Annotated in this window: 50 protein-coding genes; 34 read left to right on the top strand and 16 right to left on the bottom strand. The window is 43.3% G+C overall.

All coding sequences use genetic code 11. From position 1 onward, the window contains the following. Nucleotides 1-418 precede the first annotated feature (418 nt). Nucleotides 419-1768 (top strand): pentapeptide repeat-containing protein, encoded by a 1350-nt coding sequence (locus tag HXY43_RS21325; protein ID WP_290887367.1) that lies wholly within the window; start codon nucleotides 419-421, stop codon nucleotides 1766-1768. Between the two features lie 56 nt (nucleotides 1769-1824). Here HXY43_RS21325 and HXY43_RS21320 read toward each other — a convergent pair whose 3' ends face one another. Continuing rightward, nucleotides 1825-2655, bottom strand: coding sequence for a fatty acid desaturase (locus HXY43_RS21320; protein WP_290887364.1), 831 nt, complete (start codon nucleotides 2653-2655; stop codon nucleotides 1825-1827). Between the two features lie 219 nt (nucleotides 2656-2874). On the opposite strand from HXY43_RS21320, the gene HXY43_RS21315 reads away from it, so the two are divergent. Then, a complete protein-coding gene (locus tag HXY43_RS21315) occupies nucleotides 2875-4101 on the top strand; it encodes a TetR family transcriptional regulator (RefSeq protein ID WP_290887361.1) in 1227 nt (408 codons plus the stop codon). Between the two features lie 275 nt (nucleotides 4102-4376). Further along, nucleotides 4377-4550, top strand: a complete 174-nt coding sequence (locus tag HXY43_RS21310) for a GNAT family N-acetyltransferase (protein ID WP_290887358.1) — start codon at nucleotides 4377-4379, stop codon at nucleotides 4548-4550. 151 nt (nucleotides 4551-4701) lie between these two features. Here HXY43_RS21310 and map read toward each other — a convergent pair whose 3' ends face one another. The 3 genes from map to HXY43_RS21295 form a co-directional block, all read right to left on the bottom strand. Next, nucleotides 4702-5475, bottom strand: a complete 774-nt coding sequence (gene map, locus HXY43_RS21305) for a type I methionyl aminopeptidase (protein WP_290887355.1) — start codon at nucleotides 5473-5475, stop codon at nucleotides 4702-4704. A 128-nt stretch (nucleotides 5476-5603) separates the two neighbouring features. Beyond that, the gene (locus HXY43_RS21300) at nucleotides 5604-6062 is read right to left on the bottom strand and encodes a GNAT family N-acetyltransferase (RefSeq protein WP_290887352.1); all 459 of its coding nucleotides are present in this window, start codon (nucleotides 6060-6062) and stop codon (nucleotides 5604-5606) included. 52 nt (nucleotides 6063-6114) lie between these two features. Next, complete coding sequence (locus HXY43_RS21295; RefSeq protein ID WP_290887349.1) at nucleotides 6115-7095, bottom strand: Gfo/Idh/MocA family oxidoreductase; 981 nt, start codon at nucleotides 7093-7095, stop codon at nucleotides 6115-6117. Nucleotides 7096-7500: 405 nt separating this feature from the next. On the opposite strand from HXY43_RS21295, the gene HXY43_RS21290 reads away from it, so the two are divergent. The 15 genes from HXY43_RS21290 to HXY43_RS21220 all read left to right on the top strand — a co-directional run bounded on the left by HXY43_RS21290 (nucleotide 7501) and on the right by HXY43_RS21220 (nucleotide 29146). Further along, nucleotides 7501-7800 (top strand): ferredoxin, encoded by a 300-nt coding sequence (locus tag HXY43_RS21290; protein WP_026734522.1) that lies wholly within the window; start codon nucleotides 7501-7503, stop codon nucleotides 7798-7800. A 543-nt stretch (nucleotides 7801-8343) separates the two neighbouring features. After that, nucleotides 8344-9744 (top strand): nucleotide sugar dehydrogenase, encoded by a 1401-nt coding sequence (locus HXY43_RS21285; protein ID WP_290887346.1) that lies wholly within the window; start codon nucleotides 8344-8346, stop codon nucleotides 9742-9744. A gap of 35 nt (nucleotides 9745-9779) precedes the next feature. After that, nucleotides 9780-11027, top strand: coding sequence for a glycosyltransferase (locus HXY43_RS21280; protein ID WP_290887343.1), 1248 nt, complete (start codon nucleotides 9780-9782; stop codon nucleotides 11025-11027). An 82-nt stretch (nucleotides 11028-11109) separates the two neighbouring features. Then, nucleotides 11110-12294 carry a glycosyltransferase gene (locus HXY43_RS21275; protein ID WP_290887340.1) on the top strand — a complete coding sequence of 395 codons (1185 nt, stop codon included), beginning with the start codon at nucleotides 11110-11112 and terminating at the stop codon, nucleotides 12292-12294. Between the two features lie 170 nt (nucleotides 12295-12464). Then, complete coding sequence (locus tag HXY43_RS21270; protein ID WP_290887339.1) at nucleotides 12465-13745, top strand: glycosyltransferase; 1281 nt, start codon at nucleotides 12465-12467, stop codon at nucleotides 13743-13745. A 145-nt stretch (nucleotides 13746-13890) separates the two neighbouring features. Beyond that, the gene (locus HXY43_RS21265; protein ID WP_290887336.1) at nucleotides 13891-14952 is read left to right on the top strand and encodes a glycosyltransferase; all 1062 of its coding nucleotides are present in this window, start codon (nucleotides 13891-13893) and stop codon (nucleotides 14950-14952) included. A 264-nt stretch (nucleotides 14953-15216) separates the two neighbouring features. Beyond that, complete coding sequence (locus HXY43_RS21260; protein ID WP_290887333.1) at nucleotides 15217-17073, top strand: ABC transporter ATP-binding protein; 1857 nt, start codon at nucleotides 15217-15219, stop codon at nucleotides 17071-17073. An 87-nt stretch (nucleotides 17074-17160) separates the two neighbouring features. Further along, the gene (locus tag HXY43_RS21255) at nucleotides 17161-18366 is read left to right on the top strand and encodes a histidine phosphatase family protein (RefSeq protein WP_290887330.1); all 1206 of its coding nucleotides are present in this window, start codon (nucleotides 17161-17163) and stop codon (nucleotides 18364-18366) included. Nucleotides 18367-18458: 92 nt separating this feature from the next. Beyond that, complete coding sequence (locus HXY43_RS21250; RefSeq protein WP_290887327.1) at nucleotides 18459-19430, top strand: NAD-dependent epimerase; 972 nt, start codon at nucleotides 18459-18461, stop codon at nucleotides 19428-19430. Nucleotides 19431-19448: 18 nt separating this feature from the next. Then, nucleotides 19449-21044, top strand: coding sequence for an iron uptake porin (locus tag HXY43_RS21245; RefSeq protein WP_290887324.1), 1596 nt, complete (start codon nucleotides 19449-19451; stop codon nucleotides 21042-21044). A gap of 746 nt (nucleotides 21045-21790) precedes the next feature. Beyond that, the gene (locus tag HXY43_RS21240) at nucleotides 21791-22693 is read left to right on the top strand and encodes a choice-of-anchor L domain-containing protein (protein ID WP_290887321.1); all 903 of its coding nucleotides are present in this window, start codon (nucleotides 21791-21793) and stop codon (nucleotides 22691-22693) included. Nucleotides 22694-23005: 312 nt separating this feature from the next. Further along, entirely contained in the window at nucleotides 23006-24454 is a 1449-nt protein-coding gene (gene atpD / locus HXY43_RS21235) for a F0F1 ATP synthase subunit beta (RefSeq protein ID WP_290887317.1), read from the top strand. A 90-nt stretch (nucleotides 24455-24544) separates the two neighbouring features. After that, entirely contained in the window at nucleotides 24545-24958 is a 414-nt protein-coding gene (gene atpC, locus HXY43_RS21230) for an ATP synthase F1 subunit epsilon (protein ID WP_290887314.1), read from the top strand. Nucleotides 24959-25097: 139 nt separating this feature from the next. Beyond that, entirely contained in the window at nucleotides 25098-27284 is a 2187-nt protein-coding gene (locus HXY43_RS21225) for an SPFH domain-containing protein (RefSeq protein WP_290887312.1), read from the top strand. Nucleotides 27285-27370: 86 nt separating this feature from the next. Then, complete coding sequence (locus HXY43_RS21220; RefSeq protein ID WP_290887309.1) at nucleotides 27371-29146, top strand: serine/threonine-protein kinase; 1776 nt, start codon at nucleotides 27371-27373, stop codon at nucleotides 29144-29146. 84 nt (nucleotides 29147-29230) lie between these two features. On the opposite strand, the gene HXY43_RS21215 is transcribed toward HXY43_RS21220, so the two are convergent. Next, nucleotides 29231-29536 carry a 30S ribosomal protein PSRP-3 gene (locus HXY43_RS21215; RefSeq protein ID WP_269321033.1) on the bottom strand — a complete coding sequence of 102 codons (306 nt, stop codon included), beginning with the start codon at nucleotides 29534-29536 and terminating at the stop codon, nucleotides 29231-29233. A gap of 204 nt (nucleotides 29537-29740) precedes the next feature. On the opposite strand from HXY43_RS21215, the gene HXY43_RS21210 reads away from it, so the two are divergent. The 6 genes from HXY43_RS21210 to HXY43_RS21185 all read left to right on the top strand — a co-directional run bounded on the left by HXY43_RS21210 (nucleotide 29741) and on the right by HXY43_RS21185 (nucleotide 37793). After that, nucleotides 29741-30517, top strand: a complete 777-nt coding sequence (locus HXY43_RS21210) for a TIGR01548 family HAD-type hydrolase (protein ID WP_290887487.1) — start codon at nucleotides 29741-29743, stop codon at nucleotides 30515-30517. A gap of 288 nt (nucleotides 30518-30805) precedes the next feature. Next, complete coding sequence (locus HXY43_RS21205) at nucleotides 30806-32389, top strand: CPBP family intramembrane glutamic endopeptidase (RefSeq protein WP_290887305.1); 1584 nt, start codon at nucleotides 30806-30808, stop codon at nucleotides 32387-32389. A 368-nt stretch (nucleotides 32390-32757) separates the two neighbouring features. Beyond that, a complete protein-coding gene (locus tag HXY43_RS21200; RefSeq protein WP_290887302.1) occupies nucleotides 32758-32961 on the top strand; it encodes a hypothetical protein in 204 nt (67 codons plus the stop codon). Between the two features lie 600 nt (nucleotides 32962-33561). Then, nucleotides 33562-33837, top strand: a complete 276-nt coding sequence (locus HXY43_RS21195) for a hypothetical protein (RefSeq protein ID WP_290887299.1) — start codon at nucleotides 33562-33564, stop codon at nucleotides 33835-33837. Nucleotides 33838-34509: 672 nt separating this feature from the next. Beyond that, complete coding sequence (locus HXY43_RS21190) at nucleotides 34510-37062, top strand: cation-translocating P-type ATPase (protein ID WP_290887296.1); 2553 nt, start codon at nucleotides 34510-34512, stop codon at nucleotides 37060-37062. A 224-nt stretch (nucleotides 37063-37286) separates the two neighbouring features. Continuing rightward, nucleotides 37287-37793, top strand: a complete 507-nt coding sequence (locus HXY43_RS21185) for an FHA domain-containing protein (RefSeq protein ID WP_290887293.1) — start codon at nucleotides 37287-37289, stop codon at nucleotides 37791-37793. 124 nt (nucleotides 37794-37917) lie between these two features. Here the strand turns inward: HXY43_RS21185 and HXY43_RS21180 are convergent, their stop codons facing one another. Further along, complete coding sequence (locus HXY43_RS21180; protein ID WP_026732982.1) at nucleotides 37918-38265, bottom strand: hypothetical protein; 348 nt, start codon at nucleotides 38263-38265, stop codon at nucleotides 37918-37920. Nucleotides 38266-38509: 244 nt separating this feature from the next. Here HXY43_RS21180 and HXY43_RS21175 point away from each other — a divergent pair, with 244 nt between their 5' ends. Then, nucleotides 38510-39430 (top strand): TIGR01777 family oxidoreductase, encoded by a 921-nt coding sequence (locus HXY43_RS21175; RefSeq protein WP_290887288.1) that lies wholly within the window; start codon nucleotides 38510-38512, stop codon nucleotides 39428-39430. A gap of 32 nt (nucleotides 39431-39462) precedes the next feature. Here HXY43_RS21175 and HXY43_RS21170 read toward each other — a convergent pair whose 3' ends face one another. The 3 genes from HXY43_RS21170 to HXY43_RS21160 all read right to left on the bottom strand — a co-directional run bounded on the left by HXY43_RS21170 (nucleotide 39463) and on the right by HXY43_RS21160 (nucleotide 40679). Then, nucleotides 39463-39732 carry a hypothetical protein gene (locus HXY43_RS21170; RefSeq protein WP_290887286.1) on the bottom strand — a complete coding sequence of 90 codons (270 nt, stop codon included), beginning with the start codon at nucleotides 39730-39732 and terminating at the stop codon, nucleotides 39463-39465. 92 nt (nucleotides 39733-39824) lie between these two features. Next, a complete protein-coding gene (locus HXY43_RS21165; RefSeq protein ID WP_290887283.1) occupies nucleotides 39825-40247 on the bottom strand; it encodes a tetratricopeptide repeat protein in 423 nt (140 codons plus the stop codon). Nucleotides 40248-40319: 72 nt separating this feature from the next. After that, nucleotides 40320-40679, bottom strand: a complete 360-nt coding sequence (locus tag HXY43_RS21160) for an iron-sulfur cluster assembly accessory protein (protein ID WP_290887280.1) — start codon at nucleotides 40677-40679, stop codon at nucleotides 40320-40322. A gap of 387 nt (nucleotides 40680-41066) precedes the next feature. Here HXY43_RS21160 and HXY43_RS21155 point away from each other — a divergent pair, with 387 nt between their 5' ends. The 5 genes from HXY43_RS21155 to HXY43_RS21135 all read left to right on the top strand — a co-directional run bounded on the left by HXY43_RS21155 (nucleotide 41067) and on the right by HXY43_RS21135 (nucleotide 47689). Beyond that, nucleotides 41067-42716, top strand: coding sequence for a hypothetical protein (locus HXY43_RS21155; protein ID WP_290887277.1), 1650 nt, complete (start codon nucleotides 41067-41069; stop codon nucleotides 42714-42716). A gap of 1097 nt (nucleotides 42717-43813) precedes the next feature. After that, nucleotides 43814-44947, top strand: a complete 1134-nt coding sequence (locus HXY43_RS21150; RefSeq protein WP_290887274.1) for a hypothetical protein — start codon at nucleotides 43814-43816, stop codon at nucleotides 44945-44947. Between the two features lie 334 nt (nucleotides 44948-45281). Continuing rightward, entirely contained in the window at nucleotides 45282-45452 is a 171-nt protein-coding gene (locus HXY43_RS21145; RefSeq protein ID WP_026732975.1) for a ribbon-helix-helix protein, CopG family, read from the top strand. 210 nt (nucleotides 45453-45662) lie between these two features. Continuing rightward, nucleotides 45663-47126, top strand: coding sequence for a 9,9'-di-cis-zeta-carotene desaturase (gene zds / locus HXY43_RS21140; RefSeq protein WP_290887269.1), 1464 nt, complete (start codon nucleotides 45663-45665; stop codon nucleotides 47124-47126). A gap of 113 nt (nucleotides 47127-47239) precedes the next feature. After that, entirely contained in the window at nucleotides 47240-47689 is a 450-nt protein-coding gene (locus HXY43_RS21135) for an SRPBCC family protein (protein WP_290887485.1), read from the top strand. A gap of 96 nt (nucleotides 47690-47785) precedes the next feature. Here HXY43_RS21135 and HXY43_RS21130 read toward each other — a convergent pair whose 3' ends face one another. The 3 genes from HXY43_RS21130 to HXY43_RS21120 all read right to left on the bottom strand — a co-directional run bounded on the left by HXY43_RS21130 (nucleotide 47786) and on the right by HXY43_RS21120 (nucleotide 50295). After that, complete coding sequence (locus HXY43_RS21130) at nucleotides 47786-48025, bottom strand: 2Fe-2S iron-sulfur cluster binding domain-containing protein (RefSeq protein ID WP_290887267.1); 240 nt, start codon at nucleotides 48023-48025, stop codon at nucleotides 47786-47788. 13 nt (nucleotides 48026-48038) lie between these two features. Beyond that, nucleotides 48039-49517, bottom strand: a complete 1479-nt coding sequence (gene cobQ / locus HXY43_RS21125) for a cobyric acid synthase CobQ (protein ID WP_026732971.1) — start codon at nucleotides 49515-49517, stop codon at nucleotides 48039-48041. A gap of 373 nt (nucleotides 49518-49890) precedes the next feature. Beyond that, complete coding sequence (locus HXY43_RS21120; RefSeq protein ID WP_290887262.1) at nucleotides 49891-50295, bottom strand: Npun_F0494 family protein; 405 nt, start codon at nucleotides 50293-50295, stop codon at nucleotides 49891-49893. Nucleotides 50296-50480: 185 nt separating this feature from the next. On the opposite strand from HXY43_RS21120, the gene HXY43_RS21115 reads away from it, so the two are divergent. After that, a complete protein-coding gene (locus HXY43_RS21115; protein ID WP_290887259.1) occupies nucleotides 50481-50918 on the top strand; it encodes a peroxiredoxin in 438 nt (145 codons plus the stop codon). 213 nt (nucleotides 50919-51131) lie between these two features. On the opposite strand, the gene HXY43_RS21110 is transcribed toward HXY43_RS21115, so the two are convergent. The 3 genes from HXY43_RS21110 to hisF all read right to left on the bottom strand — a co-directional run bounded on the left by HXY43_RS21110 (nucleotide 51132) and on the right by hisF (nucleotide 53126). Then, nucleotides 51132-51536, bottom strand: coding sequence for a hypothetical protein (locus tag HXY43_RS21110; protein WP_290887256.1), 405 nt, complete (start codon nucleotides 51534-51536; stop codon nucleotides 51132-51134). A gap of 525 nt (nucleotides 51537-52061) precedes the next feature. Next, nucleotides 52062-52253 (bottom strand): hypothetical protein, encoded by a 192-nt coding sequence (locus HXY43_RS21105; protein ID WP_290887253.1) that lies wholly within the window; start codon nucleotides 52251-52253, stop codon nucleotides 52062-52064. 99 nt (nucleotides 52254-52352) lie between these two features. After that, nucleotides 52353-53126, bottom strand: a complete 774-nt coding sequence (gene hisF / locus HXY43_RS21100) for an imidazole glycerol phosphate synthase subunit HisF (protein ID WP_290887250.1) — start codon at nucleotides 53124-53126, stop codon at nucleotides 52353-52355. Nucleotides 53127-53282: 156 nt separating this feature from the next. Here hisF and ruvB point away from each other — a divergent pair, with 156 nt between their 5' ends. Together ruvB and HXY43_RS21090 are read left to right on the top strand one after the other, a co-directional pair. Further along, entirely contained in the window at nucleotides 53283-54386 is a 1104-nt protein-coding gene (ruvB, locus tag HXY43_RS21095; RefSeq protein WP_026732966.1) for a Holliday junction branch migration DNA helicase RuvB, read from the top strand. Between the two features lie 158 nt (nucleotides 54387-54544). Further along, on the top strand, nucleotides 54545-55351 hold the full coding sequence (locus HXY43_RS21090; protein ID WP_290887245.1) for a tetratricopeptide repeat protein: 807 nt from the start codon (nucleotides 54545-54547) through the stop codon (nucleotides 55349-55351). A 2-nt stretch (nucleotides 55352-55353) separates the two neighbouring features. Here HXY43_RS21090 and HXY43_RS21085 read toward each other — a convergent pair whose 3' ends face one another. Beyond that, a complete protein-coding gene (locus HXY43_RS21085) occupies nucleotides 55354-56382 on the bottom strand; it encodes a ChaN family lipoprotein (RefSeq protein WP_290887243.1) in 1029 nt (342 codons plus the stop codon). A gap of 37 nt (nucleotides 56383-56419) precedes the next feature. Here HXY43_RS21085 and HXY43_RS21080 point away from each other — a divergent pair, with 37 nt between their 5' ends. Beyond that, on the top strand, nucleotides 56420-57379 hold the full coding sequence (locus HXY43_RS21080; protein WP_290887240.1) for an alcohol dehydrogenase catalytic domain-containing protein: 960 nt from the start codon (nucleotides 56420-56422) through the stop codon (nucleotides 57377-57379). Nucleotides 57380-57671: the final 292 nt, after the last annotated feature.

Genomic DNA, 57671 nt, shown 5'->3' with positions numbered 1-57671 from the left:
CTATTTTTGCAGTTTTTACTGAAAATACGGTTGATTTGATCTGAGCTATGCCAGGAATTTACATATTTTTTCTTGGTAGCTATTTAAAGAAGCCACTTTCGCCTTGGCAGGTTTCCCGATTTGTAGACGCGCAGGAGCGTACTTTAGGGGAACTGTCTAGACAAATCAACGCATTCTTGATAATGGGACTTTTACTAGATTCTATATCTAGAAAGACTTTAAAAGGCTTGATTATGCTATTACGATAACTTATGATTCAGCAAATATACGTACTTGACAATGAATTTTCTATAAAAAAATCCAAATATGATTGTGAAAAATTATCCTCAAAAGAACAGCAGATATTGCTTGTTTATAACTTGCAACAGCTACTATAAAACAGCTGTTGAACTGAGAATGCGGGTGCCAAAATATAATCATGTCGATTGATTCCAATTCATCCCCAGTCCCTAACCCAGAACCAATTCCGGATCAAAACTTGCAACCAGATGACTTTGATGATACCTCCGAGAATGGTTTAACTCCAGAAGAACTGGTCAAGCAACAAGCCTTGGCCGCTATTGCCTCACTGCAATCTCCGCAAAATACAGCAGCCTTACAAACAGGACATTTTCGGGTCAAGCAATGGTCTGGTAAAGCTGTCAGTGTCAAACCAAGGGCTTTGTTGCTGACCCTAGGGGCGATCGCCACTACTATCATTGGGCTTGCCATCAATAACTGGATTGTTGGCGTTGTGGGAACCTTGATGACTTTGCTATTATCTTTAGCCATTCTTTGGCCTTGGGTGCGAGAACTCTCAAAGGAATGGTTTTCAAGTCAAGAACAAGCTTTGCTAGTTGCCTTGTTGGGAATAATAGTGGCAACAGTTGGTGTGGTTAATTATAGCGGTGAGGGTAAAATCCTGATTGCAGTGGGACGCAAAATTAACTGGGAAGCTTCTGGGACACTGGCAGAATGGTTTGGTGCTTTGGGGCAAATTCTCATTGCCATCATCGCTGTTTACATCGCTTGGCGACAGTACATTATTTCTAAAGACCTGACTATTCAACAAAATCTACTCACAGTCCAGCAAAATATCATTACCCAGCAGCAGACAATCGATTCTTACTTTCAAGGAATTTCCGACTTGGTATTAGACGAAGAGGGATTATTAGAAGATTGGCCTCAAGAACGACTGCTTGCAGAAGGTCGGACTGCTGCCATTCTCAGTAGTATAGATGGCAGTGGCAAAGCGAAAGTTCTCCGCTTTCTCTCTCGTTCTAAATTACTCACACCCCTAAAACGCGATCATCGTCTTGGTAGACCGATTCTCGATGGTATTGGTGGTTATTGTGAAGATCGGCTTCACGGTGTGCGTGTGATTGATTTGGGGGTAATGCTGGCAGGTGCAGACCTTTCTGGCACGGATCTACGGTGGACTGATCTGACTGAAGCGAATCTTGTCCGTACCAATCTCAGCAAATGTGACTTGGTTAAAGCCAACCTCTCCCGCTGCATTTTGTATGAAGCTGACCTCAATGGTGCTGATTTGAATGCAACTCGCTTGTTCTATGGTTCAGCAGAAAACGCATCACCTCGCAGCCGCACCCATCCACCAAACTACAACACTGGCGAATACACTGGCGCTGTGGTAGAAAATGCAGATTTTAGTGACGTTCAGCGGATGTCTGAGGCTAACCGTCATTACTGCTGCGCCTGGGGTGGCGAAAAAACCAGGGGTACAATTCCTGGCGGTTGTGAAGGTATTCCGAATAAGTTGGGAAGGTAGTTAGTAGTTAGTAGTTAGTAGTTGGTTGTTAACCACTATCCACTATCCACTATCCACTACCCACCAACATTTACTTTCTTAGCTAACCCCAGAGTCTGCAAAACTTTAATTGCCCACCAAGTCATATCCACTTCCCACCAAGACAATCCAGCTTTTGCTACATTTGGGTGAGCGTGGTGATTGTTGTGCCAACCTTCTCCATAAGTCAGAAGTGCTGCCCACCAAAGATTACGAGAGTTGTCATGCAACTGGAAATGACGATAACCGCGCAAGTGAGCCGCAGAGTTAATTAGCCAAGTGGTATGCCAAAGCAATACTGCCCTCAGAAAGACACCGTAGACAACAAAAGACCATCCTCCCAAAGCATATAAAAGGACAGCAACAGGAATTTGCAGTAGCAAGAAGTTGCGATCCAGCCAACGATAGAATGGGTCACGGTCTAAATCAGGAGCAAATTTTTTGTAAGTTTCTTTGTCAAAAAATTCTGGACGTGGGTAAAAAATCCACAGCATGTGACTCCACCAAAAACCACGCCGGGAAGAATAAGGGTCTTTGTCTTCATCCTCGGTATGAGCATGATGCAATCGATGTGTTGCTACCCAAAAGATTGGCCCTCCTTGAATGGCAAGAGCACCTAAAGTGGCGATCGCATATTCTAACCATTTCGGTACATGCAAACTTCGGTGAGTCAAAAGTCGGTGATACCCCAAACAAATACCAATGCTGCCAAACAACCAATGCAGGAATATGGTTATTCCCAAGGCAGACCAAGAAAAACACCAAGGAGCGAGCATTGCTAAGGCATGAACTGTACCAAAAAATGCCACGTTGATCCAGCTAAGAGCAAGCGGTTGCTTACCCTCAGCTATAGCTGAGCGTGTAGTCATCAATCTTCCTTTGACGTGAATGCTGTAAATAAACTTGAAGGGTTCTTAGTAAGCAAAAAGCGTGCTTAATTGAACTCCCGCAAAGATAACGCTCACTACAACCTCTATAAAACCTAGCGAAGACCGCTAAAGTAGGAACAGAGGATGCAAGTGCTACTTACATCCCTTAGCTTAGCAATGATAATATTTAAATGCAAGTGTCACTTACATATTTAATTTATGTCCGATCAAATAATTTCAACTCGACAGCGGCTGATTAATGCAGCTAGGTCTTTATTTGCGGCACAGGGAGTCACCGAGACTACAACAAAGCAAGTCGCAGAATTAGCAAAAGTTAATGAAGTGACACTATTCCGGCATTTTGGCAATAAGCACGGATTGCTCTTAGCGGTGATTTCCGAATCACCCGTGTTTCAAGAACTGGATGAATCTTTGAAAATTCAAGCCTGTCAAATGGCTAGTGTTAACCAAGCTCTCAAAAACTATTGTAAAGACCGCTTGCAAGCCTTAGAACAAGTTCCGGAATTAGTACGTTCTGTTGTAGGTGAGGCGGGAAACTATCCTGTAGAAAATCGTCAGGCACTAGGACGAAGCTTAACCCAAGCCAATCATTATGTTGCCGAATATTTAGCAACTGTGATGGAGCGCGAACAGTTACATATCTATTTACCAGCCGAGAAGTTAGCAAGTTTACTCAATAGTATGTTAGTGGGGTATGCTGTGATTGAATTTACCAGTGAATTTCACGAACTTTGGCTTGACAGAGATGAGTTTTTAGAAAATTTGGTAGCGCTGTTTTTAAAGGGAGCCACAAACTCTACAAGTTTAGTAGAGTCTATGCCAACAGAAAAGGTGATAGATTTACCAGCAAATTTAGTCCACTTGATTTTGCAACGAGCTAAAAAATCAGGACTGCGAGATTACGCTTTAATATACGTCTTGTTTGCAGCGGGTTTATCTCAATCAGAAATTGTGAATTTAGAGCGATCGCATCAAATCAACGATGCCAATCAGCACTTATTACAAATAACTCAAGGTACTCCTCGACAAGTCCCTGTGAATCAGTGGATTATGGGTAAATGCTATGGCTCTTATGCTCGCAATCCATTAACTCAATGGTTAAAAAGCCGCAAAGATGAACATTCGGCATTATTTCTCAACGATAATGGAATGCCAATCTCTGAAGTAGAAATACAGGAACGCTGGCAGGTATTGACTGAGGGATTGTTGACACCAGAAGGACAACAACCAGTAATTGAACAAGCTCAGCAGACATGGTGTGTAGAAATGTTGATGAAGGGAATGAATTTAGAAGATATGAGTTTAATTACTGGTTGGAATCTGACTAAACTACATCCGTATGCTCGTAGAGCTAAGGAAAAATCGGCTCTAGAGCAAGCAATTCGCCTTGACCATAAATCGAAGCAAGTCACGCGGGAAGGTTAAGTTTCCCTATGCTACAAGCTTTGTTGGTGCGGCTGTGGTTTAGTCGAGCAGCAACCAATCGACCACGACGCTCATCAATCAATACTTGATCGGCTTCAATTTCAAGAGCTAGAGCGATCGCCTCAGCCTCTCCAATATCCAGTTCGTTGCTGAGTGCTTCGACTACTAGACGATCGGTAACGGAACGTGTTTGAATCCAATCAAAGGTTTGTACTTCAGTACTACCTGCAACGGGAAAGATGGGATCGGTGAGTTCTCGATAGACGGCTTCAGGGATGAATGGTGAGATCGTTGGTTCTGTGTTCCTCGTGAAAAAGTCAGATACGGTGGCGAAACTCCGCCTGCTACTGGTTGAGCCAAAGGCACGTGGGTTCGGTATCGGCAGGCGATTGGTGGACGAATGTATCCGCTTTGCCCGGCAAACTGGCTACAAAACGATCGCCCTGTGAACCAATAGCGTGTTACTTGCCGCCCGGCATATTTACGAGCAAGCTGGCTTCCGACTCGTACACGAGGAACCGCATCACAGCTTCGGTCAGGATCTCATCGGCGAAACGTGGGAATTGAATCTGTAAGCTTACCCCCGGCTGAAGCGTGGCGTTAAATTTCCCCTTTCCGTAATGTCAGAATTTCCACACCGTCTTCAGTTACAGCTACAGTATGCTCAAATTGTGCTGAGAGTTTGCGATCGCGTGTTAAGGCAGTCCACCCATCACTTAAAACCTCGACTTCCCAAGTACCCTCGTTGATCATCGGTTCAATAGTAAACACCATACCAGGTCTGAGCGCTCTGCCTTTGCCTCGTGTCCCGTAGTGGGGAATATCTGGTGCAGTATGGAAAATATTGCTAATCCCATGTCCAACAAAGTCTCGCACTACAGAAAAACCCTGCGACTCGGCGTATTCTTGAATAGCAGCACCAATATCTCCGATGCGCGCACCTGGTTTAACTTCAGCAATACCTCTTCTGCGGCATTCTTCAGTCACTTCAACTAACTTTTTTGCTGTTGGCGAGGGTGTACCGACAAAGAATGTTTTGGATGTATCGCCGTGATAGCCATCTACAATCAGCGTCACATCAATATTGATAATGTCACCATCTTTAAGAATCTCCTTGGCATTAGGGATGCCGTGACAAACTACCTCATTAATACTGGTACATATCGACTTGGGGTAGCCTTTGTAACCAAGAGGTGCGCTTTTAGCACCGTGCGCCTGCGTCCACCGTTCTGCTTCGTCGTTCAATTCTAGAGTGCTAACTCCTGGTTTCACCATCGGTTCAAGATGATGTAAAAGTTCGGCTGCCAAGCGCCCAGCCTTACGCATTTTCTCTAGTTCTCTTTTGGATAATATAACAATCGTTTGTTTGTTCATAAAAATTCAATTTATCTATAGGAGCGCTTATTAAGTATAGTTTGCACTGTTATGGGCGATCGCCGTAAGTTGGATTGAGTAAAAAAGACTCAATCAATCCCTTATTGTTTGGTTTTGTTATTCTGCTGTCACGCCCTTTGATAGCTGACTGGAAGATAAACGAGGACATCTCCATGCTCAATCAAGCCCGTCTTCTGAAAGCCTAAACTGAGATATAGTTTTTCTGCCACTACATTTTCTGGTTTATAGCCAATCAAAATTTCTTTACAGCCTGGCTTTTCCTGAAGTAACTTGATTACTGCTTGCATCGCAGCTTTACCATATCCCTTTCCCTGATGACTTTTGTCAATCATAAATCGCCAGATGAAGTAACCGCTGTTTTGATAACCACTGTCCATGCGGTCATACATCATAAAGCCGACCATAGTTTCGTGATGATAAATCCCAAGCGGAACGCTAGACGGATAAAATTTGGACTCGGCAAGAGAGTAGAGATTGGAAGCGACAAACTTTTCTTGTTCTTCAGTAGTTTTAAGACGAATGCATTCTTTCCAGTTATTCTGGTTGATTTCTCTAAGAGTAATCACTATGATAGCCCTCGGCAATTCATTATGTATTTGCTGCTGAGTTCGCTAATAACTAATCTTCAACTACTATAGTTAAGCCTGTTTCAGCAGAACGCCTTGCCGCATCTGCTACTTTGAGAGTATACAGACTTTCCTCTGGGGTAACATACAACGGGGCGTCATGAAAAAGATGGTCTAACACCATACTTGTATCTTTAGCAAATAATCCCCGGCGGCTACCAACCTCTATTGGTGTGGTTTCCCCTGCCTTGATTAAAATTCCCGTATCACCATCAAAAATTAATCCAGCCTTTTCACCATGAATTTCAAACCTGCGTTCTCTGTGCCAGATAGTTTCGCCTTTGGCATAGATAACTTGCGCTAGCAATCCACTGCTGAAACAAAGTTGAGTGACACAGAAACAGCTTTGATAATACTCTGTTTCCGTAGCCCAAAACCGATTGTGACAGTTGACGGTTAGGACTTGACCAAACAAATCAGTGAGACGATGTAATCTGGAGAGCGCACCCATTAAGGGAAAACCGAAAAGCTCATGATTGTAGCTCCATTTGCGGGGTGCGGGATACTCGGGCTTTATTGTATTGTAGCGAACGTAAAATAACTCACCTACTTGTGGTAGATGTTGCTTGATGGCTTGATGCACGCCGCCTAAAAGTTCTATGTGTTCGACGTGGAGGAGTTTTTTTTGGGCTTTTGCTAGGATGATAATTTCCTCGGCTTCTGCCACATTTAAAGATAGCGGATACTCAACAATTACGTGTTTGCCGCTAGAGAGTGCTGCTTTGGCGATCGCACCGTGATCTCGATTCACAGTACAAATTGTTACCAAATCTATATCGTCTCTTGCCACTAGTTCTTGCCAAGAACTCATCGCCGTACACTGGAATTGGTTAGCAAAAGCCGCGCTTGTTTCTGGTGTATGACCGACAACAGCAACTAAGTGCGTTCGCGCAGCATGTAGAAATGCCTCTGCACGTAGCTTTGCCGCATACCCAGTACCAACTAAACCCACGCCTACTTTTGCTTTATCCATTGTTACCAGTTCTTTTTAATCGATTGCTTATTAAGGTAAAGCAAATAACTTCACACATAAAAGTATTTTGGTAGAGCTTTTAATTGCTGCTTTGTCAAAATTACAGATATTATTTATCCTATCGGTATACTAAGTAATGAATTAACACATTCAAGCTTTTTTTGAAATCTATAAATTTATCTAATAGACTGGCTATTTGTTGCTCCTTTTGATAAGTTAAACTTATAGTTATGAACTAACTAAATTTCATTACTAATCGCGTTCAAATTCCGGTTACATCCTTTTATTTTTCTCGTAGTATCAGAAGTGAAGCAAAATTTAACAGACGACTACCCATACAGGGGTAGCCGTACGTGCTGCTTTAGGATAACTTATACTGCCGTTTGCAAAAGAGAGGATTACTGCATGGCAACTTACAAAGTTACACTGATCAACGAAGCTGAAGGGCTAAACACAACCATTGACTGTGAAGACGATACTTATATTCTAGACGCTGCCGAAGATGCTGGTCTTGACTTGCCCTACTCTTGCCGCGCTGGTGCTTGTTCTACCTGTGCTGGTAAGATCGTCTCCGGTACTGTAGATCAGTCCGATCAGTCATTCTTAGATGATGACCAGATGGAAGCTGGATATGTCCTGACCTGTGTCGCTTATCCAACCTCTGACTGCACCATCGAAACCCACAAAGAAGAAGAACTCTACTAAAAAAATAGGCGCCTCACACAATATATCTCTTGCAAGAGTCTTCGATGTTGTAGAGATAGGAAAAAAAGAAGCAGCACGGACAGAGAAAATAGGCCTCTGTTGTGTCTGCTCCATAAACCTAAACCTACTTTGGCAAAAGTCTAGTTGTTTAGCAGGCAGGAATGCACGGGTGTGCGTTCCTGCTTCATTTTGCTATTACTAGTTTAAACTACCTCCACTAAATAGTGATTTGCCTTAGCTCTATGTTGAAAATGGGCATTGGGGAGTGGGAGAATGGGGGAGTGGAGGAGTGGGCATTGGGTATTGGGCATTGGGCATTGGGCATAGTTAACAACCACTAACCACTAACCACTAACCACTAACCACTAACTACTAACCACTAACCACTAACCACTAACATAACAACGTTTTTGATGAAAAACTTCTCATAAAACATTCACCTAGAATTCATCACTAATTGTGAAGCTATGTATAGGTGAGGAATTAATAATATATGTTTCTCACAGCTTCAGCAGTTTTTGATCATTTTCGAGGGTTGACGCCATGCGTGTTTGTGTCATTGGTACTGGATACGTTGGCTTAGTGACTGGAGCTTGTCTGGCACAGATTGGACACAGTGTCATCTGTGTGGACAACAACGCAGCCAAAGTTTCATTAATGCAGTCTGGAAAGTCGCCCATTTTTGAACCGGGACTCGAACAAATCATGCAGTCCAATATGCAGGCGGGAAGACTGCAATTCACTACAGATTTGGCTTTCGGTGTAGAACATGGCGAGATTTTATTTATTGCTGTTGGCACTCCAGCGTTACCCAGTGGCGAGAGTGACACTCGCTATGTAGAAGCCGTTGCTCGTGGTATTGGCAGTAACCTCAACGGTGGTTACAAAGTCATTGTCAACAAGTCTACCGTTCCGATTGGTTCTGGGGATTGGGTACAGCGCATTGTTATGGATGGTGTTGCCGATCGCCAGCAAGATATTACAGGCTTTGATGTTGTCAGTAACCCCGAATTTCTTCGGGAAGGTTCGGCAGTTTACGACACATTTTATCCCGATCGCATTGTATTGGGTAGCAATAGCCCCAAAGCGATCGCCATGATGCAAGAACTCTACACGCCAATTATCGAGCGCAAGTTTGCTACTGAGGGATCTTTACCTCCCGTACCAGTGGTAGTCACAGACTTAGCATCTGCAGAGATGATTAAGTACGCTGCCAATGCTTTTCTGGCAACCAAGATTAGTTTTATTAACGAAATAGCCAACATCTGCGATCGCGTTGGTGCTGATGTTACTCAAATTGCCAAAGGTATTGGTTTAGACTCCCGTATTGGAGACAAGTTTTTACAAGCCGGTATTGGCTGGGGTGGCTCGTGCTTTCCGAAGGATGTTTCAGCATTAATTCATACTGCTCAAGATTACGGTTATAATGCTCAACTGCTAAAAACCACCGTCAGCGTCAACAAACGTCAACGGCTGCTGGCTATAGAAAAACTTCAGCAAGTCCTGAAAATTCTCAAAGGCAAAACCATCGGTTTGTTGGGTTTAACCTTCAAACCAGATACCGATGACTTGCGCGATGCACCTGCACTGGATTTGCTGGAAGAATTAACTCGCTTGGGTGCTAAAGTCAAAGCTTACGATCCGATAATTTCCCACCTAGAAGCGGACGTAACTTTAGTGACTGACCCAGAACAACTGGCACAAGGCTGTGATGCATTGGTATTGGTCACAGACTGGCAACATTTCCGCAACCTTGACTATGCCAAACTCGCTGAATTGATGACCAATCCTGTAATGATTGATGGTCGCAATTTCCTAAATCCAGAAGATATGGCAAAGGCTGGTTTTTACTACGTTGGTATTGGTCGTCCAACTATAGCCAATGCTTTCCTACCAAGTTCTGTGCTACCAACCGTTACTAATGAACTCTTAGCGGTTTCTTAGTATCTCTTGCACCTGCACCAAAGAGGATATGAACGATGAGACTGCTAGTTTATTCCCATGATGCATTCGGTTTGGGCAACATTCGCAGAATGCTGGCGATTTGCGAACACCTACTAAGTGAGATAGACGATCTCTCCATTTTGCTGCTGTCTGGTTCACCGATGCTACAAGGCTTTCGGCTACCCAAAGGACTTGATTATATCAAGCTTCCCTGTCTGAACCGAGGAGAAACAGGTAATATCGCTGTTAAATACTTGGGTACAGACATCAATGAAACAGTGAAGATGCGATCGGATCTGATTTTATCGGCAGTGATTAATTATAAGCCGGATCTAGTGCTGGTAGATAAAAAGCCCTACGGCATTCAAAATGAACTTGCCCCCACTTTAGATTACTTGCAGGCAAAGTTGCCACAAACCCGCTTTGTACTGCTACTGAGAGATATTCTCGACACCCCAGAAAAAACGATCGCAGAGTGGCACAAGCATAGCTATTACGAAGCTATAGAAAAATTCTACGATCGGGTGCTTGTAGTTGGAATGCCAGAGGTATTTAATTTGCCAAAGGAATATCAGTTTCCAGCTGCGGTTGCACAGAAAGTACAGTTTTGTGGATATATTCGCAAACCACCAGGAGATAAGCAACGCGATACCATCCGGGAAGAGTTACAGCTAGCAACCGATGAACAACTGGTATTGGTAACGCCTGGTGGAGGTGAAGACGGACATCAGTTAATTGATACCTATCTCACAGGACTCAAACTGCTGACAGATACACATCGCATCAAAAGCCTGATTATTTGCGGCCCGGAGATGCCAACAGAGCAAAAACAGGCATTATATCAAATAGCAAAAGCACATCCGCAGGTGCAGATCGAGGAATTTACCGATGACTTGATGAGTTATATGACAGCGGCGGATGCGGTGGTATCGATGGGTGGTTACAACACAGTGTGTGAAATTCTTTCGGCAAGAAAACCAGCTGTGGTTGTACCGCGAATCAAACCCTCCCAAGAACAATTTGTGCGATCGCAAAAAATGCAGCAACTAGGTTTGTTTAAAGTAATTAATCCTGAACATCTGACACCGACTACCTTAATACAAGAACTTCAGCAACAACTAGAAAATGGTCAGTCAAATTTCACCATTGACCTAGAAGGACTACCCAGAATTACTCATCAGATTAGAAATTTGTTAGCTGATAAAATCACAAATGCTCGGTCGCAATTTCTTTATTCCAAACTTACGCAACCATATTCATTAATAGCTGTTCAAAATAGTTGATGGTTCAATCTAATTGGAATTGGAACAATAAATATATAAGTAATAGGCATTAATCTAGCAGCCATAAAGAGGTATAAGCATTATGAAAAAACTCATGTTCTACTGCCAGCATATTTTGGGTATGGGTCATTTAGTTCGCAGCATGGAAATTGTGCGCGGTTTGACTAAAGACTTCCAAATTTGTTTTATTAATGGCGGTGAAGTAATTAAAGAATTTCAATTTCCTCCAGGTGTTGAAGTCATTAACCTGCCAGCAATTAAAACTGATTCAGAATTTCAAGAACTGCAAGTGGTAGATGATGCCTTTACACTGACGGAAGTACAAGAAATAAGGAAAAATCAACTTCTGTCGATTTTGGAGCAATTCCAGCCAGATATTTTAATGATTGAATTGTTTCCCTTTGGCAGAAGACGCTTCTCTTTTGAATTAATTCCTTTATTAGAAAACGCACAATCAAGTGAACGCCCCATCAAAGTAGTTTGCAGCCTGCGGGATATTGTAGTTACCAAGCAAAATCAAGCAAGACATGAAGAAAAAGTCTGTCAACTAATCAACCAATATTTTGATTTGTTGCTGGTTCACGGCGATCCAAAATTTGTGCCCTTAGAAGAAACATTTTCTCGGGTCAGCGACCTCAATTGTGAAGTGCATTACACCGGATATGTGGTACAAAAACCATCCACCAATCCTGCCCTAACGGATGAAGATAGAGAAATTCTCAACTCTGACCAACCCTTGATTGTAGTTAGTGTAGGCGGAGGCAGATTTGGTCATGAATTGCTAGATTGTGTAGTGAAATCAGTACCCTGCCTGGAGAAAAAAATACCTCACAACATCCATGTTTTCACCGGCCCATTTATGCCAGAGTCAAAATTTCACGAACTGCAAGTAATGGCAGGATATAGCAAAAAGATCCGTATTCGTCGCTTTACTCCTTACTTGCTCAATTACATGCAAAAAGCAGATTTGTCTATCAGCATGTCTGGCTACAACACTACGTTAAATGTTTTAGTAACTGGTGTGCCAGCGATGATTCTTCCTTTTAATGGTAATAATGACCAAGAACAAACTATTAGAGCCAAAAAATTAGGTGAATTAGGAATTGTCAAGGTAATTTCACAACAAGATTTACAACCTGATGTATTTGCTTGGAAGATAATTAGTTACTTACAAAATCAACCAGATAAAATTCAATTAGATTTTAATGGTGTTGAAAAAACGGCTGCAATTTTAAGAAATCTAGCTTGGAAGCAAAATGTTGCTTAGTAGATATTTGCGTAAAAGAGTAGCTTTTTTAAAACGCAGAGGTACGCGGAGGGAAACGCAGAGGCTCGCAGAGTCTTGACAAAGAAAATTCGTTATGAATTTGTGAATGTTTTACTTAGTTTTAGCGAAATCTAAACTTGGATGTAAATTAGGAAAAGTAAATCTCAATCATGACTAAAATAAAGATTTGTATTACCACATTAGAATATCCACCAGATGTTGGCGGTGTAGGTGAGTCAGTGCATCGTATTGCCCAAATGTTAATTAATAGTGGTTATGAAATTCATGTTGCGGTTTTTCGTTCAAAGCAACGATTAGTTAGTGATGACAGCCGCAGGCGTTCCAGTTGCAAAACAATCCTTCAGGATGGGGTGTTTGTGCATCGGATTAAGTCGGCTGTGCGCGATGAAATGCAAGAAATTCAAGACTTTTTTAGTGATGTTTACTTTCAATTGAAATGTCTGCATCAAAAGTATAGTTTTGACTTGTTTCATGCCTTTTTTATGAATGAAACAGGTTATGTAACGACTCTTTTAGCAAAAGAAAATGACGTGCCAGTTATCAATAGCGTTCGCGGTGCTGACTTGCACAAACATATTTTTAATCCCAAAAATCATGCTCAGATAGCGTGGGTTTTAGAAAATTCTAATTGGGTGACGTTTGTTAGTCGAGAATTGCAGAAAAGAGCTAGTGTAATTGTTCCAAGTGTTAAGTTAAAATCTTCCGCTTTCTGGAACTCGATCGCACCTATCAATTTTGCCAAACTTCTCACCCCTCCTCTAGTTAGAGAGTTGCCGGGTATTGTTATCGGTTCTAGTGGCAGGTTCCGCGACAAGAAGGGAATAGAATTTCTCCTTGATGCCTGTGAGGAGTTGAGTCAAGAAATAGAGCTGTCACTGTTATTGATTGGCGATTTTGTTGAAAAAGAACGGGAATACTGGCAGCAACAAATAAAACAATGTGATTTGGGTTCTCGTCTCTGCATTACTGGTATTACCAGTCGGCAAGAAGCTTTAGCCTACCTCCCAAAATTGGATATTTTCGCTATTCCTTCACTAACTGATGGCTGTCCAAATGCACTGCTAGAAGCCATGCTAGCTGGTTGTGCGATTGTTGGAACTAAAGTAGATGCTATTGGTGAAATTCTTGAAGATGGTGTCAACGGCTTGCTAGTTAACCCCGGTAGTACCACAGAACTCAAAGCAGCACTGCAATGTTTAGCAACTCAACCACAACTGCGGCAAAAGCTGGGTGCAGCAGCAAAAACAAAAGCACAACAGCAACTTCACCCATCCGTAGAACATCAAAACTGGATCAATGTTTACCAAGAAGTTTTTACGACATGGGAATACGAAAAAGACATCGTACATCGCCTTTATGGCGACAATAATTTCTCTGCTGACAATTTTAACAGTACCTACTTTGGTACAGGCGCAAACCAAAATCAGTGACTTGCAACGCCCAAGCAGAGGAGTGGGGGAGTGGGCATCGGGCATTGGGCATTGGGCATTGGGCATTGGAAATAACTACTAACCACTAACTACTAACCACTAACCAACAACAACCAACAAACAACAATCAACCACCAACAAAATTATGAATAAGCCACAAGTTACCATAGTAGTTTCCCAACGCGAACGTTTCAGCTACACTCAACAATCATTGGAAAGTATCTACGAACATACTCACATACCTTTCTCTCTAGTTTACGTAGATGGCAATTCTCCCTCTCACATCCAGCATTATCTTGAGAAACAGGCGCGAGAGAAAGAATTCGATTTAATTCGTACTGAGTATTACCTCTCACCCAACCAAGCCCGTAATCTGGGTTTACATCAAGTTAAAACCGAATACTTAGTGTTTATTGATAATGATGTGATTGTCGCCCCAGGTTGGCTAGACCATTTATTGCAATGTGCTGAAGAAACAAAAGCAAGTGTAGTCTGTCCCCTCACCTGTATTGGCAAGCCTTTGGGGGAGACAATTCACCTGGCAGGTGGTGAAGCGCACATCGTTGTCGAAACACAAGAAAATAATGAAGTCAAACGACGTGTGCATGAAAAACACTACTTCGTAAACCGCAAAATTACTGAGGTGCGCGACCAATTGCATCGTCAACAGTGCGAGTTTGCCGAATTCCACTGTATGCTAGTCCGCACCGAAATTTTTGACCGCATCGGGCTTTTAGATGAGGAACTGTTGAGTACGCGGGAGCATATTGATTTTTGCATGACCGTGACCTATGCCGGAGGCACGATTTACTGCGAACCCGCTTCGGTAGTTACTTACGTACCAGGACTCAAGTATGAATTACCAGAACTTGCCTTCTTTATGCTGCGCTGGAGTGATGCTTGGGAAATCGCCAGTTTAGAACACTTTGCCCAAAAATGGCATCTGATGAGGAACGACAAATACTTCAAAAAGCGCTACAAGCGCATGGGACACCGCCGCCATCAGGGATTCTTGAAACCACTGCTACGTCGCCTCACCTTTGGGTTGAATCCCCTGTGGCTAGAGAAGTGGGCAATTTCTCTAGAAAAGAAATTAAACCATTACATTACCGATCGCTATGCCCGAAAAGTTAGAAGTTCTGGCGACCTACAATTACCCCATTTCACTGCAAACAGTAATAAAACTGAGCGCGAGTTAGTCTCTTAGTTCGGCAGAAGCCTTCTGGGGGGCTGGTCTCACCGCGCTGCGCGCGTCTACACCAGTCGTACCCTGCCTTAACCGCCCTGCGGGCGTCTACATGGGGGACTCACCGGCCCCCACGACCGACAGGGAGTGGGGATTGTGGGCTTCGGGGTCCCCTCTGGGGTTGGGGGAGGAACCCCCTTTGGAGCGCGCTGGTTCACCGCTGCGCGTCTATGCGTCCTTTGTCGTTCGTTTATACCTAAAACTCAAGGAGGAAGATAAATCAAAATGGCGCGTCCCGATCGCAAAAGTTTGAGGGCAGCCTTGCCAGGAATAGTACGGATTTTGCGGCAGTTCTCACCGCAGATCCAAAAACAGAAGTTCCTGCTAATAGTCTCCTTTGCCGCACTAATGGCAGAAATTTTCTTGCACTTACTAGAACCCTGGCCCCTGAAGTTCATTTTTGACTACATCCTTCTACCTGGTTTTAGAACCAAGCCTTTTGGCATACCCTTCATTGACGGACTCAGCCCATTTGCCCTGCTGACAGCCTTGACAGTAGGATTAGTAGCGATCGCTGCACTCCGCGCGACTGCTGCTTACTTCAGCGTTGTTGGCATGTCCCTAGCAGCCACCAATGTCCTCACCGAAATTCGCGCCGATCTCTACAGCCACCTCCAGCGCCTCTCCCTATCTTTCCATCACAAGGCTAAAAGTGGCGACCTGATTACCCGCGTTACCTCTGACATTGACCGAATGCGGGAAGTGACGGTAATGGCAGTTATGCCCCTACTTGCCCACTCTTTCACTTTAGTGGGCATGATTGCCGTCATGTTCTGGCTGCATTGGGAACTCGCACTGATAGCAATTGCTGTGTTTCCCTTATTCATATTTTCCACGATACGCCTGACCAAACGCATTCGGCAGGTCGTACGCCAGCAGCGCCAACGCGAGGGAGCAATGGCTGCAACTGCGGCAGAATCTATCGGTGCGATCAAGATTGTGCAGGCGCTTTCCCTACAAGATATGCTGGAGAATTCCTTTTTCAGCCACAACCGCCAAAGCTTAAAAGACAGTGCCAAAGCACAACGGCTAGCAGCAGGTCTAGAACGGATGGTGGAACTGCTAGTGGGGATTTCTATTGCCTTAGTTTTATGGCGAGGAGTGCTGCTAGTGATGGGGAAATCTCTCACTCCAGGGGATTTGTTGGTATTTGTCAATTATCTGCGGATTGCCTTTAAACCGATGCGGCAACTCGCCAAATATACTGGGCAAATCGCCAAGGCTACGGCTTCTGGGGAACGCATCTTAGATGTGCTGGACACCGTACCCGACATTCGCGATGCACGCGGGGCAAAGGATGCGCCACCTTTGCAGGGATATGTACAGTTTGAAAATGTTTCCTTCGCCTACGAACCTAAAAAAGGTATATTGCGACACCTTAGCTTTGAGGCAAATCCTGGTCAGCACGTCGCCTTGGTGGGGCCCTCGGGGGGCGGTAAATCTACTTTGGTGAGTTTGCTGTTGCGCCTCTACGATCCAGTAGAAGGGAGAATTTTAGTGGATGGACACGACTTGCGGGAGTACAAACTTCAATCTTTGCGGCGACAAATAAGCGTTGTCTTGCAAGATAGTATTCTCTTTGCAACCAGTGTAAGAGATAACATTGCATACGGTAGTTTGGGAGCTTCCGATCAAGAAATTGAACAAGCTGCCCGTCTGGCAAATGCCCACGATTTTATTCTGGCAATGCCAGAAGGCTACGACACTATCCTTGGTGAACGGGGGGCAACTCTGTCTGGCGGACAAAGACAAAGAATTGCGATCGCTCGTGCGGCTGTGCGTCAAGCTCCCATAGTCATTTTAGATGAACCTACGACAGGTTTAGACAAAGAAAACGAACACGCTGTCAACGAAGCACTAGAACGCTTGACCAAGGGACGCACCACCTTTTTAATTTCCCATAACCTCAAACCAGTTGTCCAAGCTGATTTTATTCTTTACATCGAAGGCGGACAGATTTTAGAACAAGGTACTCACGCCGAACTGATACGCTTAGGCGGACGGTATGCGGCAATGTATGCTTTGCAGTCTGCGATCGGCGAAGATTCCCGCGAGGATGATGCTTATGTGGTTAGTAGTTAGTAGTTGTAGAGACGTGCCATGGCACGTCTGTACATTGGTTAGTAGTTAGTGGTTAGTGGGTAGTAGTTAATAGTTCATAAAAAAACCATGAACAAACAACAACCAACAACCAACAAACAACTTCGCGTCATCTTAGTACGTCACGGTCAAAGTACATACAACGCCCAAAAACGATATCAGGGCAGTTGTGATGACTCTGTTTTGACTGACAAAGGCCATCAGTCTGCCTACCAAACTGGCGTAGCCTTAAAAACCTATTCTGTAGATGCAATTTATACTAGCCCTTTACGACGCACTCAAGAGACTGCTAAGGATATTTTGCAGGCATTCGCCAAAGACATACCCTTACAAACTCATCCCTGTTTGCAAGAAATCAGTATGCCTGGGTGGGAGGGTTTATCTTTTGAATATGTACGCGAGCATTTTGTTGAAGAGTATCGTTGCTGGAAAGAAAAACCTCATGAGTTTGCATTCATAGATTCGTCATTTGTCACTAGTCATTTGTCATTAGCAAAATCTACAAATTCCTTACAAGTAACAGATAATAAACCATCAAGAACAAAACAGTTTTTTCCAGTATTGGATTTGTATGAAAAAGCTGGCCGATTTTGGCAAGAGATTTTACCGCGTCATGCAGGGCAAACTGTACTGATAGTGAGCCATGCTGGGACGATTCGTGCCTTAATCGGTACTGCGATCGCAATCTCACCCGCACGCTACCATACTCTCCAGCAATCTAATTGCGGCGTTAGCATCCTCAAATTTTCTCACCCTTTTGATCAATCGGCAAAGCTAGAAGCAATGAACTTCACTACCCATTTAGGAGAAGTTTTACCGAAACTTAAAGAAGGCAAACATGGTCTGCGTCTATTGTTAGTACCATCTTCGGGAGCAAATCCGAATTCTATCGAGAAACTCGCGGTGTTTCTTCACAAAGAGGCGATCGCTTTTTGCATTAGTACTGACTTTAACAACAACCAACATATTGCTGAAAAAATTCTTCAGTATCACCCAAGCACTATTCACCTCCACACGTTGCAGCGAGACTTACCTCAGCTTTGGCAACAAACCATTCAATCTTGTAGCATCGACTCTACCAGTCTCACCACAGGATTGGTAGTTGCTGATGATACGATCATCCAACAGATGTTGGGTCAAGTCCTGGAGCTGTCAGCAGACCAACAGGAGAATTTACAACTAATCTCTGGAACCATGAGTATTGTTCACTATCCTGTTGCTCATCGCAAACCTGTGCTTCAGGCGTTGAATATTTCTAGTACTGAGTTACATTAAAATTTTGTTGTTTGTTGGTGGTTGGTTGTGATTGGAACAAACACCAAACACCAAACAACTAACACCAAACAACTAACACCAAACAACTAACAATGAAAGTACTGGTCACTGGAGTTGCTGGCTTTATAGGATTTCATCTCGCGCAACGTCTTCTAGCAGAAGGGGTGTACGTCTATGGCATCGATAATTTAAGCGACTACTACGATGTCAATCTGAAAAAAGCACGGTTGGCAGAGTTACAACCGCAGTCGAAATTTACCTTTCAGTTGTTGGAATTGAGCGATCGCCCCAGCACTGCCAAACTCTTTCAAGACCACACCTTTGATTGCGTGATTCACTTAGCAGCGCAAGCAGGAGTGCGCTATTCACTACAAAACCCCTTTGCCTACGTAGATAGCAATCTTTCAGGTTTTGTCAACGTCCTGGAAGGTTGTCGTCACAGCCAAGTCGGTCATTTAGTGTTTGCTTCTTCCAGTTCTGTTTATGGCGCGAATACGAAAGTACCCTTTGCCACTAGTGACAAAGTAGACAATCCGATTTCACTCTATGCTGCCACGAAAAAGTCAAATGAATTAATGGCTCATGCCTACAGCCATCTGTATAACCTGCCAACTACAGGATTGCGTTTCTTTACGGTGTACGGCCCTTGGGGACGGCCGGACATGGCATACTTCAAATTTGTGCAAGCAATCTATAAAGATCAGCCCATTGATGTTTACAACTTTGGGAAAATGCAGCGGGACTTTACCTATATTGACGATGTGATTGAAGGGCTGGTTCGGGTAATGCACAAACCACCTCAAAAACAATCTGTTGCTCCTTACAAGCTCTATAACATTGGTAATAACAATCCGGTAGAGTTAATCAGGTTTATTGAAGTTATTGAACAAGCTTTGGGCAAGCAAGCCAAAAAGAACTTTCTACCCGTGCAACCGGGGGACGTTCTCAGCACTTACGCCGACATAGATGATTTAATGCAAGATGTGGGTTTTAAACCAATAACACCTATTGAGCAGGGTATTCAGTGTTTCGTTCAGTGGTATAGAGATTATTACGGTCACTGAAAAAATAGTTTGCTGTGGATGAAAAATCAATGGAAAGCACAATTAGTCTGCAATTTTTGCCATGTGAGCTTGTTTGCTCTCACAATTATCTTTTCACTCTCAGAGAGGGCTTTTGGTAACAAAGTTCTCCCTTACTCCTCCTCTGTTCTCACAATCTCAAACTCCAGCCAACCCTCCGTTAATGTAAATGCTGTATCTGACCTAGCAGATATTCAACCGAGTGACTGGGCTTTTCATGCTTTGAAATCTTTAATAGATCGCTACGATGTTACAGGCTATGCTCATGCCACCTTTAGTGGCGATCGAAGCATGACTCGCTATGAATTTGCTGCCAGTCTTGCTGCTACCATCTACCAAATCAATCAACCGATCGACACAGAAAAATCTAACTCGGTCAGCCGGGAGGATCTAGAAACGATCAAACGTTTGCAAGCGGAATTTGTCTATGAGTTAGGCATTATACAAGGACGATTAGACAACTTGCAAACCCGCGTCTCTACAATACAATCATTTTCTACGACTACTAAACTTGAGGGAGAAGTTCTTTTTGCCCTGACTGGAGTTAGCAACGGTGACAAAGCTGATGACTCAGGCGATGCCATCGATAATAATCTTACCTTTGGTAGCCGAGCACGTCTAACCTTCGATACTAGTTTCACTGGCAAAGACCGCCTCAGAACTCGCTTGCAAACTACCAATCTTCCAAAAATAGATGATGCGACAGGAACTGATATGGCTCGTTTAGCCTTCCAGGGCAATGACGATAATGAGGTGGGACTGAGTGTCTTAGAGTATCGTTTTCCGGTAGGAGAGCAAGCTCTTGTTTATCTCATAGCAGAAGGTGGTGACCTTGACGACTTTTTTGCTACTACCCTTAATTCCTTTTTCAGTGGTAGTGGTGATGGCTCTATTTCCCGCTTTACCCAGCGCAACCCCGTTTCCCGACAGGGAGGAGGCGCAGGAGTAGGAGTAGTCTATGATATCACTGACTCCTGGGGCTTAAGTTTGGGTTATGTAACTGACGATGTTGATGAACCAGAAACTGGATTTGGTAAAGCAGCATACGGAGCGATCGCCCAACTAAGTCTCGAACCCAATGATGATGTCGGTTTTGCGATTACCTACGTCCACTCTTACAACAGCCTCGATACGGGAACAGGTAGCCGCCGCGCCAACGATCCGTTTAATGACGAAAGCGATGCCATAAGTGCAGATTCCTTTGGCTTAGAAACAGCGATCGTGTTTAACCCCAAGCTTTATCTGACTGGTTGGGTGGGCTTTACCCGTGCTACAGCAAAGGATCTGCCAAATCATCCGACGGCGAGTATTTTTAATTGGGCGCTGACTTTAGCTTTGGTCGATTTAGGTCAAGAAGGAAGCGTTGGCGGAATTGCCATTGGTCAACCACCCAAAGTTACTAGTAATGACTTTGAAGTTGCAGGTCAGACGTACGAAGATCGGGACACATCTGTGCATCTAGAAGCCTTCTGGCGCTTCCAAGCAAACGAGAATCTCGCTATTACACCGGGAGTGCTGGTAATTACAAACCCAGAATACGAACGCGACAACAGCACTATCGTTGTTGGTACAATTCGGACAACTTTGAGCTTTTGAATCTAATTTTTTTGCATTACTTTGCGAAATCGCCTGTAGACTAGGTGTATTTCATAAATAAGTGAAATGGCATGGCTTTGCTCTCTCTGCTGCTCTGCGGGGAGGGCTGTTTTTTCATTCTTGACTTCCCGGAACGAAGGGGAAAGGGGACAAATTGCTATTGCTATGTCTGAACGCAACTTGGTATAAAGATGCATATAAATACTTAGTTAAGAAGCCTATCTTTTTTACAAATTTTTGTCAGATTATTTACCTAAATATTTTTCAAAAGCCTTATATATACTGAATATTTACGGTTGTTTACCTAAATTGAAAATGTAATTTTTGTGTAAATAAGCAGTATAAACTCTAGCTAACAAATAAATTCACCAGTAAGCTACATACATAAGCAGAGGTGGAAAACACGGATAAATTCCTTGCTATCACCCATAGCATTCCTAGAGAAATGTGAGACTTTGAGCTTGGTTAATGGCTGTTTGCCGTGCCAAATATCTATCAACAAATAACGACCAAAATAGAACATCTCACAAATCTATTGGGATTTTCATAGAAACCAAGAAAAGACAAAAGCCAAATTAAAAGCTTAAGTCAATTTCAGTAATACTCCTATTTTTAATCACCGTCAGAGGTTGATTTATATGTTGTCGTATTCGGGGCGTGATATGTGCAATTGCACCAAAATATTCGCTTGCGTATTTAGGAGTATCGCCATTATTAACATTCACTTTTTTGAGGAGAAAACAAGTATGTTAAAGTCATTTTCTCAATTGTTAAAAAACAGTGCATTCGCTTTGTTTAGTGTGGGGCTGGTAACTGCTCCTGCTCACGCTATTAACATCACCACCACTGGCAACGGCAATGATTTAGTAAACAGCATTTTGGGTTCGGGAATTACAGTATCCAATGTCACTTATAATGGATACCCTACCGCATCTGGACTTTTCACAGATGGTTTATCATCAGGTATTGGCATAGATAAAGGTATTATTCTGACTACTGGGAATGCGAACCTCGCAGTCGGGCCAAACAATCAAGATGGTGCAACAGGATCTAATAGCTTCCCGGGAGATGCAGATTTAAACAGCTTAATTCCTGGATTTAATACTTATGATGCAGCTGTTCTTGAATTTGATTTTGAATCGACTACGGGCGATTTGTTTTTCAACTATGTCTTTGCTTCAGAGGAATACAACGAATACGCTAATAGCAGTTTTAATGATGTATTTGGCTTCTTTTTGGACGGAGTGAACATTGCCCTTATCCCTGGAACCACCACGCCAGTTTCAATTAATAATGTCAACGGTGGCAACCCTTTAGGCACTAACCCTAAAAATCCTCAATACTACATCAACAACGATTTATCAGATGGCGGGCCATTCTTCAACATTCAATATGACGGTTTCACAAAAGTGTTTACTGCTCAGGTAAAGGGACTAAGCGCTGGTAAGCACAACATTAAACTGGCAATTGCAGATGCAGGAGATTCAATTTTGGATTCTGCTGTCTTTATTCAAGCTGGTACTTTCTCTAGCGAACCACCAAAAGATGTTCCCGAACCTGCTTCTCTACTGGGTATCTTGGCTGTAGGTGGTTTTGGAGCTACTTCTTTGCGGAAGCACCAAATGCCTAAAACTCAAGCTAAAGCCTAAGTTTTTCTCTAGCTAGACTACTACCTGCTGGTCAGCAACCGCAAGACACGGCAGTTTTTTTAGAAATCACACAAAAACGCGATCGCCTACAACTAATTTTCCAGCCTCTAGCCCCTAGTCTTTAACTCATATTCTTGAAATTTAGCCTCACTTCCCTCATCTTAACTTCACTCATTCACTCAAAGCCGCAAACTTAAGATTCAATTTATGCCGACTAGTGGCGTCGTTCAGTGCTACTCTTGAAGATGAAATTGCTTAATCTTAAGTCTCTTACGGCCCTATCTGAAATATAGCTTCAATAATAGACTCAGCATGGTCACCACTGCAGAAAAAACAAACATTGGTTACATTACCCAAATCATTGGTCCGGTTGTAGACGTGAAATTCCCCAGTGGGAAGATGCCACCAATCTACAATGCTTTGAGCGTCACAGGCACCAACGAAGCCGGACAACAAGTCTCGGTTACTTGCGAAGTACAGCAACTGCTTGGTGATAACCAGGTGCGGGCTGTTGCTATGACTACTACCGATGGCTTAGTACGCGGTATGGAAGCTGTCGATACTGGCGCTCCTATTAGCGTGCCTGTTGGTAAAGTCACGCTGGGTCGGATTTTCAACGTGCTTGGCGAACCCGTAGACAATAAGGGGCCTGTCAATGCTGAGGAAAAGTTCCCCATCCACCGTCCTGCTCCCAAACTCACGGAATTGGAAACCACACCTTCTGTGTTTGAGACTGGAATTAAGGTTGTTGACCTGCTGACTCCCTACCGTCGTGGCGGTAAGATTGGTCTGTTTGGTGGTGCAGGCGTCGGCAAAACCGTGATCATGATGGAGTTGATTAACAACATCGCTACTGAACACGGTGGTGTGTCGGTATTTGCTGGTGTGGGTGAGCGCACACGCGAGGGCAATGACCTTTACAATGAAATGATTGAATCTGGAGTAATCAACAAGGACAACCTCAACGAGTCCAAGATTGCTCTGGTTTACGGTCAGATGAATGAACCACCCGGAGCGAGAATGCGCGTGGGTCTGTCTGGCCTGACAATGGCAGAGTACTTCCGGGATGTCAACAAGCAGGACGTACTGCTGTTTATCGATAACATCTTCCGGTTCGTACAAGCTGGTTCGGAAGTGTCCGCGCTGTTAGGACGGATGCCTTCTGCGGTAGGATATCAGCCAACCCTGGGTACAGACGTGGGTGAATTGCAAGAGCGCATCACCTCCACCAACGAAGGTTCCATTACCTCTATCCAAGCGGTATACGTGCCAGCGGACGACTTGACTGACCCCGCACCCGCTACCACTTTTGCTCACTTGGATGGAACCACCGTGTTGTCTCGCGGTTTGGCAGCTAAGGGAATTTATCCAGCGGTAGACCCCCTAGGTTCCACTTCCACCATGTTGCAGCCGGGGATTGTTGGTGACGATCACTACAACACCGCTCGGGCTGTACAAGCAACTCTACAGCGTTATAAGGAACTGCAAGACATCATCGCTATTCTCGGTTTGGATGAATTGTCTGAAGATGACCGTCTGACTGTGGCTCGTGCCCGGAAGATTGAGCGCTTCCTGTCTCAGCCATTCTTCGTGGCAGAAGTATTCACCGGCTCCCCAGGTAAATATGTGAAGCTGGACGATACCATCAAAGGCTTTAAGATGATTCTGTCTGGTGAGTTGGATGATCTGCCAGAACAGGCATTCTACATGGTCGGTGGCATTGACGAAGCCATTGCTAAAGCTGAAAAAATGAAAGGGTAATTAGTTAGTGGTTAGTGGTTAGTGGTTAGTGGTAAGAGCTACTAACTACTAACTACTAACTACTAACAACTAACTACTAACAAAGGACAAATGACATTAACCGTTCGTGTAATTTCCCCAGATAAAACAGTGTGGGATGCTCCCGCTGAAGAAATCATTTTGCCCAGCACCACCGGTCAGCTAGGTATCCTTACCGGACACGCACCTCTGTTGACGGCTTTAGATACGGGCGTGATGCGAGTACGTGCCGGCAAAAATCAAGCCTGGACACCGATCGCTTTGATGGGAGGCTTTGCTGAAGTCGAAGCAGACGAAGTCACCATTCTGGTAAACGGTGCTGAACGTGGCGACAAAATTGACCTTGAGGAAGCCCGTGCTGCTTTTAATGAAGCACAAACCCGTTTAAATCAGGTAGCAGCAGGCGATCGCCAAGCTCAAATTCAAGCTAACCAAGCCTTCAAACGCGCCCGCGCTCGTTTTCAAGCCGCTGGCGGTATGGTATAATTAATAACTCGGTTTCTTTGAGAAACCGGGTTATTACTGTAGTATTAACTTTTATAAAAATTAGGACAAGTTTAAGAAATAAGGGGAATTCTTGGGGAAGTTATACGTTAGATAATTAGTTGCCCAGAGGGGCAAAAATATGAAATTCTCACAACATTCCTCAAACAGGAATAAGCAACATAATATACTTCGCTTCGCAGCATCTGCGATCGCAACATTGGCGCTAGCTGGTAGCATTCATACTGCTAGCGCCAATCCTATTAAAAAAGCTACTACACAAGAAATCGCTTCAGTACCAACTCAAATTCAGCAGACACAACCAACGATCGCCCAAATTCCCATGTCACCTTGGGGACTCATCCCCGTCATTGTTGTAGGTGGTTTAGCGATCTTTGTCCCTCTCTTTTTTGGAGGGCTGGTCGTAATTGGCGAACGGGAAGTTGGGATTGTAGTTAAAAAATTTGTGATTTCAGGACGCGGACTTCCAGCCGGACGGTTAATAGCCATGAACGGCGAAGCAGGTTTGCAGGCTGATACTCTCGCTCCTGGCTGGCACTGGGGCTATTGGCCTTGGCAGTACTCGGTAAAAAAAGAGTCAGTTGTCGTTGTTCCCCAAGGTGAAATAGCCCTGCTTGTAGCGGAAGATGGCGCACATATCCCGCCAGAGCGCATTTTAGGTAAAGTTGTAGAATGCGACAATTTCCAAGATGCCCGGAAATTCCTCAGTAATGGTGGGGAAAAAGGGCGGCAAATGGGTTTTCTCACAGCTGGTACTTACCGCATCAACACCGCTTTGTTTAAGGTAATCACTGTCGCAAACGCTAGCAAACATGGCATGAGTCCAGAATATTTGCGGGTGTATCACGTTGCTGGTGACAAAGTAGGTATCGTTACTACCCTAGATGGTCTCCCCATCCCCGGTGGTGAAATTGCAGGCCCCATCATTGCCGCCCACGACAACTTCCAGAACGGACAGAGATTTATTGATGGCGGTGGACGTCGGGGTTTGCAAGAACAGATTTTACTTTCTGGTTCTTGGAACCTGAATCCCTGGTTTGTCCAGGTTGAGCAAGTGCCGATGACAGAAATTCCCATTGGCTATGTGGGTGTGGTAATTTCTTTCGTAGGCAAGGCCCACGAAGATGTGAGCGGTGCAGCTTTTACCCACGGTAACTTAGTTAATTCTGGACATAAGGGTGTCTGGGTTGAACCGCTATATCCAGGCAAGCACCCAATTAACACTCGTGTCATGAAGATTGAACTGGTGCCAACCACCAACATAGTTTTAAACTGGTCTGGTCGCACCGAACGTCACAACTATGACGCGAAACTTGGCTCTCTAACAGTGCGCTCAAGAGACGGGTTTGCTTTCGATTTAGAAGTCGCCCAAATAATTCACGTCGGTGCTTTGGATGCTCCCAAGGTGATTTCCCGTGTTGGTGCAATGCAGAATTTAGTAGACCATGTGTTAGAACCAACGATTGGAAATTATTTCCGCAACTCAGCGCAAGATTATACTGTATTGGACTTTTTGAGCGCCCGGAGCGAACGACAAGCAGAAGCCGCTGACTATATTAGAGTAGCACTGCGGGCTTATGACGTACAGGCGATTGACACCCTCATAGGTGACATTCAACCGCCAGCAACGCTGATGCAAACACAAACAGACCGAAAAATTGCTGAAGAACAGCGCAAGACTTTTGAAGTGCAGCAACAGGCGCAAACCCAAAGGCAGCAACTGGTAAGAGAAACAGCTTTGGCAGATATTCAGCAAGATATGGTGAAATCAGAGCAGGGTGTAATGATTGCTGAGTTGAAAGCAAAAGCAGACATTCAGCAAGAAGCGGTGAGATCGGAGCAAGGCGTGAAAATTGCCGAACTCAAAGCGAATGCCAAAGTCAAGGAAATGACTGGTGAAGCCGAAGCCATCCGCTTAAGAGCAAATGCCGAAGCCGAATCTCTACGACTGAAAAGTATTGCCGAAGCCGAAGCTATCCGCGCCACAGGTAACGCCAAAGCAGAAACCTACCGTACAGGTGTAGAAGCCTTGGGGACACAAGGTTATACAGCGATGCAGCTGATGCAAATTATTGGCGATCGCCACGTCCGTCTCATTCCAGATGTATTAGTCGGTGGTAATAACGGCAGCACCAATGGCTTGGTAGATGGGCTACTTTCCATGATTTTGTGGAATCAAACAGCTAAGCCAGGTGAGGTGATATCGCCATTGCATGTAAAATCAACCGAACCACGAGCAAATCAACAAGATGGTACTCCACCTACAGTTGTTGATTTTCCATTGGATGGTAACGTTTCGGGTAGTTAGTTGTTTGTTGTTAGTTGTTGGTTGTTGGGAATAAACAACTAACAACTACCAACCACCAACAATCACCATAAAAAATACATTTATTCATGTCGGTTTACCTAAAAGAACGTTATCGCTTAATCAAACAGATTGGTAAAGGGGGATATTGCCAAACCTTTCTCGCCATAGATGAAGGACAATTACCCCCCATTCTTTGTGTTGTGCAAAAATTTCCACAGCAAAAGCAGACACTAGAAGCGTTTGTACAAAAAGCACAACGACTTGAGGAATTAGGTAAGCATCCACAAATTCCCGCCCTACTGGCATCTTTTGCAGTAAATCACCACTTTTATTTGGTGCATGAGTTTATAGAGGGTAAGAATTTGTCTACCCTGCTAGAAGAACAAGGAGTCTTCAGCGAAACTCAAATTTGGCAACTTTTAGAGAGTTTGTTGCCTGTTCTCAAATTTATTAGCGATCGCCATATCATTCACTGTGATATCAAACCTGAAAACATTATTTTGAGATCCCTCCCAAACCATATCTTAGGCAGGGGGGATTTCGTCTTGGTCGATTTCGGTGCAGCGAAATTTTTACCAGAATATGAGCAGCTAATAGACGAAAAAACTTCAGGTAGTCCAGAATATGCTGCACCAGAACAAACTCAGGGAAAACCAATATTTGCCAGTGACCTATACAGTTTAGGTGTAACTTGCATTCACTTACTAACTCATATTTCTAGCTTCGATTTATTTGATATTACTGATAATTGCTGGGTTTGGCAGCAGTATCTTACCACCAAAATCAGCGATCGCTTAAGTAAAATCATCAACAAGCTTATAGAAAAAGCTACCAGTCTCCGCTTTCAATCAGCCGATGAAGTCATGCAAGCAATAGGCATCCATTCTCTATTACCTTTGTCCCCTTCACCCTTCCCCACTCCCCAGTGGCATTGCTTGCATACCTTTATAGGATCTCCCGGTTTATTAAGTAGTGTAAATTCCATTGCTATTAGTCCTGACGGTCATATTTTAGCCAGTGGACATGATGACAAAACTATTAAATTGTGGGATTTAAACACCACAAAACTGATATCTACCTTATCCGGACATTCTCAAGCTGTGAAATCAGTTGCTTTCAGTCCAGATGGGAAAATTCTGGCAACGGCTAGCGATGATAAAACTATTAAATTGTGGAATCTGAATACATTCGAGGAAATCTGCACTCTCTTTGGACACTCGAATGCTGTCAAATCAGTTGCCTTTTGTCCTGATGTAGGAATACTTGCCAGTGGCAGTTGGGATAAAACCATTAAACTTTGGGATGTTGAGACAGGCAAAGAAATTTGTACACTAACCGGACACCAATTACAGGTGAGCGCAGTTGCGTTTAGTTCCCAAGGTAAACTACTGGCCAGTGCTAGTTTTGACAGAACAATTCGCTTGTGGGATTTATCTCCACTTCACACAGAGGTAGGAAGAAAATTTAAAAACTGCCCATGCTACAGCCTTTCAGGTCATGCATGGGCAGTTTTGACAGTCGCTTTTAGTCCCGATGGTAACATCTTGGCGACTGGTAGCGATGATAACACTATAAAAGTGTGGGAGGTAAATACTGGTCAGATAATTAGCACGCTACTAGGTCATTCTTGGTCTGTGCTAGCAGTGGCTTTTAGTCCCAATGGGGAAACGCTGATCAGTGGCAGTAGAGACAACACCGTCAAGCTTTGGAAAGTCAGTACAACAGAAGAAATTGCTACTCTTACTAGTCATGTAGATTCAGTATCTGCCGTTGCTGTTAACCCTGTTGCACAACTGATTGCTAGTGGCAGCAGGGATAAAACTATCAAGCTATGGCAGCTTGTACAACAGCAGGTTAGTTAAGTAGTCGGGAGTCAATAGTCAATAGTTAATTTACTCTGGATTTTTGACTTTTGACTTTTGACTTTTGACTTCCGCATAGCGGTTCTAGGCGCTACCTGTAAAAGCAACATCGGGGAATTTACCTTGCGCTTCAGACATCGGACGGTTTCTACCTTCCTCTTGCCAGTAGTTGATAACTTCGGTAGCTTTATTGAGTAACTCCACCCGATCTACTTCACTAATCCAGTGTTTTGACTCAAGCTCTTTTTTTAATTCTTCCCAGGCATCGTTTCTGGGCCAGAAAAAGTACTTAGTCAAAGGACTAGTACCTTTGCCTACTACCTGATCGACCGCCAGAGCGACGTTCTCGTCTAACCACAATATTTTCAAAATAAATTTGGACAATCGCACCTCCGGGAAATTTCCGGGCAATACTTACTAATGACAGCGATCGCTTATTTTAACGTAATCCTGCCCAGGTGAACAAATTAAGGAATAGGGAGATGGGGAGAACCGGAGGTGGGGAGTGGGCATTGGGCATAGTTAACAACCACTAACTACTAACCACTAACCACTAACTACTAAACACTAACCACTAACTAATGACTAATGACTATGAATGCAATTGTTGTTTTTGATATTGATGGTGTGGTGCGCGATGTTAGCGGTTCTTATCGGCGGGCGATCGCTGATACGGTCGAGCATTTTACAGTCGGGGCATATCGTCCGACATCAGTAGATATTGACCGATTAAAGTCTGAAGGCATTTGGAATAACGATTGGGAAGCATCACAAGAGTTAATTTACCGATACTTTGAAGCTCAAAGACAGCCTCGTGAGCAATTTCAGCTTGACTACAACGCGATCGTCACTTTTTTTCAATCCCGTTACCGAGGCAGCGATCCCCAAAATTTCACCGGCTATATTTGCGATGAACCCTTACTGTTACAACGTACCTATCTCGAACAGTTGACTTTAGCTGGTATTCCTTGGGGGTTTTTTAGTGGTGCGACAAGCGCTTCTGCTAGCTATGTTTTAGAAGGTCGTCTTGGTTTACAATCTCCGGTTTTGATTGCAATGGAGGATGCTCCTAGTAAACCAGACCCCACTGGACTTTTTGCCACAGTTCATCTGCTGGAGGATGGGCTTGACAAATCCTTACCAGTAGTATATGTCGGAGATACGGTAGCTGATATGTATACAGTAGAGAAAGCGCGATCGCTCCAACCAGAACGGACTTGGATAGGTGTAGGCGTTTTACCGCCGCATGTACAAGAAACGAGTGCACGGCGTGATGCGTATGCAGATACACTGCGGCAAGCAGGAGCAGTATTAGTTTTGAATAATGTGCAAGAATTAACACCAGTACAAATCTTGGAATTGCTTTCTTAAGGTGGTTGGGAATTTGATTTCAAAGGCGATCGCAAGAGTTTAGCAAATTCTCCAGGTTACTCATGTACCACTACAAACTCAACCCCACATCAGAACAGGTTGTCACAAGCGCTCTCAACTCGTGATACAAAAAGATAGTATTTAGAAGTGATGGGGTGTAGACACCCTCCGGGCTTCTTCCCGTAGGGTTGAGGTGATGGGGGAAGTTCTTTCACATTCTCCTCATATTTTCGTCTGCCTTAGTTACCATCTTTAGAATTCAGCTGGGTATGAATAAAGGGGAGATAGATGACACTTAAGCGGTTGGGTTTATTTTTGCTGACACTGGTAGCTATATTTTTTGCTGGTTCGTCTCTATTAAGTAGTTGGCAAGAACCACAATTTCAAAGTCGTTTGGAACTCTACCAGACAAATATTGTGCTACAAGCTTCACAGTGGCAATCGCCAGATGGCCAAGACGAGAATTTTCAAGCACTGAAGGAAGCAATCGTAGGTGATAAACCCCTGGAAACCGCCACTAAGCAATATCAACAGGCACGGAAATCAGCTGAAATTAATTTGGAAAAAGCCAAAAACCAACTGGAAAAGCTGAATTCTAAACCTGTTACTGCTCCCATAACTCCTACTCCCCAGCCGGAAGTCCCTCCTGCTACTAATGCCTCTCGTTCGATAGAACAAAAACAACTCCAACAGACTATCAACCAACTGCAAAAATCGATTGCTGAGATAGATTTGCATTTGGGAATTTTACAAGCACAGCAAGGAAAAACAGATACAGCGCTCAAAACTTGGAACCAGTTGCAGCAACGCTCCCAAATCAAACCTGAATTGCGTGAAACTGCTGCTGTGTTAAGTGGAATGTGGAGTAGTCCACCTCGTCTGCTTCCCAATGCCCAACAGTTAATTCAAGATAACTTAGAAGGATGGTTTCGCTCTACTGCTTTGGTTCAACTCTACAAACTCCAGCAACGTCAGGAAGCTATAGCGAATCTCAAAGCTGCTGAACAACAGGCTGCTGAACAAGCTTTTATGAAATTAGCGATAATTGGTACTATTCCAGCGCTGGGAGCTTTTGTTGGTGTAGGACTGCTAATTTTTTTGATAACTCAGCGTATTTTCAAGGGAAAACAAGAAGCTTTATTAGCGCAAAATGCTAATGTCGGTTGGTCAGTACCTTGGGATGGTGAAACAGTTTTGCAAGTCTTTGTCTTGGGCTTTTTCTTTATGGGGCAAGTGCTGATCCCTGTGCTAGTGGCCTTACTTCCCATTCCTCGCCCCGTTGCGGATCTGCGAATTCAGGCATTCTACGTATTCTTCACTTACATTTTAGTGGCATTGGGTGCGCTGTTGGTGCTGTATTTCTCTATCAAACGCTTTTTCCCACTTTCACCCGATTGGTTTCGCTTCAGATTGCAAGGTAAATGGTTTTTGTGGGGATTTGGTGGCTATTGTGCAGCGTTACCCATCGTAGTTGTGGTGTCTTTGATTAATCAAGAACTGTGGCAGGGACAAGGTGGTAGTAATCCTTTATTGCAACTGGCGTTGGAAAGCCAAGATTCCATTGCACTGAGCATATTTTTCCTGACAGCCGCGATCGCCGCCCCGTTATTTGAAGAATTCCTGTTTCGCGGTTTTCTGTTACCCTCCCTGACTCGCTATATGTCTGTGTGGTGGGCAATTATTGCCAGTAGCTTGCTGTTTGCGATCGCTCACCTCAGCTTGTCAGAAGTTCTGCCACTATTCGCCTTGGGTGTGGTACTGGGGGTTGTTTATACGCGATCGCGCAATCTTCTTGCTCCTATGCTTCTCCACAGCCTCTGGAACAGTGGTACCTTGCTCAGCCTGTTTATCATCGGCAGTAGCACTCGGTGATTTGTAAGGGGCATAGGGCATAAAAATTATGAATTATGAAATTTTCAGCATTCATAATTTTCACCTATTCCCAATGCCCAATGCCCTATTCCCTATTGCCTATTGCCTATTTCGAGAATATGTCACAAAAATCCACTAATTATAGTTGGTATTGAGCCAAAAAAATGCTAGTTTGGAAGAAAATAAGCATTGAGCAGATAAAACTTAAGCAATTCGGTTAAATAGATAACAAATTAGCCTAAAAAGGCTAAGATTATCTATCTTCAGTCTCTAACTGGGATTAGTTGTCGGCAAATTCCGTTTCAACAGGTCGCGCTTTCATGAGTCCCTCGCCATACGTATTCGTTGGTGGGGGGAAACGCCCTTAAATGCCGGAACCTGTGTCCGGCATCGGGCGCTCGGGAATACCGCTCGCCTTACTGGGTACTCTTTACTGTGGACTGGGAATTGGGTACTACTGGCGTGTCAAGACTAAAATGTTGCATTATAGCTTTCTTGTGGGATGGGCTTCTAGCCCGTCCGGTGCGTGCGGACAGGATGTCCACACCACAAGATTTATATTTATGCACTAAATTAGTTCGGTCACGCTACTAGGTTCCTAATCCCCAGTCCCTAACCCCCAGTCCCCATTCCCCTTTACGCTTGTTGATCTCGGAATCACAACACAAAATTATTTATAGCGATTTGCTTAACTCTGCCGAAAAACCATCGAAAAACCTCCCTAAATCTGGGGTCTGCTTTTATGCCATTCAGTGTAGTTATTATTGCCGTGAAGATGAAAATCCGGAAATGATACTGTTTGGTTTGTATAAAGTAGTATGGCGTAGCTGTTTTGCGATTGTAACTGTTAATTCTCTAACAAAGAATTTTCAAGTATAAAATGCAAAACTGCTGTGTTGCGGTTTTTGTCAAAGTCTAAGAATAGCTTTGTGAAGTTGGTTTCAGGCAACGTCTGAATACCTACTTGCTTCTATTTTATTAGCGTTGCTTGGGAAATCAGGTTACGCTTATTTTGCATGTATTATTCTCAGCAGTAATTATACTGAATCAAACGTAAAAATTTGTTTACTTAGTCAATAAGATAGTGTAAACCAGATAGTCAGTAGAATTACTTTTTGCTAAAAATATATAACTTGAATTTTATACATCAAAATTAAAGGAGTAATGCTTGTATGGCAAATCTCAACCCCAGCCATGCCACTAAACAATTACTAGCTGGGTATAGTGGCATTATTTTCGGAAGTCTTGGCATCCATAAGTTTATTCTTGGTTATGCTACAGAAGGCTTCATCGTGTTGGTCATTTCTTTAATCGGTGGTTACTTTACCTACGGCTTTACCTTGTTGATTATGCAGCTTGTGGGTTTGATAGAAGGAATGATCTACTTAAACAAATCCCATGATGAATTCGTTGATACCTACTTTGTCAAAAAACAAGGCTGGTTTTAAAGGTTAATAATGCCGTTAATTGATATTTGATATTTGATAGTTATTAGTTATTTGGAACAGATGAATAGCAAGCACTAACTACTCAAACTAATAACCATTCAAACTGCGTTCCTGCACACATTTTTATAGTGCTCTTGATTGTACGATTTAAAGGCATATTAGCTGAACTACTGTAAAGGCGGGTTTTTAAATCCGCCCTGACAACCAACTATAAACAATTAGCTTAAACTTTTTCTTCTTAATTAATTAACTCAAATCGATTGTCCAGTGGTCGTTATGAACTGCAATAACGCATGGATGTAAATGATTTATCTCTAATTTCTTGTACATTTTACTTTCTACTGATATGCTCACCATCAAACGTAAATACATATCCTTGTTAATACTTGCTCTATTAGCATTAGTATATTTCAGCACTATATCAAATTTAGATTTCAACCCTTTTTTGAGAGGAGAAATTGTCCTCATCCCAATACAATGTTTCGCTATCATCTACCTAACATATCTGCGCTGGAATCGGAGAGAATCAGCTGAATCTTGAAGCTTAACAAAACTTAACATTTAAGACATTCTGTCGTTGTTGTGGATTTCGCCTACTCTCGAAGTAGAGGTATGGCATTGCCGTACCTCTGCTGAGGCGTTGACATTTCGTAGCAAATTCAAATATTTTCCATGCAACTTGTCCCAAAAACTAACCTCGTTCCAGAATCAATCCCAACAACAGAGAAAATTATCCTGGATGTTGGAGGTATGAAATGTGCTGGCTGTGTTAAAGCTGTAGAGCGGCAGCTTGTTCAATATCCTGGAGTGAAGAGTGCTTGCGTCAATCTGGCAACAGAGGTAGCTGTGGTAGAGTCAGAAATCGGTGCAGTAGATGCAGATGCGCTGGCAAAGCAACTCACAACAGTTGGGTTTCCGTCTCAACCCAGGCAACCGAATGGGAAAGTCGCAGGTGAGAAACAAGCCATACAAGATCCAGCAGAACGGCAGCGCCAAGAAATTCTGTCAGCACGCAGGCAATTGATTGTTGCTGCGGGGTTGCTGGTGCTGTCGGGGATCGGACATTTTGGCAATGTTGGTGGCTTTATGCTGCCCGTTTTGCACAACATCTGGTTTCACTGTGCATTAGCAACGGTAGCGCTACTAATTCCCGGTCGCTCGATTTTGATTGATGGGTGGCTTGGTTTGCGGCGGAATGCACCCAATATGAATACTCTGGTGGGATTGGGAACGCTAACCGCCTATACTGCTAGTTTGCTTGCTCTGGTGTTTCCCCAACTCGGCTGGGAGTGCTTTTTCGATGAGCCTGTAATGATGTTGGGCTTTATTCTGTTGGGACGGACACTAGAAAAACAAGCTAGGGGTCGTGCTGCTGCTGCATTTAAGCAATTGCTTGATCTCCAGCCACAGACAGCACGATTGCTCCCTAAACCGAAAAATGCTAATGCTACCGCCCCCTTAACAGCAGGGGGAACGCAAGGAGGAATAGTAGAAATCCCCGCTGAACAAGTGCGTGTGGGTGAGTGGTTGCAAGTTCTGCCCGGAGAAAAAATTCCGGTCGATGGCGCGATCGTAGATGGGCAAACCACCATTGATGAGTCAATGCTGACTGGGGAAGCTGTGCCAGTACTCAAGCAGCCAGGAGATACGGTGACAGCGGGAACACTCAACCAGTCGGGGGCGATCGCGATCCAAGCCACTCGTACCGGGAGTGATACTACTCTGGCGCAAATAGTCGCCTTAGTAGAAGCAGCACAAATCAGGAAAGCGCCTGTACAGAAATTAGCAGATACAGTCGCTGGCTACTTTACCTACGGTGTTCTGACAGCAGCTTTGTTGACATTTTTATTTTGGTACTTTGTTGGCACTCATGTTTGGCCGGACGTGACAAGGTCGGCAAGCATGGATATGGCTCATCACTCCCCACTAGCTTTTCCTCACTCACCCTCTCTCACTCACTCTTCCCCACTTTTACTAAGTTTGAAGCTAGCAATTGCCGTGATGGTAGTAGCTTGTCCCTGTGCTTTGGGACTAGCCACACCTACAGCTATTCTTGTGGGAACTGCGATCGCTGCTGAACGGGGTCTGTTAATCAAAGGCGGTGATGTTTTGGAAAAAGTACATAAGTTAGACACCATCGTTTTTGATAAAACTGGGACGCTGACGAGTGGTAATCCTGTTGTGACAGATTGTTTACCTCTAGGAGAAGATGAAAATCTGATGGGGAGATGGGGTGATGGGGAGATGGGGAGAGAGTTTCACCCCACTACTTCACCACCCCACCATAATCTCATTACTCCAACTAAAATCTTGCAACTCGCCGCCGCAGTCGAAAACGGCACTTGTCATCCTTTGGCGACAGCAATTCGGCAGGAGGCACAAAAGCAACAGTTATCTATTCCACCAGCTACCGACTTTCACACAGAACCGGGACTTGGTGTTTCTGCTGTCGTCGAAGGCAGTTTAGTACTGTTGGGAAATTGGGACTGGTTGCAGTGGCACGGAGTCCCTATTGATGAAAAGTTACAAAATATGGCTGAGGTGCTAGCAGCGGATGGCAAAACTGTTGTGGGAGTGGCAGTTGCAGGAACAATGACTGGACTCATTGCCATTCAAGATACTCTCAGACCAGATGCAAAAGCAGCAGTAGACAAATTGCGGCAGATGGGTTTGCGAGTCATGCTTCTCAGCGGAGATACACCCGCAGCAGCGATCGCTATTGCCAAGCAACTGGGACTAAATAACACTGATGTCATGGCAGGTGTTCCTCCAGCCAAAAAAGCAGTTGTAATACAGTCTCTCCAAGCTGGAGAGATGGGGAGAATTCCCAATCCAAAATCTCAAATTCAACACCCAAAATCTGTTGTCGCAATGGTCGGCGATGGCATCAATGATGCCCCAGCTTTATCCCAAGCAGATATTGGTATTGCCTTACATGCTGGTACGGATGTAGCTATGGAAACTGCTGATATTGTTTTGATGCGGAATTGTCTAACTGATGTTGTAGAATCAATTGGGCTGAGCCGTGCCACCTTTGACAAAATTCGCCAGAATTTATTCTGGGCTTTTGCATACAATACCCTAGGAATTCCCCTGGCAGCTGGTGTCTTGTTACCCAGTTTAAATTTTGTTCTTAGCCCTGCTGGTGCTGCGGCGTTAATGGCTTTTAGCTCGGTTAGTGTAGTTACCAATTCCCTGCTATTACGGCGGTTTGCTCATCGCTAGTCAAATCTTTCCTCTTAATATTTCAACAGAGTCAACCTCAGTTTTGTCTATCTCAGGTTAAACTAGGCCGATAGCAACCTTTTACCAAATCTCACAAAAACGTTGAGACTGTTCCCACAGCACCAGTAAATGCCACTGTAGAAACTGTAGGAAGATATGAGAGTAGAACAGTATTGTTCTACTCTCGCTATCGCTATGCACTACTACAGACTCTGGTTGAAATAATGGCAGAAAACAGATCTAAACAAATCTTGATTAATAACAGTTCAAGCGATTGTAGCAGCGATTTGTCAATGGCAGTAGAAACCCATGAAAGCCATATACTGATCGTAGAAGACGATCAAGGACGTAAAGAATTTACTCTAGAACGTCCCCTCTATTCCATCGGTCGAGATCGAGAGTGTGATATCCGTTTGGTTTCGCAATTTGTCTCGCGCCGCCACGCTACGTTAGTTAGGTTGCCCCGAAACGATAATGGCAACGATCGCTATTATTATCGAATTGTCGATGGCGATGCCAAAGGAAAGCCTAGTTCCAATGGTTTAATGATTAACGGGCGCAAGATAGCAGCTCATGACCTGAAGAACGAAGACGAAATTGTTTTTGGTCCTCAAGTACGTGCTATTTATTACCTGTTAAAGCGTGAAACAATACCACCGGGTCAAACGGATGCTAGTGAGTATGATATTACACTCATTAACCCCGGTATGACTGAGGATCTCGAAGATTAAATACTGTCGATGTAGGTATGTTTGATCGCCAACCTGCACATATTTTTTTCACAGGCGTTTTGCTCTAAGCTAGCTTAAAACTAAGCTAGCTTAAGCAGAGGCCTTTATCATAAGCATCTGCAAGCTATCCCGCAAAGCTTTCAATCAAATGCCAATTACGGCTTTCTTCGATCGCCTGCTTAATGTATTCAAACATCTGCCGACAGTAATTCTCTAGTTTTAGTGGCAGTTCCTCGTTTTTAACCACAATGGTCATTCGAGTCTCTGTTTCAGTAGCTGTACTTTTATCAATCAGTACTTCTGTCGTCACCATCTTTGATAAAGAAACAGTACCGGGGATTTCACGCGCCAAAATGTAATCCAATGTATAGTACTGCACAACCAAGTTACAGTCTTGCAGAAGTTCTATCAGTAATGGCTGGAGATGGTGAATAGGAATAGAAAGGATAAATGAACAGGTATAGCGAGCCATAATAGCCCCAAGCCTTGTAACACTCAGTCCATCCTATAATATCGAAGCATCTCAAACGCAAATCATTATAGATTCATTAAGGAAGAAGGCAGATAAATTTTCATGTGTTCTGGTGTACTTACAACACAAGCATGAAAATTGTTTAGGCTCAATCCTTAACACTTTATACTTCTTACTTCTTTCTTCTTCCTTCTTTTCAGTTGAGATAAAAAACTTTAAAATCGGGTTTGGCGGAGGTTAAATCATGAAAATTGCAGTCAGTGGAGCCACAGGATTTGTCGGTAGTCGCTTGGTAGAACGACTCCACAAAGAAGGTCATAGAGTGCTAGTGTTAACTCGTAATACCGCCCATGCTCAAAAGGTTTTTCCAAAGCAAGCTTTCCCAAATGTAGAAATAGTTGCCTATACACCGACTGTGTCTGGTGCATGGCAAGAAGCGATCGCTACTTGTGATGGTGTAGTAAATCTCGCAGGCGAACCCATCGGCGAGGGACGCTGGACACCAGAACGCAAGCAGGAAATTCTCAACAGCCGCAAACTCAGTACTCAAAAAATCGTAGAAGCAATAGTCAACGCTAACCCCAAACCCAGTGTTTTAGTCAATGCTTCAGCGATTGGTTACTACGGCACTAGTGAAACTGCTGCTTTTGATGAAACTAGCTCAGCAGGTAACGATTTTCTCGCCCAAGTCTGCCAAGCTTGGGAAGCAGAAGCCCAAAAAGTCACGGATGCTGGTGTCAGGCTTGTGATTTTGCGATTTGGTATTGTTTTGGGCTTGGGTGGTGCTTTGGGTAAAATGATTACCCCCTTCAAACTCTTTGCTGGTGGCCCTATTGGTAGCGGTAGACAATGGTTCTCATGGATACATATAGATGATTTAGTTAACCTGATTCTACAAGCCTTAACTCAACCGCAAATGTCAGGTGTATATAACGCTACTACTCCTCAGCCTGTGCGTATGTCAGAATTATCCAACACAATGGGGAAAGTAATGCATCGTCCTTCTTGGTTGCCAGTTCCAGGCTTTGCGATCGAAGCGCTTTTGGGGGATGGGGCAATAGTAGTTTTAGAAGGTCAACAGGTTCTCCCCAAGCGCACTATAGAAAGTGGCTTTGAATTTAAGTATCCTAATTTACAGCCTGCTCTAGAGCAAATTTTGAAATAGAGTCAAAAGTCCAGAGTCAAGAGTCAAAACATTTACTCTTGACCCTTGACTGTTGACTCTTGACTAACAGGAAATTTTCGTGAAATCCAATTGATGATACCGCTGAGAAGCGCACCAGCCATAAGGATACCAATAGCTGGGTTAAAGACGGGTTGCCACAGTTTGTACCACAAATCCAAGCCTAACGGTACTCCTGACGCCTTACCAATAACTGCGATCGCCAACCAGCCAAAGCCAAGTAAAACCAGGAATACATCAACTACCAAAACTAGGTTTAGCCAATTCAAAAATTTTTCTTTCATAATTTCAATAGACAATCAGGGTTGTTTGTTGTTTGTTGGTGGTTGTTTGGAACTAACAACCACCAACAACCAACAACCAACAATTTCCCTTGTTACTCTTCAAATAGCCAAGTTTGAACCTTCGCCAAACTCTGCCAATCTGGTTTTCTGCTAAAACCGTCTTCAATACTACTTCTGATTTCCTCTCGCAATTCTGGGCTGACTATCATTAATTGATTGGCTGCATCAACGTGTTGACGCAAACCTTTTTGGCCAGTCTCCAACATCGCAATGGCAAGATTGAGCCTTGCTTGTGGATCTTGCGGGTTTAACTTTACTGCTTTTTGTGCAGCTTTCAAAGCGGGGTTGGGTTTGTCATCTAACAAATACAACCACGCTAAACAAGTCCAAGCAGCACTACTTTTAGGAGCGCGATCGCAAATTTCTTTAAACACGGGAATCAAAGCATCAGCTGATTCTCCCGCTTTATAGCGTTCTAAGCCTGTGTCAAACAGGGATTCAACTGTATTAGTCATTGGTCATTGGTCATTGGTCATTAGTCATTAGTCCTTCGTCAAATGACAAATGACAAAGGACAAATGACTATATTACACTCCAAATGACTTACCGCAACCACAAGTTTGGGCAGCGTTGGGGTTGGTGAATTGGAAGCCACCACCAATCATGGCATCGCTATAATCAAGCATTAAGCCATAGAGATATAATAAACTTTTGCGATCGCAAACAATTTTGAAGCCGTCATAATCAAAAACTTCGTCCCCAGAAGTAATCTTACTCGGGTCTTCAAAGTCCATCAGGTAAGACATTCCAGAACAACCACCTTGACGCACTCCCACCCGCAAGCATAAGTCTTTGCCGCCTTGCTTTTCCTGCAAAAATTTCACTTGCCGCAATGCTGATTCACTCAACTGAATTCCTCGTTGTGAAGACTGAGTTGCTTGTGTCATGTGCTTTTTCAACTCCTTATATGGTTATCGATTACCCTAATAAGAGGAAGCCAGGAACTTTTAACCTAAAGGCTTCGTCCGCAGGTTGCCCCGAAAATTGTGGAGACGCTTCAATTTAAAGCGTCAGTACAAAGGTTTTTCTATTCATTTTAGCGAGATTGATGTCCGAAGTTGCCAATTGTAAATAGTCCGTCAAAAGCACGCAAAGATTTTTATTCTAGAATTGAGAGATTCAATGTATTTAGAGATTCCGTATTTTTGGAATTTCAGCCTTTGGCAGCCCACAGCCACAACCACCCTTCAATGAATACTCAAGGGAGTTTTATCGGAGGCTAGCCCTGACCCAAAAGTGTACTTCCAAATCGCTTGTTTTGATTCACTTACTCTATGACAAGTTTTAATCGCTCTACCAGCCGTCGTTTGCGGAAATTAACTCAAATTCCTTCTGTATGGGAGGGCGATCGCCGTCCATTGTCATCTTCACAAACCCAGCACCCAGACTCTGAGGCCAAGGGCGAATGTATTCTTTGGGTAGATGGTACACAAGGCATCGTCCGGGGAATGGATGTAGTACCCCCAGAAAGTGGCCCCGAGGCAATTGTTCGGACTTTGATGCGATCGATGGAGAATCCCCATAGTCCTGCCAAACCTGCCCGTCCCCAAAGAATTGTGGTGAGAGACCGCGAAATACAATTTTACTTGCGCGGCGTCCTTCAAGATTTGGATATTGCGATTGACTACTCGCCCGAATTGCCTTTAATTGATGAACTGTTTCGTGGGTTTGCCGAAATTCTCGACAGTCAGGTTCCCGAATTACCTCCACAGTATGCACATGCCCTGCGAGATAAGGCATTTGCAATTTGGCAGGCAGCACCTTGGGAATTGTTGGAAGAACAGCAAATCTTGTCAATAGAGATTAACAAGTGGGATGTAGGTACCGTCTATGCCTCGATGATGGGGATGCTGGGAATGGAGTATGGAGTCTTGTTGTATCGTTCCGAAGAATCCCTTAAGCAGTTTCGCGCCACAATTTTAAGAGAAGACGAATCACAAGGACATTTAGAAGAAGCTTTCCTGAAGCAAGATTGCCTGTTTTTAACTTTTGAACATGCCGACGAAACCGACGAAGATGAAAAAGAATTTGATGATTTGGCCGATTTGCCATTGTCAGAAATTCAACCCACCTTCGGCAACATTCATCCTCTAGAGGGACTGCGATCGGTTTTGTATGATGAAGAGGCACTGATAGTATATGTTGCTCTCGAAAGCCTTTGCCGTTTTATCCGAGATCACCGTCGTCAGTTAGGTAGCGGCAATTTTCCTGCCCTCAGCCGTCGCTACCGTATTTCACTACCTGAGTCTCGCGACGAACAAATCAAATCGGTGTCTGTGACTGTCTCTAGTACACCGCAGTTGACAGCAGAATTAGAGGAAATGGCGGGCTATGATGTCGATGAGGAAGACGAAACTGGCTCGGTCACAATGCCAACTTTCCGATCGTTGCGAGATGACTTGATACCAGAAGACTCTTTCCTGAGCTTGGGTGTAGTGTCTTGGGAGATGCTAGAGTACCTACACCAAGGAGTCAATTACCATAAAGCTGGAGAAATTCAACCAGTCGGTGATGGTTTACCTGTAATCTTAATTCAAACATCCCGTCCCAAAGCTAAGACTGTGATTGAAAATATTGAACAAGCAGGAGGACTCAAAGCCATTTGCTTTAATCCTGGTGCCGATCCTTTTGGTGGCGATCGCTATGACCTCGGTTTACTGCAAACTCAAAATGGTGAGTTGTTCCTCTTCGGTGAGTTCTTAGATGATGACCCCATTCACGTCGAAGCACGGAAAAAATGGAACCAGCGCTGTAAAAATACCAAAGGCTACTGCGGTTTAATCATCGCCAAAGGACTCACCGGTGCTGCCCGTGGCAACCCTCAGTTGCGAGATATGATGGCTTTATTTGAAGCGCGATCGCTTTCGCCCAAAGATTTAGGCATCGGTACTCTCCAACTGATGCCCCAACTGCAATTTGAATAATATTTTGTGCGATCGCTTAGCATACACCCTCTGTGGGCATCCTCCTACAGAGTTTAATATAACTGTTAACAGTGTGTACTTATAGTTTTTAATACCCAGCAACAAGGAAACTGCGATCGCTTGGGACAGGCGCAACTCGGAGACAGCAGCCCACCACCCTCGTTACCAGGTTGAACTGGTAGTGATACCAAGTTGTGTTCAGATATAGCAATTCGTGCCCTCTCCCCCTCCCCTCTCCCAGATTGGGAGAGGGGAAGTACTATCTTTGACTGCAACCTAGAACATCAATTCAGTAATCCCAAAAACCCAGTTTTTGTTCCTGAAAAGACCGATTTTTCGTTGGCTGTAGAGACGCGTACGCCGCAGGCTTTCCCGGAGGTTAATTTCGCGTCTCTACGAACAACGTGGTTTTTTAGCCCTTAGGTTGAATACTGAATCGGTGTTCTAGTATGAGAATTAACCCCAGCTTCTAAAAGAAACCAGGGTTCTGAGATCCTCAATTTTCACAAATTAAATAGGATTGCTATACAAATTAAAGATTTTAAAATTCAAAGTTAAATATTTATAAATCAAGCCTAGTAATTTTTTAATATTTACTCTAATCATTTTAAACTACTTTTATTTTAATATGCATATTTTATGAATCTATAAGGTTAGTATGGCAAGCTATTCATATTTTTTACTTTTTTTGACTTTGAAAACTATAATTTATTAATCTTTTATGAAAACTATATATTAAATCTATGCTGACAGTAATTATTTCAGTGGATGAAGATATGAAGGCAAAGCATAAAATCTGACTATTATCATGTCTAACTGTTGTTATATCAACAATAATTATGATGCCTTTGCTTTATTAGTTATTTCTTGACTTTTATATAACCAACTTTGTCAAGAGATTGTTGCTTTTCATTATTTTTAAATTTTCATGTATTTTTTATTATTTCTTTTTAAGATTTCCATAAAAACACAAATAAAAAAATAAGTATAAATTCGCTTGAAGATTAATTAAAGTCATACAAATGAAGAGAAAAACATATACAATTTAAACATCTGTATACAGGGTGTTTGTACTTCTAAGCACAAAAATAATAATAATGGAGATGGATGATAAGTCAGATATTAATTTAAACCATTTCGTCGAAGGTAAAAAAAAATATACTGTACCCTATTTAGCGCAACAATGGGCTAAAAAGTATTTACAGACGATAGAGTTTAATTCCTTGTACGAAGATAAGCAAGATCATTTGAACTTCAAAAAGATAGTGTCTGTTGAGGGACGAGAAAAAACGGCACAAAAGCTAATGGCTTCACTTCGTACTGTTAGTCTGCAAGCTTGGAATAAAACAGAAACATTATTATCAGAGGAAGTCAAACGACATCGTATTGACCCTAAGTTAATTAATCCTTGGGAAATTACAGCAGACGCTTTTGGGATATACGAACAGGTTTTGCATCTATACACCCAACAGATACTCAGGCAAAAGCTGTCTACACAATTAGAACTTGCTTATCAGGGAGAGTTAGAATCAGAAAAAGTCCAAAAAATGGAAGCTGATTCTTCAGCTTCCACTCACCTAGCAACAGTAATAAGTACAAATGTGGGAACTTTGCGGAAGAAATACACACAAACCGATCCGAGAGTAATTGGCTTTGTGAGTATGCAATTTCACTATACAAGTCTTGGTTTGCTACAAACTCTTTCACCTTTAGAGCAAACCGCACTTGGTGGTTACTTGAAAGTAATTGATGACCACCTGTATATGCCACTCCAACGTGCTTACGAAGCAGCAGGTGAACATGATTATAATTCTCCTGCTTTGGCAGCAGTACAAAAACTCTTGCCAATTAGTACACAAATTGCCAATAAGATATGCCAAAAGATAATTGAAATTTACCCTAATTATCGCTCTGGTTCAGGTTTATTAAGGGAACCAAGGGTGCAAATTTCTAGCATTAGAGATGTAGAGATGTTTCAAGTTTATCTGTGGGTATGCAGTTTAGAAGGAAGCATCAATGCTATCCAACAAGAATTATTTCCACTATGTGTGATGCTCTACCCAAGATTGCAGGTTCAGTGGGAACTAATTCGCTGCATGCTGCACTTACTAGAACAAGAAATATCTCAGCATTTGACCACCAAAGAGGCTATCACCTTAACACCATACTTGCAGGTGTTGTGGCATATGTTTTCTCCAAAAGTATTTGGTGAACTTGTCCTTGAGAGATAGGTAAATCCCCTTGCTGAGAGTAGATCTGAACAAAGAGTTATGTAGTTAGCAGCAACCATCTGTATTCAATTTATAAAATTCTTTCTCAAGTTGGTTTTTTCTTCTGGCAAAGTTCATTAGTGTGCGCTATGGCTCCTGTCACAACAACTATCCATTCATTTGAATATTTACTATTTCATTAGAAAATGATGAACACCCTGAGCAAACCAATTTTTTACACTCATGACATTGCTTGTTTCCTGACAAAAACTCTGATATTCTTATCTCTTTCATCCTCACATACATTTTTTTCTTTTCTTCAATGATGTTGGTATACAGCAAATAGCATAATCAAATGACTAATAAAAAATGGGCTGTAAAACGTATCACTGTGAATTTAGCAGCACAGGAGGCCGAAAAACTGGAAAAGTATTGTCAGCAAACTGGAAGACCAGCAACTGATGTAATTCGGGAACTCATCCGAGGATTACCCGTAGCTGAAGACACAAAAGATGCAAACAAATAGGAGGAGAGACAATTAAGTCAACAAGACAAACAAAAAAGAAGAAGAAAGAGGGTAAAAATTTATTTTCACCTTTTACCTTTTACTTAATTTGACTCTTGTACAGATTTGCAAGGGTGCGTTTTACTCCCTTAACTGTTAACCAAATACAATTCGCAAATTCCGACACCAACCCAGTTACAATTTGTAAAGCAATTGAAAAGGAAGGACGGAATGCGCGTTGCAATCGTAGGTGCGGGACTGGCTGGGCTAGCAACCGCTGTAGATTTAGCTGATGCTGGCTGTGAAGTCCAGATATTTGAGTCTCGTCCGTTTGTAGGTGGTAAAGTTAGCAGTTGGGTAGATGGCAATGGCAATCATATTGAAATGGGGTTGCACGTCTTTTTTGGCAACTATTATCAACTGCTGGAATTGATGAAGAAGGTGGGAGCTTTTGAAAACCTGCTTCCTAAAGAACACATCCATACCTTCATCAATAAAGGAGGATTTACTGGTGCGCTTGATTTTCGTTTCTTAATGGGTGCGCCTTTCAACGGCCTAAAGGCATTTTTCACTACCTCCCAACTCTCGCTGCGGGATAAGTTGCAGAATGCAGTAGCACTCTCAACAAGCCCAATCGTACGGGGTTTAGTAGACTTTGATGGTGCGATGCAAAACATCCGCGACTTGGATAAAGTCAGTTTTGCCGAATGGTTTCGCAGTCATGGAGGTAGCCAAGGGAGTATTAAGCGAATGTGGAACCCAATCGCCTACGCCTTAGGCTTTATTGATTGCGAAAATATTTCCGCTCGTTGTATGTTGACGATTTTTCAGCTATTTGCAGTGAGAACAGAAGCATCGAAACTGCGGATGCTCAAAGGTTCACCATACGAATACCTGCACAAGCCGATTCTGGAATATCTGGAAGCAAGGGGTACAAAAGTCTACACCCGCCGCAGAGTCCGGGAAATACAGTTTACTGAGGAAGAAGAACAAACCCGCATCACTGGTATGTTAGTTGCTAACGGTGATATGGAAGAATTTATCACCGCCGATGCCTACGTAGCTGCTTGTGATGTACCGGGAATTCAGCGTCTTTTACCCCAACAGTGGCGCAAGTGGTCAGAATTTGACAATATTTATAAATTAGATGCAGTACCAGTGGCAACGGTACAGTTGCGGTTTGATGGTTGGGTGACAGAACTTCGAGATGCCCAAGCCCGCAAACAGCTGGAGCGTGCAGTCGGAATTGATAATTTGTTATATACTGCCGATGCTGACTTTTCCTGCTTTGCTGATTTAGCTTTAACTAGCCCTGCTGATTATTATCGCCAAGGACAAGGGTCTTTGTTACAGGTAGTATTGACACCAGGAGATCCGTTTATTAAACAAAGTAATGAAGAAATTGCCCAGCATGTTTTAGCACAAGTACATGAGCTGTTTCCCTCGTCGCGAGAACTGAACATGACCTGGTACAGTGTGGTTAAGCTGGCTCAATCTTTGTATAGGGAAGCGCCAGGGATGGATATTTATCGTCCCAGTCAACAAACACCAGTAGCTAATTTCTTCCTAGCGGGGAGTTACACGCAGCAGGACTATATCGATAGTATGGAGGGGGCGACGGTTTCAGGAAAGCGTGCAGCAAAAGTTATTTTAGAGACCGTGAAAACAACAGACTATGAGGTAGGAGTTGATTGATGACTGCTGTTTGTTGTACCCTGCGGGAAGCCGCTTGCGCGTCTATGGAACAATCAACGACCAACTACCAACAACCAACAATTTCCAATCCAAAATCTAAAATCCAAAATCGAATGTCTGATTGGTTAGAACATACCGTGCAGGTAGAGGTAGAGGCTCCTATAGATTTAGTATGGAGTCTCTGGTCTGATTTGGAGCAAATGCCCCGTTGGATGAAGTGGATTGATTCGGTAAAAGTACCTGAGGATAATCCAGAGTTATCAGTGTGGAAGCTGAAATCTGGTGCTTTTGAATTTACGTGGAAATCTCGCATTCTCAAAGTTATTCCTAACCAAATTATCCAATGGGAATCGATAGATGGTTTGCCGAATCGAGGAGCCATCCGCTTTTACGATCGCCATACCAATACTATTGTCAAGCTTACTGTTGGCTACGCTATTCCTGGCATCCTTGGCAAAATTATGGATAATTTGTTTTTAGGCCGGATAGTAGAATCAACACTTCTAGCAGACATGGAGCGGTTTAAACAACACGCCCTCAAAGCGAAACAAGATGGTAGATAGTGGATAGTGGTTAGTGGATTTTGTTGGTGGTTGGTAGTTGGTGGTTGTTTGGAACAGATAACAAACAACAACCAACAAACAACCAACAACTATTCATTACCACGTTGGATCGCTAAACAAATTTATCGTCACTTCTTCACGTCCGGGTGGAACTGCACTTATACAAGCACGGATGACATCTCCATCCTCTAATTCCACTGTGCAAGCGTGACAAGAACCCATCAGACAACCAGTGGGAATGGATACCCCTGCCCGATCTGCTACATCTAGTAGGGGTTCTCCCACTTGGGCATCAACCATAACATCATCAGGTAAGAAATGGATGCGAACAGTCATGATTTCTAGCCTACTACGACAACAACGGAGTTAAATCTAAATGTCGTTCAATTTCCGTGGCAAGGCCGTCTAAAAGATTTTCTCGCTGATCGCGGTAGTTAGCAACACCTGTTGGTAGAGATTTCAAGCCTCGTTGCTGACGCAGGCGATTTAACCAAGCGCGACGCCAAGGGCCATTGTCAAAGATGCCGTGGAGATAAGTACCCCAAACTGATTGACAACTATCTACTAATCCTAAATTCGGATCGTCAAATAAGGGATAGTAGGAGTGGGAATCTATGCCTTGGGTTTCAATCCGCGATCGCCCTTGGTGAATTTCAAACCCAGTTACGGGTAAACCCATTTGCGGATGATTTGAGGTTACTTGGCGTTGGCGGGCAACTTTTTGTCCTGTAATTACTGTTTTGATGGGTAATAATCCTAACCCTTGATATCTGCCGGCTTGTCCCTCGATACCCTCTGGATCGGCAATCATTTGACCGAGGATTTGGAAACCGCCACAGATGCCCAGGACTGTGCCACCAGCTGCTGCATAGTGTTGAATCGCTTCTGCCATGCCACTTTTTTGCAGCAGCAGCAAGTCAGGGATAGTTGTTTTAGTACCTGGGAGAATTACTGCATCAGGATGTCCTAAATCTTGCTTGGGACTTAAGTATTTAACTGAAACTGTAGATTCTGATTCCAATGGATCGAAGTCGGTAAAATTAGAAATTCTCGGTAAGCGAATCACACTAATGTTAAGTTCGGTTGTGGATTTGTGTGATTTGCGTTCCATCAAATCAAGGGAATCCTCAGCCGGAAACAAGGTTTCCATGTAAGGAATCACACCAACTACAGGGATACCCGTACGCTCCTCCAGCCACTTAATGCCTGATTCTAAGAGCGATCGCTGTCCCCGAAACTTGTTAATCACTACACCGCGAATCAAAGCCCGTTCTTCTGGCTCAAGTAATTCCAAGGTTCCCACTACATGGGCAAAAGCACCACCCCGATCAATATCAACTACCAGTAGAGTAGGGGCATTTAAATACTTTGCTACCCGCATATTAGTTAAGTCGCGGTGCTTGAGATTAATTTCCGCCGGACTGCCAGCACCTTCACAAACCAGCAAATCAAATTCTGTTGATAATTGCTGTAAAGATTCTTCAATTGACCGCCATCCCAATTCAAAATATTGCTCGTAGTAATCTACAGCACTTACTTTTCCAACAGGCTTACCCTTGATAATTACTTGAGAAGTCATATCACCTTGGGGTTTAAGGAGAATTGGGTTCATTTCTACCCAAGGAACAACTCCCGCCGCCCAAGCTTGTACTGCTTGAGCATAACCAATTTCTCCACCATTAGCAGTGACATAAGCATTTAAAGCCATATTTTGACCTTTAAAGGGAGCCACTCGCCAGCCACGGCGCGACAAAATGCGACAAATAGCCGTAGTTAAAAGTGATTTCCCCGCGTGAGATGTCGTCCCCACTACCATAATTGCTTTCATATTCAGTTATTTTTTCCGAGCAGGTGTGATATTAAATGGGCGAAATGTAATATAGCAATGCTGTTTGAGTTGTAAGGTTGCCTGAATGAGGGTCATTGTCATTAGTCATTTGTCATTGGTACTTACGAAGGACAAATGACTAAGGACAGCCTTACGCAAAATCTCACAATCCAAATTCGATTGCTATGGTAAAGACTTCATAAAGGGAGTAGATACTTCCGTATATATTGTTCCCGCTTCTGCCCGACTCTTAACTTTTCACTTCAAAATTGGTTAGTGGTTAGTGGTTAGTAGTTAGTGGTTAGTAGTTAGTGGTTGGCGGTTGATGGGTAAAAACAACCAACCACCAACAACCAACAACCAACCACAAATTCTAAAATGGCAGTCTGAACCACCGAATCACAGCATTCAAGAAGCGATCGCCCCATGTTGGAGTAGGCCAAGGTTGATGCTGAAACTCCTCTACGATTTGACGGCCAAGAGGCGTGAGGCGAAAACTATCTGTGATTCCCTGACCATCAACTTCACGTCGCAGTACACCCACTTGGATCAGCCATGCTAAGGCGTTTTCTGCTGCTAATTCCGACAAAGGGCGTTTGGTATAGCCCTTGTGAATGCCAGAATTGCCAGCAATTTCACTCAACGCTACCCGTTCTGACAGCATCGCTGTAAATAAAATAAGATTGAAGGGAGAACAAAACAGCGATCGCTTGGCTCTTTTGATAGTGCCATGTGGATATGTCAAGGTTTTCTGATTCTGGCCATCAACAGCAGGCATTTTAGTTTCCTGAGAATTTTTTGTTAATGAAGATTGATTTCCAAAAATGTCTGTTTGTAGCTATTTGCTTACAAATACAAGCTCATACCTAAAAACAGTCTATTTTTTCTGTGTTTTCCTGTAATCATTGTAAATTATTGTAAAATTTCAGATGCATCAATAATATCAAGTAGGAAAGGTAAATTATGCCTCTAGCAGTTGGGACAGATGCACCTACATTTACCGTGAAAGATACTAACGGTAATACAGTTTCCTTGTCTGATTTCAAAGGCAAGACAGTAGTTTTGTATTTTTACCCCAAGGATGACACCCCAGGCTGCACCAAACAAGCCTGTAGCTTCCGGGATGCGAGAAACGAATATCAAAGTAAAGATGTTGTAGTACTAGGAGTGAGTGCAGATGATGAAGCCTCGCACCAAGCATTCACCCAAAAATATAATCTCAATTTTCCGCTATTAGCTGACACCAACCAAACCCTAATCAAAGCTTATGATGTTGATGGTGGTGGTTATGCCAAGCGCGTTACTTACGTGATTGATGGCAACGGCAAAATTATCCATGTTGACTCTAGCGTCAACACTTCTACCCACGCCAGCGATGTTTTAGCAGCATTGGGACTATAAAATAAATGGCGTTGCTGAATTTGGTCATGAATTATGTTTGCATACATTTTTGTAGCTCGATGCCAAATCATTGACCAGACGTAGCAATGCTACGTCTCTACATACCCGTGAATTGTAAATTCATATCTTGATTCAGCAACGCCAAATAAATTAGCTATCAGCGATCGGCTTTTGAAAGCTGAAAGTTGATAGCTAAAGGCTTGCTGTTTTGATTTACCGATCAGGGGTAGTTACTACCCCTGGTGTATTTACCTGAAAACCTGATGATGGCTGCTGTTGGACTTGTTGCATTTGTTGTTGACTTCTGCTTTTAAACGCTCTTGCTGCCTCATCGAGTTGTTGATTTTGTGCATTTTGATCGAAATTTGGCACAGCCAGATTGGCACGATGAATTAAGTTAAATACGCCAAATCCATCACTTGTATTGGAGTTAGAGAATGGATTATTTTCAGTATTGTATGGGTCGTCTGTATTGGTTTGCGGATCGTAATTAGGCAGGTTCGGTAATTCGCTTGGTTCAGCCAGGCTAGGTTGCGGCATCAGCAAGGAAGCAAAGCCAATTCCCATCAAGGTAGCAGCAACAGCAAGTCGCTTTAGTGGCAGAAACGAGTTTTTCACGCAGATTTCCCCCTCAGTTCACTCAAGTAAACAATGCTTCTATTTTAAATAACTTGGATTGCTGGTTGGTAGCCAATGAAGTGACAAAAAGGGTTACATACCAGGCTTGATATTGGAAGATTTTTTTAAACTAACCGCAAAGTACACAAACAAAATAGAGACGATCGCGAATATTGAGGATTACTGTATAAGCTTGGATTATATTTGTGATTTAATATTTATCTGGGTTGTCTCTTCCTCAATATCATTGAGGCATTCTACCAACTGAGTTCTAACCCTGGTTAATATGTTACTAATACAAGCTTAATTTTTCGCCATCTGTCAAAACTTTAGCTGATATTCACTTCAGAGAGTTAAGGATTTTACCTACTTACAATAACTCCCATCAGCAACGCCTTGATTGTAGAGTTCCTACAAGACGCCTATGTCTTGTTAGATAAGTGGTGTAATGAAATGGGTAATAAGGAATACTAAAATGCTATTTTGATCTAGCTGCTTATATATATTGGATGAGTACTTTTCTCATTAAGAGACTTGTAACAAATAACTCATACAATGCCCCATCAAAAAGTAAACTACCATCATGGCAGCAGCTGCCAGCGCAACTAACAAACCTGCTAACATCAATGAAAATTCCTTACTTTCGTAAGCTTTTTCCATTAAGTGCAGCGACCAAGCTACTAGCGCCACATCAAAAACTAAAATAGGAATCAACATATTTCTTAATATTTTTTAATTCTTCTTTACCAAGTTTAACATCGTTTTCAGGAACTGTGTTAACTGCTGTAGATATCTTGAAACGAAAGATTGGTATTTTCAGGATGGCATTCTGACTGGTAATTGACGATCGCGCAAATAATTTTTAATTGCCTCCACAGTTAATTGTCCGTAATGTAACAATGAAGCTAGTAATGCGGCTTCTGCTCTACCTTCTGTTAGTGCTTCATAGATATGTTGACAATTACCCGCACCACCAGAAGCAATGACTGGAATTTGTACAACTTCAGCGATCGTTTTTGTTAATTCGAGGTCATAACCAACCTGAGTGCCATCGGCATCCATGCTTGTGACTAGCAATTCTCCTGCACCCCGTTTTTCCACTTCTTGCGCCCACCTTATGGCATCTATACCGGTGTTTTCCCGTCCACCTCGCACATACACATCCCAACCTGGATTGTTAGGATCTTTTCTGCGTCTGGCATCAATGGCAACGACTATGCATTGATTGCCAAAGCGATCGCTAGCCCGATTGATAAAATCTGGATCGCGTACCGCCGCAGAATTAATACTAACCTTGTCTGCTCCGGCTCGTAACAGATTTTTAACATTTTCTAAGGATTGGATGCCACCACCAACAGTGAGGGGAATAAAGACTTGTTCAGCAGTGCGGTAAACCACGTCGATAATAATGTCGCGGTCTTCATGAGTTGCCGTAATATCCAGAAACACTAACTCATCTGCTCCCGCTTCGTTATAAACCTGTGCTAATTCGACCGGATCGCCTGCATCCTGGAGGTTAACAAAGTTAACTCCTTTTACAACTCGTCCCGCGTTCACATCTAGGCACGGTAAGATTCTCTTAGCCAGCATGACAAACTTTCTACTCCTAAGTAGTTCCCCGGAATTTAAATTTTAAATTGGCAAGCGTATTTAAGAAAGAAAAATTTTGCTTCCGTATTTATACGCATTGGTGCCGCTACCACTTGCCCTCAATAAAGTGTAAAAGTAAAAGTAGATAGCTGAACTATGGCGATTATCTCCTCGAAAAAACAGCCTCACGAACCAGGCGGCGGACAACCAAAGCAGCGTCGGGAGTCGGCAAAAGCATCCCCAAAAGAGAATATTTTGCAACCCGAAGCTGCAACTGATGAACAAGGTAAGCAGGAAGAGAGTATTCGACCGCAGCGGTTTGCCGATTATATTGGCCAAAAAGATTTAAAGGATGTACTAGACATAGCAATAAAAGCAGCTAAGTCCAGAGGTGAAGTACTAGATCACCTGCTATTGTATGGCCCTCCTGGTTTGGGTAAAACCACAATGGCAATGATTTTAGCAGCTGAGATGGGGGTAAATTACAAAATTACCAGCGCCCCAGCCCTAGAACGCCCTAGAGATATTGTCGGATTGTTGGTGAATCTTCAGCCAGGGGATGTGCTGTTTATCGATGAAATTCATCGCCTCTCGCGGATGACCGAGGAAATTTTATACCCAGCAATGGAAGATTATCGTTTAGATATTACCATTGGCAAAGGTTCCAGCGCTCGGACTCGCAGTATACCACTATCAAAGTTTACTTTGGTAGGAGCAACAACCCGTGTGGGTGCGCTAACTTCTCCTCTACGCGATCGCTTTGGCTTAGTTCAAAAGTTAAGATTTTATGAGGTAGAAGAACTGAGTCAGATAGTTCTGCGTAGCGCCCAGTTACTCAACACTACCGTCACCGAGGATGGTGCTAAAGAAATAGCCAAGCGATCGCGAGGAACACCACGTATAGCAAATAGATTACTCAAACGTGTACGTGATTATGCTGAGGTAAAATCATTTGATAAAATTTGCGAAAGTGTTGCAGCTGAAGCATTGCATCTATTCCAAGTAGATCCTTGTGGCTTGGATTGGACAGATCGCCGGATGCTGACTGTAATAATTGAACAATTCAATGGCGGCCCGGTGGGATTAGAAACAATAGCAGCAGCAACGGGTGAGGATACCCAAACCATAGAAGAAGTCTATGAACCTTATTTGATGCAGATTGGCTATTTAAGCCGGACGCCCCGTGGTAGGGTAGCAACTGCTGCGGCGTACAAGCATATGGGTTTTAAGCCGCCTAACGAACAGTTATCTTTGCTTTAGGGATTAGAAGCTAGGCGTATCCTTGTCAAGACCTGAATCTTGGAAATGGATTTTTCTTGGTGTCTTTGTGTCTTAGTGGTAAAAAAAGAATGATTGAAACACCAAGACACTAAGACACAAAGAGGAATTTTACCCCATCTCTCACTCTAAGAACACAAATGATTAGGTTATTTGTTATTTTGTTAAGTCTGCTACTGGTGTTTGGTTGGGGTGGTTGTGCTATTGCCCAAACTCAATCTTCTCAAGTTAGTCAACAGCAGTTGCAAAAATGGGATAAGTTGGCTAGATCGGCTTTTGCAGCGACGAGTAAAGGTGATTTTGCCACAGCTGAACAGTATTGGACAGAAATTATTGAGCAATTTCCTGATAATGCTGCGGCTTGGAGTAATCGAGGAAATTCTAGGGTCAGTCAGAATAAGCTGCAAGAGGCGCTGGCAGATTTTAACAAAGCTATAGAACTTGCACCGGACGTGACAGACCCTTATTTAAATCGTGGCACAGCGCTGGAGGGTTTGGGAAGATGGGAAGAAGCGATCGCCGATTACGATCGCATTCTCGAATTCGATCCTAACGATGCAATGGCGTATAACAATCGCGGTACTGCTAAAGCAGGTTTGGGTGAATGGCAAGAAGCTATTGCTGACTATAAAAAATCAATGGCACTAGCCCCGAATTTAGTTATTGCTCGTGGTAACTATGCTCTTGTATTGTATGAAACTGGTCAAATAGACCAAGCAATCAAAGAAATGAAAAATATAGTCCGCAAATATCCCAATTTTGCTGATACACGTGCTGCACTCACCGCCGCACTTTGGGTAAACGGACAAAAAGGCGAAGCTGAAAGTAATTGGGTAGCTGCTTCTGGGCTTGACAGGCGCTACAAAGATATTAACTGGGTGAAAAATATCCGCCGCTGGCCTCCTAGTATGGTTGTAGCTTTGGATAGATTTTTAAATTTGAAGTAATTCTACTTTGTCTTCTCAAAGATAAAATCAGCCGCCTTACCTTCTTTACCAGCTGTCGCTTCTTCTGGAGGGCTAAGTAAAACCGAACGCTGAATTAACTTCTTACCCTCTAGACGACGTTTAACACGGCTGGGAATTCCGTAACCGTAGATAATATGTCCTTGTCCAGCTAACACGACTACTTGATAATCTGGGTTAGCTTTGACAAACTTGGCAATGCCCTCTGCCATTGTTTCATCCCACAGTACCTGCGCCAAAAAAAAGCGTTCAGCATCAGCACTGTTACCATGGCCTGCATCTTGATGCTGTTGAAAGGCTTGTAGCGCTAATTGCCGATACTTTTCGTTATCGGTGCGAATTTCTGCAAAGGGAGGAATAAATTGCTTCTGTGATGGTGTGAGGCTTTCTAATCCTTGACGGGCAACTTGACGGGTAACTTCCGAGGGTGTATTTAATGCTAAGACGGGTAATTGTTTTGCTTTCGCAAAGCGGAGGATGGGGGCGTAATTTTCCCAAGGAAAACCCCAGCGTTTTTCGTACTCGCTTTTCTCTGTTAGTTCTTGTTCAGTGAGTTTACCTGCCAGATATTGATCGACAACACCTTGATAGGGACGCTGGAACATTTCCATGGCGATCGCAATTTTCGGATGACGCTGCTGGAGTTCCTGAATAATTTTGAGTTGGTTTTGGTGATCGATGGAACTGTCGTGAGTCTCCCCCAGATACACTACATCCGCTTTTGCTAGTTCCAGTAACATCTGTTGAGGGCTAGAGATAAAATTCTCTGGTTTTCCACAAGTTTTATCCCAGTCTGGAAAAATAGTATCTAGATTGGTAGGCGGTGCAGTTACAACTAATTTGGGAGGACAGGAATTTTTGACTGTTTCGGCAAAAGCAGGCAATGTCAATATAAGAAGGTAAAAGGTGAAAGGTAAAAAGTAAAAAAATACTTTTTTTGTTTGGAAGCTTTGCCGCTCATTTGCTAATATTTTTGCGTATGACGGTAACTTGCTTTGAAGAAACAGTGTCATTTTTTTCACACAACGCTGGATAAGTTCAGCTTTTAACATGAAAGGAATCTGGCTGGAAAACAAGCAATTGCAATTACGTACCGACATCCCTATTCCCGAACCATCATCGGGAGAGGCCTTAGTACGAGTTTTGTGTGCAGGTATTTGCAACACTGATTTGGAACTTACTAGAGGCTATTATCCCTACAATGGCATTTTAGGGCATGAATTTGTTGGCGTTGTTGAACAAGGCCCAGAACACTTACTTAACCGCCGCGTTGTCGGAGAAATTAATGCTGTCTGCGGACAATGCCGCTTTTGTCGTAGCGGAAACTCTACTCACTGCGAAAACCGTACTGTACTTGGCATTGTCAATCGCAATGGCGCTTTTGCCGACTATCTTTGTTTGCCCGTAGAGAATCTGCATCCCGTTCCAGAACATGTTCCCACAGAAGCAGCAACATTTACCGAACCTGTAGCCGCAGCACTGGAAATTCAGCAGCAGGTAGCGTTGCGTCCAGATGACCGAGTATTGGTGGTTGGGGATGGCAAATTGGGGCTATTAGTAGCGCAAACACTGGCTGTGACAGGCTGCGATCTTTTGGTAATAGGTCGTCATCGCGATAAACTGGCTAACTTAGAGGCACGGGGTATCAAAACAGGCTTCGCTGATGCAGTGACAGATCGAGCCTGTGATATTTCAGTAGAGTGTACGGGTAATGCCCAAGGATTTGCGATCGCCCGCCGTGCTTTGCGTCCTCGCGGTACACTAGTACTCAAAAGTACCTATGCTGGCAAGCTGAGTCTAGATGCTTCCTCATTGGTAGTAGATGAAATCACTCTCATTGGTTCACGCTGCGGCCCGTTTCCACCTGCATTGGCACTGCTAGCACAAGGAAAAGTGGACGTACAACCCCTCATTCATGCCCGTTATCCCCTTTCAAAAGGACTAGCAGCTTTTGCCCACGCCCAAACTAAAGGTGTTTTAAAGGTATTGTTGGAAATGGAAAATGGTTAGTAGATAGTGGTTAGTAGTTAGTAGGGAATAACGACCTCACCTATACCCAGAGGGAATTAGGGACAATGGAGAATGAGTAATATCAGGTTCGAGCGAACACTTATAATCAGGTCTGACGGGGAGACGCGGTGATACAAAGACGCGGAGAATTTTGAATTATAAGTAATTAAGCGAACTTGATATAATAGGCTATCACTAATTACTAATAAGCAATTACCAACCACTAACCACTAACCACTAACCACTAACCACTAACCACCAACCACCAACAACTAACCACTAACCACTAACC

The organism is Fischerella sp., assembly GCF_013388695.1.
In the GTDB taxonomy this organism is placed as follows: domain Bacteria; phylum Cyanobacteriota; class Cyanobacteriia; order Cyanobacteriales; family Nostocaceae; genus PCC9605.
Note: the sequence above shows the minus strand (reverse complement) of the source record. Positions and strands in the feature narration are given on the sequence as shown.

What these genes read in the sequence shown, in the direction of transcription:
- HXY43_RS21325 (WP_290887367.1), top strand. Translation starts at nt 419, where the DNA reads ATGTCGATTGATTCCAATTCATCCCCAGTCCCTAACCCAGAACCAATT.
- HXY43_RS21320 (WP_290887364.1), bottom strand. Translation starts at nt 2,655, where the DNA reads ATGACTACACGCTCAGCTATAGCTGAGGGTAAGCAACCGCTTGCTCTT.
- HXY43_RS21315 (WP_290887361.1), top strand. Translation starts at nt 2,875, where the DNA reads ATGTCCGATCAAATAATTTCAACTCGACAGCGGCTGATTAATGCAGCT.
- HXY43_RS21310 (WP_290887358.1), top strand. Translation starts at nt 4,377, where the DNA reads ATGAATGGTGAGATCGTTGGTTCTGTGTTCCTCGTGAAAAAGTCAGAT.
- map (WP_290887355.1), bottom strand. Translation starts at nt 5,475, where the DNA reads ATGAACAAACAAACGATTGTTATATTATCCAAAAGAGAACTAGAGAAA.
- HXY43_RS21295 (WP_290887349.1), bottom strand. Translation starts at nt 7,095, where the DNA reads ATGGATAAAGCAAAAGTAGGCGTGGGTTTAGTTGGTACTGGGTATGCG.
- HXY43_RS21290 (WP_026734522.1), top strand. Translation starts at nt 7,501, where the DNA reads ATGGCAACTTACAAAGTTACACTGATCAACGAAGCTGAAGGGCTAAAC.
- HXY43_RS21285 (WP_290887346.1), top strand. Translation starts at nt 8,344, where the DNA reads ATGCGTGTTTGTGTCATTGGTACTGGATACGTTGGCTTAGTGACTGGA.
- HXY43_RS21280 (WP_290887343.1), top strand. Translation starts at nt 9,780, where the DNA reads ATGAGACTGCTAGTTTATTCCCATGATGCATTCGGTTTGGGCAACATT.
- HXY43_RS21275 (WP_290887340.1), top strand. Translation starts at nt 11,110, where the DNA reads ATGAAAAAACTCATGTTCTACTGCCAGCATATTTTGGGTATGGGTCAT.
- HXY43_RS21270 (WP_290887339.1), top strand. Translation starts at nt 12,465, where the DNA reads ATGACTAAAATAAAGATTTGTATTACCACATTAGAATATCCACCAGAT.
- HXY43_RS21265 (WP_290887336.1), top strand. Translation starts at nt 13,891, where the DNA reads ATGAATAAGCCACAAGTTACCATAGTAGTTTCCCAACGCGAACGTTTC.
- HXY43_RS21260 (WP_290887333.1), top strand. Translation starts at nt 15,217, where the DNA reads ATGGCGCGTCCCGATCGCAAAAGTTTGAGGGCAGCCTTGCCAGGAATA.
- HXY43_RS21255 (WP_290887330.1), top strand. Translation starts at nt 17,161, where the DNA reads ATGAACAAACAACAACCAACAACCAACAAACAACTTCGCGTCATCTTA.
- HXY43_RS21250 (WP_290887327.1), top strand. Translation starts at nt 18,459, where the DNA reads ATGAAAGTACTGGTCACTGGAGTTGCTGGCTTTATAGGATTTCATCTC.
- HXY43_RS21245 (WP_290887324.1), top strand. Translation starts at nt 19,449, where the DNA reads ATGAAAAATCAATGGAAAGCACAATTAGTCTGCAATTTTTGCCATGTG.
- HXY43_RS21240 (WP_290887321.1), top strand. Translation starts at nt 21,791, where the DNA reads ATGTTAAAGTCATTTTCTCAATTGTTAAAAAACAGTGCATTCGCTTTG.
- atpD (WP_290887317.1), top strand. Translation starts at nt 23,006, where the DNA reads ATGGTCACCACTGCAGAAAAAACAAACATTGGTTACATTACCCAAATC.
- atpC (WP_290887314.1), top strand. Translation starts at nt 24,545, where the DNA reads ATGACATTAACCGTTCGTGTAATTTCCCCAGATAAAACAGTGTGGGAT.
- HXY43_RS21225 (WP_290887312.1), top strand. Translation starts at nt 25,098, where the DNA reads ATGAAATTCTCACAACATTCCTCAAACAGGAATAAGCAACATAATATA.
- HXY43_RS21220 (WP_290887309.1), top strand. Translation starts at nt 27,371, where the DNA reads ATGTCGGTTTACCTAAAAGAACGTTATCGCTTAATCAAACAGATTGGT.
- HXY43_RS21210 (WP_290887487.1), top strand. Translation starts at nt 29,741, where the DNA reads ATGAATGCAATTGTTGTTTTTGATATTGATGGTGTGGTGCGCGATGTT.
- HXY43_RS21205 (WP_290887305.1), top strand. Translation starts at nt 30,806, where the DNA reads ATGACACTTAAGCGGTTGGGTTTATTTTTGCTGACACTGGTAGCTATA.
- HXY43_RS21200 (WP_290887302.1), top strand. Translation starts at nt 32,758, where the DNA reads ATGCCGGAACCTGTGTCCGGCATCGGGCGCTCGGGAATACCGCTCGCC.
- HXY43_RS21195 (WP_290887299.1), top strand. Translation starts at nt 33,562, where the DNA reads ATGGCAAATCTCAACCCCAGCCATGCCACTAAACAATTACTAGCTGGG.
- HXY43_RS21190 (WP_290887296.1), top strand. Translation starts at nt 34,510, where the DNA reads ATGCAACTTGTCCCAAAAACTAACCTCGTTCCAGAATCAATCCCAACA.
- HXY43_RS21185 (WP_290887293.1), top strand. Translation starts at nt 37,287, where the DNA reads ATGGCAGAAAACAGATCTAAACAAATCTTGATTAATAACAGTTCAAGC.
- HXY43_RS21180 (WP_026732982.1), bottom strand. Translation starts at nt 38,265, where the DNA reads ATGGCTCGCTATACCTGTTCATTTATCCTTTCTATTCCTATTCACCAT.
- HXY43_RS21175 (WP_290887288.1), top strand. Translation starts at nt 38,510, where the DNA reads ATGAAAATTGCAGTCAGTGGAGCCACAGGATTTGTCGGTAGTCGCTTG.
- HXY43_RS21170 (WP_290887286.1), bottom strand. Translation starts at nt 39,732, where the DNA reads ATGAAAGAAAAATTTTTGAATTGGCTAAACCTAGTTTTGGTAGTTGAT.
- HXY43_RS21165 (WP_290887283.1), bottom strand. Translation starts at nt 40,247, where the DNA reads ATGACTAATACAGTTGAATCCCTGTTTGACACAGGCTTAGAACGCTAT.
- HXY43_RS21160 (WP_290887280.1), bottom strand. Translation starts at nt 40,679, where the DNA reads ATGACACAAGCAACTCAGTCTTCACAACGAGGAATTCAGTTGAGTGAA.
- HXY43_RS21155 (WP_290887277.1), top strand. Translation starts at nt 41,067, where the DNA reads ATGACAAGTTTTAATCGCTCTACCAGCCGTCGTTTGCGGAAATTAACT.
- HXY43_RS21150 (WP_290887274.1), top strand. Translation starts at nt 43,814, where the DNA reads ATGGAGATGGATGATAAGTCAGATATTAATTTAAACCATTTCGTCGAA.
- HXY43_RS21145 (WP_026732975.1), top strand. Translation starts at nt 45,282, where the DNA reads ATGACTAATAAAAAATGGGCTGTAAAACGTATCACTGTGAATTTAGCA.
- zds (WP_290887269.1), top strand. Translation starts at nt 45,663, where the DNA reads ATGCGCGTTGCAATCGTAGGTGCGGGACTGGCTGGGCTAGCAACCGCT.
- HXY43_RS21135 (WP_290887485.1), top strand. Translation starts at nt 47,240, where the DNA reads ATGTCTGATTGGTTAGAACATACCGTGCAGGTAGAGGTAGAGGCTCCT.
- HXY43_RS21130 (WP_290887267.1), bottom strand. Translation starts at nt 48,025, where the DNA reads ATGACTGTTCGCATCCATTTCTTACCTGATGATGTTATGGTTGATGCC.
- cobQ (WP_026732971.1), bottom strand. Translation starts at nt 49,517, where the DNA reads ATGAAAGCAATTATGGTAGTGGGGACGACATCTCACGCGGGGAAATCA.
- HXY43_RS21120 (WP_290887262.1), bottom strand. Translation starts at nt 50,295, where the DNA reads ATGCCTGCTGTTGATGGCCAGAATCAGAAAACCTTGACATATCCACAT.
- HXY43_RS21115 (WP_290887259.1), top strand. Translation starts at nt 50,481, where the DNA reads ATGCCTCTAGCAGTTGGGACAGATGCACCTACATTTACCGTGAAAGAT.
- HXY43_RS21105 (WP_290887253.1), bottom strand. Translation starts at nt 52,253, where the DNA reads ATGTTGATTCCTATTTTAGTTTTTGATGTGGCGCTAGTAGCTTGGTCG.
- hisF (WP_290887250.1), bottom strand. Translation starts at nt 53,126, where the DNA reads ATGCTGGCTAAGAGAATCTTACCGTGCCTAGATGTGAACGCGGGACGA.
- ruvB (WP_026732966.1), top strand. Translation starts at nt 53,283, where the DNA reads ATGGCGATTATCTCCTCGAAAAAACAGCCTCACGAACCAGGCGGCGGA.
- HXY43_RS21090 (WP_290887245.1), top strand. Translation starts at nt 54,545, where the DNA reads ATGATTAGGTTATTTGTTATTTTGTTAAGTCTGCTACTGGTGTTTGGT.
- HXY43_RS21085 (WP_290887243.1), bottom strand. Translation starts at nt 56,382, where the DNA reads ATGACACTGTTTCTTCAAAGCAAGTTACCGTCATACGCAAAAATATTA.
- HXY43_RS21080 (WP_290887240.1), top strand. Translation starts at nt 56,420, where the DNA reads ATGAAAGGAATCTGGCTGGAAAACAAGCAATTGCAATTACGTACCGAC.